Raw genomic sequence first — 55,079 nt, 5'->3', positions numbered from 1 at the left:
GATCGCCGGTGCGGCCAACAGCCGCAGCTATTCGCGCAGAGACTCCTACTGCGCGCAGCGTTTTCGCTCCTACAATCCCCGCACTGGGACCTACACCGCTTACGATGGGCGTCAGGTCGCATGCCCATGAGTTGATGCGTCGGCCCTCTTGGCCTGACGTTTCTCCGCCCCCGGCGCGCGCCCCGCGCCGGGGGTTTTCTTTTGGCCGGAACGCTTCCGTCCGGCGGGCGTTTTCCTCGTGAACGAACAACGAACGGAAACGCCCATGACGCACGACTCGTCCGCCAGCACGCCCCAGAGCCGCACCGACCAGCGCCGCGCCGCCGACCCGGACGCCCCGGGGCCTCAGGCCCACGAGATCGAGGCCAATCCGAAGACCGCGCCGGACCCCGCAAGCAACGCCGAGAAGGACCCGAGCGACTGGGTCTCCGGCGACGAACCGATGACGGGCGCGCAGGCGTCCTATCTCAAGACGCTGTCGGAGGAAGCGGGAACCGAGGCCTACCGCTCCGATCTCACCAAGGCCGAGGCCTCGCTGCTGATCGACGAGCTGAAGGACGCCCGGCAGAACAAGCGCTGACGCGCCGCTCAATACACGCGGCCGCCGGGCGGAACGGCGCGCTCCGGCGTCAGCAGGATCACCTCGCCTTCGGCGTCCGGCGCGCCGAGGGTGAGAACCTCGGACAGGAACTTGCCGATCTGGCGCGGCGGAAAGTTCACCACCGCAAGCACGTGGCGGCCCACGAGTTCGTCGGCCGCGTAGCGCTTCGTGATCTGCGCGGAGGAGCGCTTCACCCCGATCTCCGGCCCGAAGTCGATCCTGAGCTTGTAGGCGGGCTTGCGCGCCTCCGGGAACGGCGCCGCCTCCACCACCACCCCCACGCGGATGTCGAGCTTCTCGAAGTCCGCGATCGTGGCGAGCGACGGAAGCGCTTCGGCGTCGGCCTCGGCGGTCATGCGGCGCTCGCGGCGTCGTCGGGCGCGGCTTCCGCATCCCGCGTCCGGCGCGAACGGCGGCCGCCCAGCGCCCGGTCGACCACGGCCCGGAACGGCGCCGTCAGCCGGAAGGCGTCGTCGGCGCGGCGCGCCCAGCGCTCGGCCTTGCGCAGCTCCTCGTCCAGCGCCTTCATGGTGCGGGCGAGGCTGTCGTCCTCGTCGTCCAGGAAAGCGTCGAACACCCGCGCGTTGACCAGCACCAGCGCCTGGGCGCGGGCGGTCCCGAGCGGACCGGACTCCTGCACCCCGGCCGCCGCCAGCATCCACTGCATGGACGAGACCGCGACCTGATTCATGGCCGCGGCGCCGAGCGGATCGACGCTCAGGCCGCGCCGCACGGCGCGCAGCGCCGGGCGATAGGGCGCGAGCGCCTCGAACCGGCGCATCAGCACGTCGAACAGGCGCTCCCGCGCCGGCTCGTCCGCCATGTCCCGGCTGTCGTGGGCCAGCACCTCCAGGTCGATCCGCCGCACGAAGCCGGCGAGAATCGCGCCCTTGGACGGGAAGGCGGCGCGCAGCTCCGCCAGCGACACGCCGGCCCGCCCCGCGATCTCGAACAGGCCGATCTCGCCCCAGGCCTTACCGGCCAGCAGGTCCATGAGCGCCGTTTCGATCGCCTGTTTCGGGTCGGCCTTCGCGGCGGCTGGCTCGGCCGGCGCAGGGGCCGGCGCGTTGGGATCGGGCTGCGCGGCGGAGGACGGACGGCGGGCCATGGCGTGTCTCCCTCGGGATGTGGCGCGCCGCGTTCCGGCGCTTCGATGCTTAAACTGGCGGCCGAAGCCGACCGTTCCAAGGCGCCCGCGCCGTCAGAGCCCCAGAACGCGGCCCGCAACCGCGTCGAGCCGGGCCAGCAGCGCCGGATCGCGATGCTCCGGCGCGGTGACGAGGGCGAACTCCAGCGCCCGATCCGAGCCCACCGGACAGGCCTCGTGCTCCTCGGGGAAATCGGCGGCGAGCCGGGCGATCAGCCGGGCGGCCTTGTCCCCGTTCTCGCGCATCACGCTAAGGATGTCGGCCACGTCCACCCCGGCCTCGTGCGGCCGCCAGGCGTCGTAATCCGTGACCATGCCGACGGTGGCGTAGGCGATCTCCGCCTCGCGGGCGAGCTTGGCCTCGGGCATGTTGGTCATGCCGACGATGGCGGCGCCCATGGCCTTGTAGGCGACCGATTCGGCGCGGGTGGAGAACTGCGGCCCCTCCATGCAGACGTAGGCCCCGCCGACCACATGGGGCACGTCCTCCGCCGCCGCCGCGCGGGCGACCCGCGCCACCAGATTGGGCGCGACGGGATCGGAGAAGGCCACATGCGCCACGCAGCCCGCGCCGAAGAAGCTGGAGGCGCGGCGGAAGGTGCGGTCGATGAACTGGTCCGCAAGCACGAAGGTCCCCGGCGGCAGGTCCTCGCGGTAAGAGCCGCAGGCCGAGAGCGACACCAGATCGGTGACGCCCGCGCGCTTCAGCGCGTCGATGTTGGCGCGGTAGTCGATGTCGGACGGCGACAGCCGGTGCCCGGCGCCGTGGCGGGGCAGGAACACGATGGTCGTCGCCCCGATGCGCCCGCGCCGGAGCGGCGCGGAGGGTTCGCCCCAGGGGCTCCGGACCTCGAGGGTCTCCACCTCCGCCAGACCCGGCAGATCGTAGATTCCCGAGCCGCCGATCACCCCAAGCACCGCCTTCGCCATCGCCCGTCCCCGTTCACGACGACGGCGGACCACGAGGGGTCCGCCGTTTCCGCGCCGAACTTATCGGCCGGCGCGCGCCGAAGCGAGGGTGCGGATGCGTTCAGGATTTGGGGAAGCCTTCGTCATGCCCGCGAAGACGCGGGCACGACGGCGCTCAGATCGAATATGCAGACTTACCGGACGGGTTCTCAGAGTCCGTTTGAAAATGGCTCAAGCGAGCAATTCAAGCCCACGTCATGCCCGCGCGAAGCGCGGGCATCCACGACTTTGGCGGTGTCAAAAGCTTGAACGTCCAAGTCGTGGATGCCCGAGACTAGCTCGGGCATGACGGAAAACTTGAGTTCTTGTCCGCTCGCTCAGTGGACGGCCGACCACACCCGGCGCTTGGTGAAATAGAGCAGCGCGCCGAAGATCAGCAGGAAGATCAGCACCACCATGCCGGTGCCCTTGCGGGCGGCCATGTGCGGCTCCGCCGCCCACATCATGAAGGCCGCGATGTCCTTGCCGTACTGGTCCACCGTGGCCGGCGTCCCGTCGGTGTACTCCACCTGCCCGTCCTGGATCGGCTGCGCCATGGCGATCCAGTGGCCGGGAAAATAGGTGTTGTAGTGCAGGCCCGGACGCGGCGGCTTCTCGCCGTGCTTCGGTTCCGCGTAGCCGGTCAGCAGGGCGTGGATGTAGTCCGGCCCCTGCTCCTGATACTGGGTCACGATGTCGAACAGGAAGGTGGGGAAGCCGCGCTCGTAGGTGCGCGCCTTGGCCAGCAGCGAGAAGTCCGGCGGGTAGGCGCCGCCGTTGGCCGCGCGGGCCGCATTCTCGTTCGGGAACGGCTTCGGGAAGCGGTCCGACAGCCGGCCCGGCCGCTCGAACATCTCGCCGGCGTCGTTGGGGCCGTCCTGGACCTTGTGGTCCTCGGCGATCGCGCGGGCCTGATCTTCCGTGAAGCCGGGGCCGCCGTATTCGTGGAGGTTGCGGAACGCCACCAGCGACAGCGCATGGCAGCTCGCGCACACTTCGCTGTAGATCTTGAAGCCGCGCTGGAGCTGGCCGGCGTCGTACTTCCCGAACGGGCCGGAGAAGCTCCAGCTCTGCGCCGGCGGCTTCACCGTCTCGCCGGCGGCCTGCGCCGGGGCGGCGGAGAGCCCGGCCAGGCCGAGAGCGGCGGCCGCGGCCAGGGCGCGGCCCGCGCGACCGATCGTCGTGTTCGCCATCGTCATGATCCGGGTCATCCGTTGCGTTCGGGGGCCGCGACAGCGGAGGCCGGCGTGGCGGGCGCGCCGCCCAGCACCGAGTCCGCGATCGAGTTCGGCACCGGTCTGGTCTTCTCGGTCAGCCCCAGCACCGGCAGGATCACCAGGAAGTGGAAGAAGTACCAGAAGGTCGAGAACCGCGAGATGGTGACGTAGGGCTCCACCGCGGGACGCGAGCCGAGCCAGCCCAGAAGCACGGCGTTGGCGGCGAAGATCCAGAAGAAGATCTGGAACATCGGCCGGTACTTGGCCGAGCGCACCTTGGAGGTGTCGAGCCAGGGCAGGATGAACAGCACCGCGATGGCGCCGAACATCATCAGCACGCCGCCGAGCTTGGACGGGATGGCGCGCAGGATCGCGTAGAACGGCAGGAAGTACCATTCGGGCACGATGTGCGCCGGCGTCACCAGCGGGTTGGCCTCAATGTAGTTGTCCGCGTGGCCGAGATAATTCGGCGTGTAGAACACGAACCACGAGAAGAAGGCGATGAAGCACACCAGCGCGAAGGCGTCCTTCAGCGTGGCGTAGGGCGTGAAGGGCACGGTCTCCTTGCGGAAGTCCTTCACCTCGACGCCGGTCGGGTTGTTCTGGCCCACATGGTGCAGCGCCCAGATGTGCAGGCCGACGATGCCCGCGATCATGAACGGCAGCAGGTAATGCAGCGCGAAGAAGCGGTTCAGCGTCGGGTTGTCCACCGAGAAGCCGCCCCACAGCCAGGTGACGATGGCCGTGCCCACCCCCGGCAGCGCCGAGAACAGGTTGGTGATGACGGTGGCGCCCCAGAAGGACATCTGGCCCCAGGGCAGCACGTAGCCCATGAAGGCGGTCGCCATCATCAGCAGGAAGATCAGCACGCCGAGGATCCACAGCACCTCGCGGGGCGCCTTGTAGGAGCCGTAATAGAGGCCGCGGAAGATGTGGATGTAGACGGCGATGAAGAACATGGACGCGCCGTTGGCGTGCAGATAGCGCAGCAGCCAACCGTAGTTGACGTCGCGCATGATCTTCTCGACCGAGAGGAACGCCTTGGTGGTCTCCGGCGTGTAGTGCATCGCGAGCACCACGCCGGTGAGGATCTGGGCCACCAGCATGAAGGTGAGGATGCCGCCGAAGGTCCAGAAGTAGTTCAGGTTGCGCGGCACCGGATAGGCGACCGCGCTCGAATGGATCAGCCCGACGATCGGCAGCCGATCCTCGAACCACTTGGCCACGCCCTTCGGCTGGTAGGTGGAATGTCCCTGCATCGTGATGCTCGCTTTTGGAACTCCGCCAGCCGCAAGGGGCCGGCGGCCGCCGCTCAGCCGATCGTGAGCTTGGTGTCGCCTTCGAAGGCGAAGGGAGGAACCGGCAGATTCTCCGGCGCGGGTCCCTTTCGGATGCGTCCGGCGGTGTCGTAGTGCGAGCCGTGGCAGGGGCAGAGCCAGCCGCCGAATTCGCCCTGCTGGCTGGTGGGCACGCAGCCGAGATGGGTGCAGACGCCCACCACCACCAGCCAGTTCTCCTTGCCCTTGGCGGCGCGGTTGACGTCGGTCGCGGGCGCGTCGGGTTCGATGTTCTCGTTGCGGGCGAGCGGGTCCGGCAGCTGGCCGATCTCGACGGCCTTGGCCTCCTCCACCTGCTTCGCGGTGCGGTTCCACACGAACACCGGCTTGCCGCGCCACCTCACGGTGACGACCTGGCCTTCGGCGATCTGGCTGACGTCCACCTCGCTGGTGGCGAGCGCGAGCGCGGAGGCGTCCGGGTTCATCTGGGCGATGAACGGCCACGCCAGGAAGCCTGCGCCCACGGCGGCGGCGGCGCCGGTCGCCAGGTAGAGGAAGTCCCGACGAGTCGGTTCTGTGGCGTCGTGAATCGCGGACACCGGGCGTTCTCCTCACTCCAAAACCAACGGGTTCAAGGCGTCGAGGCCCGTCCCGCGGTCGGCCGTTCTGAATTTGAACAGCTCTGATCTTGAAGGGTTATCTCGCACTAAGGTCGCAGGCTGTCCAGAGAGTCGCAGGGGACGGGACAGGTTGTCGCAGCCTGTGGGCGATAAGTCGCATCTGCAGCATGAAGCGTTTGCGTCCGCACAGGTTTTTGCTGCGCCGCAGAGCGACCTGAAACAGCGCCGGCCGCATTTGCGCCGCGATCACGATTTCGGCGCCACGCAACCGCCGCAGAGGCCTCAGGCGGAGGTGGCCGGACGCGTCGCCCCTTCCCAAGCGGCGGCGCAGGCGCGTACACAGCCTGTCGCCACGGACTGTCTGGAGACCGGCGCCATGCTCCCCGCCCCGCACGAGCTCGAAGCCCGCAAGACCCGCGTCCGCGCCTGGTTCGAAGCCTTGCGCGACCGCATCCATGCGAGCTTCGAGGCGCTGGAGGACGAGGCGCCGGGCGACGGCCCGGCCGGCCGGTTCGAGCGCACGCCGTGGTCGCGCACGGACCACAGCGGGGCCGACGGCGGCGGCGGCGTCATGGGGCTGATGAAGGGCCGGCTGTTCGAGAAGGTGGGCGTCCACGTCTCCACCGTCCACGGCGAGTTCGCCCCCGAGTTCCGCAAGGAGATCCCCGGCGCGGCCGAGGCGCCCGGCTTCTGGGCCTCGGGGATTTCGCTGATCGCGCATCCGGTGAACCCCAACGTGCCCACGGTGCACATGAACACCCGCTTCGTGGCGACGAGCCGGGCGTGGTTCGGCGGCGGCGCGGACCTGACGCCGGTGCTCGACCGGCGGCGGACCCAGGACGACCCGGACGCGGTCGCCTTCCACGCCGCCATGGCGCGGGCCTGCGAGGGCCATGCGCCGGCGGACTACCCGAAGTTCAAGGCGTGGTGCGATGAGTACTTCTTCCTGAAGCACCGCAACGAGCCGCGTGGAATCGGCGGCATCTTCTACGACTGGGTCAACACCGGCGACTTCGAGGCCGACTTCGCCTTCACCCGCTCGGTGGGCGAGCGCTTCGCCGAGGTCTATCCGGAGATCGCGCGCGCCAACATGGCCAAGGACTGGACCGAGGCCGACCGCGCCGAGCAGCTCGTGCGCCGCGGCCGCTACGTGGAGTTCAACCTGCTGCACGACCGGGGCACGATCTTCGGCCTGAAGACCGGCGGCAACGTGGCCTCGATCCTGTCGTCCCTGCCGCCGGTGGCCGCCTGGCCGTAAGCGCCGGTTCTCAGGCGGTCAGCCCGCGGCGCCTTCCCGGATCGGCGGCTGGAAGCTCAGGCCCATGTCCCAGGGGAAGTAGATCCAGGTGTCCTGGCTGACTTCGGTGACGAAGGTGTCCACCAGCGGGCGGCCCTTGGGCTTGGCGTAGACGGCGGCGAAATGGGCTTTGGGCAGCAGGCCGCGCACCACGCGGGCGGTGGAGCCCGTGTCCACCAGATCGTCGATGATCAGGACGCCCGCGCCCTCCCCGCCCCGCACGTTCGCCACCCGGTCGCAGACGCCCTTGAGCACCGCGAGCTCCCCCTGGCTCTTGTAGTCGTGGTAGCTCGCCACGCAGATGGTCTCGATCAGGCGGATATCGAGCTCGCGCGCCACGATCGCCGCCGGAACCAGCCCGCCGCGGGTGACGCAGACGATGGCGTCGAAGCCGCCCGAGGCGCGGGCCTCGCCGGCGAGCCGCCAGGCGAGCGCCCGGGCGTCGCGGTGGAACTGCTCCCAGTAGACGGGAAACGCCTTCTCGGCGCGGACGTCGGACATCTCGAAATCTCCCGAAGGGTCAGCGCAGCGCGGCCAGCATGGCGCGCACGTCGGCGGCCGCCGCGGCGAGCGCGTCCGCGTCGCGGGAGCGCACCACCACGTTGGTGTTGAAGCCCTCGGCGTCCATGTAGGGGTAGCTGCCGATGGCGACGCCCGGATGCGCCTTCTGCACGGCGGCGAGCGGCGTGGCGATGTCGCCCTCCTTGGCGTCGGCGCGGATGGTCTCGCTCCGGATCGGCGCGCCGTGGGCCAGCAGCGGCGTGATCTCGTCCAGCATCGCCGCCATGATCGACGGCACGCCCGCCATGACGAACACGTTCTCCAGCCGGAAGCCGGGGGCCTTGGAGACCGGGTTGGCGATCAGGTCGGCGCCGAAGGGGATGCGCGCCATGCGCAGCCGGCCTTCGTTCAGGTCCGCGGGGTCGGCGAAGCGCTCGCGCAGCATGGCGACCGCGCGCGGATCGTGGTCGATGCCGACGCCGAAGGCCTTCGCGACCGAATCGGCGGTGATGTCGTCGTGGGTCGGGCCGATACCGCCGGTGGTGAGGACGTAAGCGTAGCGGGCGCGCAGCGCGTTCAGCGCCTCGACGATGGCGGCCTCGTCGTCGGCGACCACGCGCACCTCCTTCAGGTCCACGCCGATCTCGGTGAGCCGTGCGGCGATGTGGCCGCTGTTGGTGTCGCGGGTGCGGCCGGACAGAACCTCGTCGCCGATGACGAGCACGGCGGCGGTGGCGGGCGTAGCGGTCATGGGGCGTCTCGCGCAGGGTCGGCTTCGGGTGTAGAGGAGCGCGCGCCGCGCCACAACACGGCCCGCCGTCCCCCGTCCCGAACCTTCGCCCCCCGCATGCTGTTTCCCTCGCCCCTCGTCCCCGGCCGGCTCGTCCGCCGCTACAAGCGCTTCCTCGCCGACGTGGTTCTCGACGACGGCCGCGAGGTGACGGCCCATGTGGCGAATTCGGGCGCCATGCTCGGCCTGTCCACGCCCGGCCTCAGGGTGTGGCTCAGGCCGAAGACCGGGGGGACGCTGGCCTGGTCCTGGGCGGTGGTGGAGGTGGAGATCGCGGGCCGCGGGGAGCTTGTCGGCGTCGACACCGCGGTTCCCAACGCGCTCGGACTGGAGGCGGTCTCGGCCGGCGTCATCCCCGCCTTCGCGGGCTACGGCCGCGTGCGCCGCGAGGTGCGCTACGGCGTCAACAGCCGCATCGACCTGCTGCTGGAGGCCCCGGACCGGCCGCCGGCCTATGTGGAGATCAAGAACGTCCACATGTGGCGGCGGGACCGGCGGGCGGAGTTCCCGGACGCGCGCACCGCGCGGGGCGCGAAGCATCTGGCGGAGCTGTCCGCCATGGCGGCCGCGGGCGCCCGCGCGGCCATGCTGTTCATCGTGCAGGGGCCGGGCGACGACTTCGTCCTCGCCCGCGACATCGACCCCGCCTATGGCGCCGCCTTCGACGCCGCGCGCGCGGCCGGCGTGGAGGCGCACTGCTGGACCAGCGTGGTGACGCTGGAGGGCGTCACGCTCGACCGGGAGATCCCGATCGTCGGGTGACGGCGATCAGCCCGCCAGCGCCGCCAGGATGCGGACCCAGGAGCGGGTTCCGCGCCGGAAGCTGTCGAGATCGTACTTCTCGTTCGGCGAATGGATGCGGTCGTCGTCCAGCGCGAAGCCGATCAGCAGCGTGTCGAGCCCGAGCAGGCGCTTGAAGTCCCCGACCACCGGGATGGAGCCGCCGGAGCCGATGGTCACCGCCTCCACGCCCCACTCGTCGGCGAGCGCGGTCCGCGCCTTGGCGAGCGCCGGGCTGTCGAAGGGCAGCTGGATGGCGCGGGAGCCCTTGTGGCCCTCGAACGCGATCTCGCAATCGGCCGGCAGCCGGGAGCGGGCGTAGGCCCGGAACGCCTGCTTCACCTTGGCCGGATCCTGATCGCCCACGAGGCGGAACGAGATCTTGGCGTGGGCCTCGGCCGGGATTACCGTCTTGGCGCCCGCGCCGGTGTAGCCGCCCCACAGGCCGTTCACGTCGCAGGTGGGCCGGGACTGGATCTGCTCGATGATCATGCGGTCGCGCTCGCCGGCGGGCTCGGACAGGCCGATCGGCTTGAGGAAGGCGTCGGCGTCGAGTCCGAGCGCGCGCCACTGCTCGCGCACGTCGTCGGGCGTCTCGATCACGCCGTCGTAGAAGCCCGGCAGCGTCACCCGGCCATCGGCGTCGTGCAGGCCGGCGACGATGTCCGCCGCCACATGCAGCGGATTGCGGGCCGCGCCGCCGTAGAGGCCGGAATGCAGGTCCCGGTCGGCGGCGCGCACCGTGATCTCCTCATAGACGAGGCCACGCAGCGAGGAGGTGATGGCGGGCCGCCCCGCCGCCCACATGGCGGTGTCGCAGACCAGCGCCACATCGGCGCCAAGCTCGCTTTTCGCCTCCTCCAGGAAGGCCGGCAGGTTGATGGAGCCGCACTCCTCCTCGCCCTCCAGCAGCACGGTGACGCCCACCGGCAGGTCGCCGGAGGCGGCGATCCAGGCGCGGCAGGCTTCCACGAAGGTAATGACCTGGCCCTTGTCGTCGCTCGCCCCGCGCGCGACCACCGCCTGGCGGCCGTCCTTCAGCGTGGCGAGCCGGGGCTCGAACGGCGGCGTCTCCCACTTGTCGAGCGGGTCCACCGGCTGCACGTCGTAATGGCCGTAGAACAGCACATGCGGCGCGCCGGGCTTCGGCCGGGTGGCGAGCACCACCGGGTGGCCCGGCGTCTCGCGCAGGGCGGCGGAAAAGCCCAGCGCCGCCAGATCGCGCTTCAGCCAGTCCGCCGCCTCGCGGCAGCCGGTTTTGTAGGCCGGATCGGTGGAGACCGACGGGATCTTCAGCAGCGCGAACAGGCGTTCGAGGCTTTCGCCCTGGCCCACGTCGGCGGCGGCGAGAGCGCGGTCGAGATCGGACATCGGCAATCCTTCATCCGCCGTGTTCAGGCGAGGTCGGTGCGGGCGAAATCCTCGCCCTTGTAGAGCAGCCGCGCGCCATGCGCCGTGGCGCAGGCGTAGGCGAAGCAGTCGCCCATGTTGAGCTGGGCCGGATGCCCCGCGCCCTTGCCGTAGCGGAGATGGGCGTCGATCGCGAGGCCACCCACATCAGCCGTCACGTCGACCACGTCGATCGCCACCTGTTTCAGCAGCTCCAGCGTCTCCCGGCGGCTCTCCACGACCGTGATGCGCTTGCGCGAGGCGACGGCGAGAGCCGTCTCATACAGCGCAATGGCCGACGTCAATCGCGGCGCGCCGTCCACGAGCCGTGAACTCAGATCGTCGGCCTCGGGCTCCTGCAGAAGAATGGCGGTGAGCGCGGACGCATCGACGAAGACCGCGTCACTCATCGTTCAACGAATCCCAGAACGCCTTGTCGATGACCACGTTCGGATCGTCGGGATGGGCCGCCAGCCGCTCCTGGATCACTCTGATGGCGGCGAGCCGCCGCTCGCGCTCCGCCGCCCGCGACGCCTCGGCGAGCGCCTTCTCGCACGCGTCCCGAATCGTGTCGGTCAGGCTCGTGCCCTTGGCGGCGGCGAGCGCGCGCACCACCCGGTCGGTCTCGGGGTCCCTCACATGAAACGCCATGGCGTCTACACTCCATCCAGCTCCATCTAGATGGCATGCCGCGACCGCCGGTTCAACGTCACCGGCGGAGCAGTCTGCCCAGCACGCCGCGCACCACCGAGCGGCCGATGGAGCTGCCGGCGGAGCCCGCGATCGACTTGCCGATCTGGGCCGCGATGTTGCCCGCGGTCTGGTTGACCACGGTGCGGGTGACGTCGCGGGCGATGGTCTGGGTCGGCGTCAGCGTCTTGCCGCGGCCGGAGCCCGTGCCGAAGATCGTGTCGAAGATGCCGCCGAAGCCGCCGGCGTCCGCCTCGGCCGGCGCCTGCTCCGCCATGGCGGTCTCCTGCGCCTTCTTCTGCAGCAGCTCGTAGGCCGACTCGCGATCCACCGTCTCGTCGTACTTGCCGGCGACGGCGGAGTTGCGGATGCGCTCCTGCCGCTCTTGCGCGGTGAGCGGCCCGATGCGCGCCACCGGCGGGCGGATCAGCGTGCGCTCCACCATGGAGGGCACGCCCTTGCCCTCCAGCATGGAGACCAGCGCCTCGCCGACGCCGAGCTCGGTGATCACCTGCGCGGTCTTGATGTTCGGGTTGGGGCGGAAGGTCTCGGCGGCGGCGCGCACCGCCTTCTGCTCGCGGGGGGTGAAGGCGCGCAGGGCGTGCTGCACCCGGTTGCCGAGCTGGCCCGCCACCTCCTCCGGCACGTCGATCGGGTTCTGCGTCACGAAATAGACGCCGACGCCCTTGGAGCGGATCAGGCGCACCACCTGCTCCACCTTCTCGATCAGCGCCTTGGGCGCCTCGTCGAACAGCAGATGCGCCTCGTCGAAGAAGAACACCAGCTTCGGCCGGTCGAGATCGCCCACCTCGGGCAGCGTCTCGAACAGCTCGGAGAGCAGCCACAGCAGGAAGGTGGCGTAGAGCCTCGGGCTCGCCATCAGCTTGTCGGCGGCGAGGATGTTGATCATGCCCCGCCCGTCGCGGGTGGTGCGCATGATGTCGGAAAGCTCCAGCGCCGGCTCGCCGAAGAACCTGTCGCCGCCCTGGCTCTCCAGCACCAGAAGCTGGCGCTGCACCGCGCCCACGGTGGCCTTGGCCACGTTGCCGTATTTGGTGGTGAGCGTCGCCGCGTTCTCGGCCACGTAGACCAGCAGCGCCTGCAGGTCCTTCAGGTCCAGCAGCAGCAGCCCCTGCTCGTCCGCCACCCGGAACACGATGTTGAGCACGCCCTCCTGGGTCGGGTTCAGGTTCATCAGCCGGGCCAGCAGCAGCGGCCCCATCTCCGACACCGTGGCGCGGATGGGATGGCCCTGCTCGCCGAACAGGTCCCAGAAGATCACCGGGAACTGGTCGTTGACGTAAGGCTGGAGACCCACCTCCTCGGCGCGCTTCAGCAGGAAGTCCTTGGGCTCGCCCTTGGCGGCGACGCCGGAGAGGTCGCCCTTGATGTCGGCGGCGAAGACCGAGACGCCGGCGTCCGAGAAGCCTTCCGCCAGCGCCTGCAGCGTCACGGTCTTGCCGGTGCCGGTGGCGCCGGTGACGAGGCCGTGGCGGTTGCCGAACTTCAGCTCCAGATACTCATGGCCGAGCGGCTTGTGGTCGGCGTCCACGCTGGCGCCCACGAAAATCTTGCCGTCCTGAAGCACGCCGCCGGTCCCGGTCATCGCCAGACACCCTTCAAAAAAACGCCGCTGCGGGAGAATCCGCGCCCGGCCGGCGACCGTGCCACGCCAGGCGTCCCAAAAAAAGACGGGGCACACTCCGCCGGAAGCGAATGCTTTGCGTCAGGCCCGCGCGAGACGCACATGACGACGCGAACGGCAGGGGGGCTCCCGCCAAACACGCCCGAGGCCATTGCGCCACGCCACCGATCGATATAAAGACATGTTTATGTCTTTCACCGACCCTTCTCAGCCGATCGGCTTCGACGACGCCCTCGCCGGCCTGCGCGCCGCGGCGGAGCCGACGCGGCTGCGCGTGCTGGCGTTGCTGGCGGACGGCGAGCTGACGGTGTCCGATCTCACCGACATTCTGGGGCAAAGCCAGCCGCGCATCTCGCGCCATCTCAAGCTGCTGGTGGAGGCCGGGCTGGTGGAGCGCCGGCGCGAGGGGGCCTGGGCGTTTTTCGCCCTGTCCGAGCGGCCGACGCTGCGGGCGGCGCTCACCGCCTCGCTGGCGCGCCTCGACGCCGCCGACCCGGTGCTGGTTCAGGACCGGGAGCGGCTGGCCCACGCCCGCGCCGCCCATCAGGAGGCCGCCGACCGCTACTTCAGCGCGCAGGCCGCCCATTGGGACGGTGTACGCAGCCTGCATGTGGCGGAAAGCGCCGTGGAGCGCGCGCTGCTCGACGCGCTGGGCGACGGCCGCGTGGAGGCGGCGCTCGACATCGGAACCGGCACCGGGCGGATGCTGGAGCTTCTGAGCCCGCTCGCCAATCGGGTGGTGGGCGTCGACTCCAACAGGGACATGCTCGCGGTCGCCCGCGCCAACCTGGCCCGCGCCGGCGTCGCGAACGCGCAGGTGCGGCAGGGCGACGTCTACGCGCTGCCCACGCCCCGGGACAGCTTCGATCTGGTCGTGCTGCATCAGGTGCTGCACTTCCTCGACGACGGCGCGCGCGCCATCCGGGAGGCGGCGCGGGCGCTCAGCCCCGGCGGCCGCCTGCTGGTGGTGGACTTCGCGCCCCACGGCATCGAGGCGCTGCGCGAGGCGCACGCCCATCGCCGCCTCGGCTTCTCGCCCGAGACCATGGCCGCCTGGCTCGCCGCCGCCGGCCTCGACCTGACCGCCCGGCGCGATCTGCCGCCGCCGGACGGCGCGGCCGACAAGCTCACCGTTTCGCTCTGGCTGGCGCGCGATCCCCGCGTCGTCGCCGACGCGCTTCCCTCTCCCTCGACCTTCGAGGTGGCCTGATGCCCAACCAACGTCTCTCCCGCGCCGCCCGCCGGCCGATCCGCGTCTCGTTCGAGTTCTTCCCGCCGAAGACCCCGGAGATGGAGGCCGCGCTGTGGCGCGCGGTGGAGCGGCTCGCCCCGCTCGACCCCACCTTCATGTCCGTGACCTACGGCGCCGGCGGCTCCACCCGCGAGCGCACCCACGCCACCGTAGCCCGCATGGTGCAGGAGACCCACGTGCCGCCGGCGGCGCACCTCACCTGCGTCTCCGCCACCAAGGCGGAGGTGGACGCGGTGGTGGACAGCTATCGCGAGGCGGGCGTGCGCCATATCGTGGCGCTGCGCGGCGATCCGGCCGGCGGCGTCGGCTCGACCTTCGAGCCCCATCCGGGCGGCTACGCCTCCACCGCCGAGCTGGTGGCCGGCATTCGAAGCCGCGCGCCGGAGATCGAGATCTCCGTTTCGGCCTATCCCGAAAAGCACCCCGAGAGCCCCACCGTCGAGGCCGACTTCGACACGCTGAAGGCCAAGGTGGACGCCGGCGCCACCCGCGCCATCACCCAATTCTTCTTCGACAACAACCACTACCTGCGCTACGTGGACCAGGCGCGGGCGCGGGGCATCCACATCCCGATCGTCCCGGGCATCGTGGCGGTGTCGAACTTCCGGCAGACCGCGAGCTTCGCCGCCAAGGCCGGCGCCTCGGTGCCGGACTGGTTCGCCGCCCGCTTCGACGGGCTGGAGAACGATCCCCAGACCCGACAGCTCATCGCCGCCGCGGTCGCCGCCGAGCAGGCGCTCGATCTGGTGGACCATGGGGTGAAGGACTTCCACTTCTACACCATGAACAAGGCCGATCTGGTCTACGCCGTCTGCCACCTGCTGGGCCTGCGGCCGCACGGAACCGCGGCGGGAGCGGTCGCGGCGTGAAGCTCACGCTCGGCGACATCCGTCGGATCCGCGCCGAAATGGACGGACCCATGGACCTGTGGTCGAACGACACCCGTGAAATTATGGCGCAGGCCCACGATATGATCGTGTTCGAAGATCGACTGCTCGACGCGCTCGCGGGACACCCCCCGCCGCGCTCGATCAGGGAGCTTCGGAAGCTTCTCGCCTCGATCGGGAACGAAGGAACGCCGTCATGACCGACACCGAAACCACGATCCGGAAGCTCGCGGCCGAGCGCATCCTCGTGCTGGACGGCGCCATGGGCACCATGATCCAGCAGCGCAAGTTCTCGGAGGCCGACTTCCGCGCGGAGCGCTTCAAGGACTGGGGCCACGACCTCAAGGGCAACAACGACCTGCTGATCCTGACGCAGCCCGACGCCATCCGCGAGATTCACCTCGAGTATTTCCGCGCCGGCGCCGACATCGTCGAGACCAACACCTTCTCCTCCACCACCATCGCCCAGGCCGACTACGGCATGGAGGCGCTGGCCTATGAGCTGAACGTGGAGGGCGCGAAGCTCGCCCGGCAGGCCGCCGACATCGCGGAGAAGGAGGACGGCCGTCCCCGCTTCGTGGCCGGCGCCATCGGCCCCACCAACCGCACCGCCTCGATCTCGCCGGACGTGAACAATCCGGGCTTCCGCGCCGTCACCTTCGACGATCTGGCGGCGGCCTACGGCGAGGCGGCCCGCGGCCTGATCGACGGCGGCGCCGACCTCATCCTGATCGAGACCATCTTCGACACGCTGAACGCCAAAGCTGCGGTGTTCGCGATCGAGGAGCTTTACGCCGAGCTCGGCCGCCGGCTGCCGGTCATGATCTCCGGCACCATCACCGACCTGTCGGGCCGCACGCTCTCCGGCCAGACGCCGACCGCGTTCTGGAACGCGCTCAGCCATGCGCGGCCGATCTCGGTGGGGCTCAACTGCGCGCTGGGCGCGAAGGAGATGCGCGCCCACATCGCGGAGCTGGCGCGGGTGGCGGACACGCTGATCTGCGCCTATCCCAACGCCGGCCTGCCGAACGAGTTCGGCCTCTACGACGAGAGCCCGGAGGCCATGGCCGAACTTGTGGGCGAATTCGCGGACGCGGGCCTCGTCAACATCGTCGGCGGCTGCTGCGGCACCACGCCGGCCCACATCGCCGCCATCGCCCAGGCGGTGAAGGGCAAGGCCCCGCGCAAGATCCCCGACATCGCGCCGAAGATGCGGCTGTCCGGCCTCGAGCCGTTCGAAATGACCGCCGCCTGACGCCTGCCCCTCACGACGGAACGCCCCATGACCTCCGCCGCCTCCCGCTTCGTCAACGTCGGCGAGCGCACCAACGTCACCGGCTCCGCCAAGTTCCGGAAGCTGATCACCAACGGCGACTACGCCGCCGCGCTCGACGTGGCGCGGGAGCAGGTGGAGAACGGCGCCCAGATCCTTGACGTCAACATGGACGAGGGCCTGCTCGACAGCGAGAAGGCCATGACGGAGTTCCTGAACCTCGTCGCCTCGGAGCCGGACATCGCCCGCGTGCCGGTGATGATCGACAGTTCCAAGTGGTCGGTGATCGAGGCCGGCCTGAAATGCGTTCAGGGCAAGCCGATCGTGAACTCCATCTCGCTGAAAGAGGGCGAGGAGGCGTTCCTGCATTACGCCCGCAAGGTGCGCGCCTATGGCGCCGCCGTGGTGGTGATGGCCTTCGACGAGACCGGACAGGCGGACACCTTCGCCCGCAAGACCGAGATCTGCGCCCGGGCCTACAAGATCCTGACCGAGCAGGTGGGCTTCCCGCCCGAGGACATCGTGTTCGACCCGAACGTGTTCGCGGTCGCGACCGGCATCGAGGAGCACGCCAATTACGGCGTGGACTTCATCGAGGCGACGAAGTGGATCCGGGAAAACCTGCCCCACGCCCACATCTCGGGCGGCGTCTCCAACCTCAGCTTCGCCTTCCGCGGCAACGAGCCGGTGCGCGCGGCGATGCATTCGGTGTTCCTGTACCACGCCATCGCCGTCGGCATGGACATGGGCATCGTCAACGCCGGCGCCCTGCCGGTCTATGACGACATCGACCCGGAGCTGCGCGATCTCGCCGAAGACGTGGTGCTGAACCGCCGCTCCGATGCCACCGACCGGCTGCTCGCCGCCGCCGACCGCTTCAAGGGCGGCAAGGCCGAAGCCAGGGTGGTGGACAACAAGTGGCGCGACCAGCCGGTGGAGAAGCGGCTGGAGCACGCGCTGGTCCACGGGGTGACCGAGTTCATCGAGACCGACACCGAGGAGGCCCGCCAGAAGGCCGAGCGTCCGCTGCACGTGATCGAAGGCCCGCTGATGGCGGGCATGAACGTGGTGGGCGACCTGTTCGGCTCCGGCAAGATGTTCCTGCCGCAGGTGGTGAAGTCCGCCCGTGTGATGAAGCAGGCGGTCGCCTATCTGATGCCCTTCATGGAGGAGGAGAAGCGCCTCAACGGCGGCTCCGAGCGCTCCTCCGCCGGCAAGATCCTGATGGCGACGGTGAAGGGCGACGTCCACGACATCGGCAAGAACATCGTCGGCGTCGTGCTCCAGTGCAACAATTACGAGGTGATCGACCTCGGCGTCATGGCGCCGGTGCAGAAGATCATCGCCGCGGCGCGCGAGCACAAGGTGGACGTGATCGGCCTGTCCGGCCTCATCACCCCCTCGCTCGACGAGATGGTGACGGTGGCCTCGGAGCTGGAGCGCGAGGGCTTCGACGTGCCGCTGCTGATCGGCGGCGCCACCACCTCCAAGATCCACACCGCGGTGAAGATCCACCCGGCCTACGAGCGCGGACAGGCGGTCTACGTGCTGGACGCGAGCCGCGCGGTGGGCGTGGTGTCGCAACTGCTGTCGAACGACAACAAGGCGGCCTATGTGGCCGGCATCCAGGCCGACTACGCCCGGCTCGCCGAGCAGCACGCCCGCGCGCAGGAGGACAAGGCCCGCGCGCCGATCGCGAGCGCCCGCGCCAACCGCATGGCGCTCGACCTGTCGAAGGTGCAGCCGAAGCCGTCCTTCCTCGGAACCAAGGTGCTGAAGAGCATCCCGCTCGAAACCCTGATCCCCTACATCGACTGGACGCCGTTCTTCTCCACCTGGGAGCTGCGCGGCCGCTACCCGGACATCCTCACCGACGAGAAGCAGGGCGAGGCCGCCCGCAGCCTTTATGAGGACGCCACCGCCATGCTGCGCCAGATGGCGGAGGAGAAGTGGCTGGAGGCCCGCGCCGTGATCGGCTTCTGGCCGGCCGCCGCCCGCGGCGACGACATCGTGCTGTTCACGGACGACACCCGCACGCAGGAGCTCGCCACGCTGCACACGCTCCGCCAGCAGATGGCGCGGGGCAAGGACCGGCCCAATCTGGCGCTGGCCGACTTCGTGGCGCCGGAAGGTTCGGGCGTTCCCGACTATGTGGGCGGCTTCGCCGTCACCGCCGGCATCGGCGAGGAGGCGGTGGCCCAGCGCTTCGCCCGCGCCAACGACGATTACGGCGGCATCCTCGCCAAGGCTCTGGCCGACCGTCTGGCGGAGGCGGCCGCGGAGTGGATGCACGCCGAGGTGCGCAAGACCCACTGGGGCTACGCGCCCGGCGAGGCGCTCTCGAACGACGATCTGATCGCGGAGAAGTACGACGGCGTCCGCCCCGCGCCCGGCTATCCGGCCCAGCCGGACCACACCGAAAAGGGCGCGCTGTTCGACCTGCTGGACGCGCCCGAGGCCATCGGCCTGACGCTGACCGAGAGCTACGCCATGTGGCCGGGCTCCGCCGTCTCCGGGCTCTACTTCAGCCACCCGGACAGCCGCTATTTCGGCCTCGGCAAGATCGACCGCGACCAGGTGGCCGACTACGCCGCCCGCAAGGGTTACGCGCTCGACGTCATGGAGAAGTGGCTGGCGCCGGTGCTGAACTACGACCCCGTGCGCGCCGCCAAGATCGCGGCGGAGTGAGCGTCCACGCGTAAGGCTCGCGGGCGACGGCTGTCTCGCCGCCTGATGGGGAATGGCCGCAGCGCGCGCCTCGAACTCTCGTCATGCCCGGCATGCGCCGGGCATGACGGTTGCTTGAGTTGTCAAACCGGCTCGTAGAGCCTGTTTGACATTGCCACAGCGCTGAAGCGATCAGACACCTTATAGGATATTATTCCCTGAAATCCGGCCCCGGTCCGGCGCGGTCGGCGCATCGTCTCCCATCCATGGAGGCGTCGGCGGGCCGTCCGCCGGCGCGGAAGGCGGGCGGCGCCTGCGGCGCGGGGGACCGGCTCCCGCGTCCCGGGACTTGTAGTCGGGGCGGGGCGCGCCAATGCGCGCCGAGCGTCACGCCTGCGGCGCTACGACCGCGGAGTGCAAATGGAGCTGTCCCGATCTCGCCTGAACCGCGCGCAGGGACGCCACGGCGTCACCATTGCGCCTATCGCTGACGGCGCCGCGGCGTTCCCGCGCCTCCCTGTCCTGCCCGCATCGCACGGTTTGAACGCTTGCGAAAACCTCTCCCCGCTCTCCCCGCCGCCGTGACCGGCCGCCGGGCGCGACGACCCGCGCCCGGACGCACGAAAAAGGCCCCGCGCGTCGCCGCCGGGGCCTTGCTTCCGATCAGGGCCGGCGCGCTCGGGCGCCGGCCGGAAGGCTGATCACTCGCGGTTGCCGAACAGCGACAGCAGCATGGTGAACAGGTTGATGAAGTTCAGGTACAGCGACAGCGCTCCCATGATGGCCTTGCGGCCCATCACCGAGTGGTCGTCGCCGGCGTAGTACTCTTCCTTCAGGCGCTGGGTGTCGTAGGCGGTGAGGCCCGAAAACACCAGCACGCCGACCACCGACACCACGAACTGGATCATGGACGAGCCGATGAACAGGTTCACGAGGCTCGCGATGACGATGCCGAACAGGCCCATCATCAGGAAGGTGCCCATGCCGCTCAGGCTGCGCTTGGTGGTGTAGCCGTAAAGGCTGAGCGCGCCGAAGGCGGCGGCGGTGATGAAGAACACCCGCGCGATCGAAGCCCCGGTGTAGACGAGGAAGATCGACGACAGCGACAGGCCCATCAGGCCCGCGAAGACGTAGAACGCGATCTGCGCGCCGTTCACGCTCATGGTGTGCAGGCGGGCGGACAGGAAGAACACCATGCCGAGCGGGGCCAGCATGACCACCCACTTCAGCGGGCTCGCGAACAGGAGATGGCCGAACTGGGTCAGCTCACGCTGCCCGCCGACGCCCTGCGTGACCGCGAGCATGAAAGCGCCGATCGCCGCGAAGCCGGTGATGGCGAGGCCGAGCGACATGTAGTTGTAGACGCTCAGCATGTAGGAGCGCAGACCCTGATCGACGACCGCCTGGCTGGCGGCTCCGCCGACGGCCGTGCGGCCCCAAGCGTTGCGTTGGAAGTCGGACATGGGCTTTAGGGTCCTCGAAAGTAGGATCGATGGCGGTGCGACCTCTCGCACGCCTTCGTGGGAAGGATATGGGATGCATGGCGCGGCGCACAAGTTCGGGAGCGGCTCGGGATTCTGACAACTTCGTCAGCGGCGGCGCTTCGGACGGGGCGTGAGCGCGCCGATGCGGAAGCTCGTCGCCGGCCCCAGTCGCGCCACGAGCTTCCGGAGCGCCGGCGGCGCCACCGCCACGCAGCCTGCGGTGGGCGTGAAGCCCGGCCGGGCGGCGTGCAGGAAGATGGCGCTGCCCCGCCCGCGCCGCACGGGACGGTCGTTCCAGCCGAGCTCCACAACCAGGTCGTAGAGCCCGTCCTCCCGCCACAGGATCTCGTGCGAGGCGGCGAACGGCAGCGTCACCGGACGGTTGTAGCGACGGTGGCGGACGTCGTCGCACCACCCGTCGCCCGGTCGCGTCACCCGCACCGGGAGCGGGGTCGGCGGACGCGGGCCGCGATCCGCCCGGCGCCAGACGCGCCGGGCCTTCAACGCGGCGCGGGGCGTGGCGCCGTCGCCCTCGCGCTTGTCGGCGACGATTCCCGCCGGGCCGAGGGCGCAGGGCAGATTGAGGCCGCCGGCGATCACCCGGCCGCGGGCGCGATCGCCCACGAGCGCGCGAACAAGGATGGCGGAGAGCGGCCTTGGCATCGTAACATCCAGATCAGAAACGTGTGATCACACAGACCGCACGCGGCTTTTGGCGGCCGCCCGCCTTGCCGAGCGCGGGGGCCCTGCACTAGTTCACCCCCTGAACGCGATGCGGCGTCCGCAGCCGGAGATGACCCCCAGATGGCCACCAAGCGCAAGATTCTTGTCGTCGACGATGATTCCGACCTTCGGGAGGAGATCGCCGAGCAGCTGAATCTGCACGACGAGTTCGAGGCCGAGACGGCGAGCGTCGCCATGGAGGGCGTGGCCAAGGCCCGCGCCGACCATGTGGACCTCGTGCTGATGGACGTCGGGCTGCCGGACGTGGACGGTCGCGAGGCGGTGAAGATGATGCGCCGGGACGGCTTCCGCGGCCCGGTGATCATGCTCACGGGCCAGGACTCCGACGCCGACCAGATCCTCGGGCTTGAGGCCGGCGCCAACGACTATGTGGCGAAGCCGGTGCGCTTCGCGGTGCTGCTCGCCCGCATCCGCGCCCAGCTCCGCAGCCACGAGGCGAGCGAGGACGCGGTGTTCGCGGTCGGCCCCTACACGTTCAAGCCGGGCGCCAAGATGCTGGTGACCGACAAGAACGCCAAGATCCGCCTGACGGAGAAGGAAACCGCCATCCTGCGCTTCCTCTACCGCGCCGGCTCCTCGGTGGTGGGGCGCGAAACGCTTCTTCAGGAAGTCTGGGGCTACAATTCGGGCGTGACGACTCACACGCTCGAAACGCATGTCTATCGGCTGAGGCAGAAGATCGAGGCCGATCCGTCCAACGCGCGTCTGCTCGTCACGGAGGCCGGAGGCTACAAGCTCGTCCCTTGAGGGGCGGGCGGGACGCGCGGGGAGCGGCTTGGCGCTTGAGGACGACATTCGCACGCTGAGCCGCGCGCCGGTGCTGGACGCGCTTGGCCGCGACGCCCTGCGCCTGATCGCCTTCTCCGCCGACCGCCAGAGCCTCCGCGACGGACAGACGCTGTTCCGCGAGGGCCAGCGCGCCGACGGCGGCTATGTGGTGATGTCGGGCGCGATCGACCTGTTCCGGGGCAAGCCGGGCGACGGCCCGAGCCGCCGCATCGGCCCCGGCGCGCTGATCGGCGAGATGGCGCTGCTGACGGATGTGAAGCGGCCGGCGACGGCGGTGGCGGTGGGCGCCGCCGGCGTGCTGCGCATCGCCCGGCCGCTGTTCCTGCGCCTGTTCGACGAATATCCCGAGCTTGCGGAGACGCTGCGCCAGAGGCTCTCCGAGCGCATGGCGGCCGACATGGCCGACCTGAAGCGCATCGAGGCGGCGCTGCGGCGCTGAGGCGCCTGTCGGAAAACCGCCTCACCCGTCATGCCCGGCGCATGCTGGGCATGACGGGTGGTGCAATGACGTGCGCCTCCGGACGGACGCTGAAGCCTACCCCTCCGCCGGCACCGCCGCCGCGGCGAGGAAGTCGCCCTGGAGATAGGTCGCGCCCCATCCGGTGAGCAGGTCGGCCACCTCGGCGGTCTCCACCTGTTCGGCGACCGTCTCGAAGCCGAGCTCCCGCGACAGCGCCAGCAGCGCCCGCACGAAGGCTCCGCTGTCGGACGGGCCGGCGAGGTCCTTCACGAAGGAGCCGTCGATCTTCACCAGATCGATGGCGAGCTGCTTCAGCGCCTTGAACGAGGTGTGGCCGGTGCCGAAGTCGTCGATCGCCACCTTCACCCCGCGCTCCCGCAGCCCGTCCACGAAGCCGGCGGTGACGGTGAGATCGGCGATGGCGACGGTCTCGGTGATCTCCACCATCAGCCGCTCGGCCAGGTCCGGCCGCAGCGTGAGCCAGGAGGTCAGGGCGTCCATCCACGCCACGTCGCTGGTGGTGGAGGCGGAGATGTTCACCGCCACCCGCGCGGCCGGGTTGGCGGCCAGATGCCGGATCGCGAGGTCGAGCACCCGGTGGTCGAGCGCATGGACGATGCCGACCTCCTCCGCAGCCTGCACCAGCGGCCCGCCGGAGACCACCCGGCCGTCGGCGACGCGCACCCGCACCAGCGCCTCGCTCCAGCAGACCTCGCGGGTGGAGGCGCGCAGCACCGGCTGGAACGCCAGCGTCAGCCGCCGGGCGTTGATGGCCTGCATCAGCTCGTCCGCAAGCCGGACGTTGCTGCGCCGGGCCTCCTCCCGCTCGGGATCCGGCGTGTAGATGTGCGTCGCCGAAACCGCGTTCGCGGCGCGGGACAGCGCGCTGCGGCCGCGGTCCACCAGCTCCTTCACGTCCCGGGCGTGGCGCGGCGCCACCACGCCGCCGACCGCGATGCGCACCGAGACCGGGCCGAATTCGGTCGGCAGCGGCTCCTCGTTCACCGCCGCCACGAAGCGGCGGGCGGCCACCTGCAGGTCCGGCCCGTCGCACTCCTGAAGCACCAGACCAAAGGTGGAGGTGGAGAACCGGCCGAGCGAATCGCCGCCGCGCATGACGCCGCGCAGCCGCCGCGCCACCTCCATCACCGCCCGGTCGCCGAGCGCGAAGCCGTAAGCGTCGTTGATCGCGCCGAGATTGCTGAGCGCCACCAGCGCGAAGGAGGACGGCGTCTGCATCCGCGCCCCCGCCTGCAGCGCCGCTTCGGCGATCTCCAGCAGGCGCGGCCGTGCGATCTGCCCCGTTAGCGGATCGAACCGCGCCGCGAGCGCCAGCTGCTCCGCCCGCTCGTGATGGGCGCCCAGCAGCCGCACCACGCCCGCGACCCGCGCCGGCCGGCCGTCCTCGCCCGCGTACCAGCGGCCGCGGTCCTGCACCCAGAGGCGCCGCGCCCGGCCGCCGCGCCGGATGGCGTACTCCACCTCGAACGGCGCGCCCTCCCCCGCGTCCGGCGCGGAGGCGCCGAACACCGCCGAGCGGCGGGTCGTCAGCGCCTCGGGATCGATCAGCGCGTCGTAGCGGGTGGCGGTGTCGATGGGAAAGCGGCCGTCGAGCCCGAGCAGGTCGGCTGCGTTGTCCGTCCAGACGAGCGCGTCGGACGCCACGTCCCAGACGTAGGCCGCTTCGCCCACCGCGCGGAGGACGTCCAGAACAGGCGGGGCCGCCGGGGCGTCCGGCGCCGTGGAGCTGAGCGGCATGCGGCCAAGGTATCCGTGCTGAGGCCACGCAAACGAATCGCGGCCGCTGGACTTTAACGAATCCGTCCGTACTTTCCTTAAGTGGAAACCCGGACCGGACATATGGTTAAGATTCGGTTGACGTTTCACGCTTCGCGGCGGTGCTGATATGGGACAGGTTTCGATGAGAGGGAGGGCGTGATGTTTCTGATTTCGGGCCCCCGTCCGGCCGACGCCCCCTCCCGCCCACGTCGAGCGGCGGACAGCGCGGCGGCTGAGCCCGCGCGCACCCAGACGCCGCGTACGGAGGCCGCAGCGCCGTCTTCACGCGCAACAGACCCGAAGCCGGACGCTTCCGCCACAGCCGCCGCCCGGACCGGAGCCGCCCCCGCCAGCGACGGCTCCCTGGTGGAGCGGTCGCGTCCCTATGCGCCGCTTGTGGCTCAACTGATCGCCACCGGCCTCGGCCTCGATCAGACGCGCCGTCGCCGCCGCGCATCGCCCACTGAGGCCGCCAAAGCCTACAGGCGCACTCTCAACGCTCCCGGGGCGTCGCTGTTCGCCAAGGCGTGACCGGCGCATTCAAAGAGCCCGGCGCGTGGACATTCCGCGCCCGCGCCGAACGCCGACCGTCGGACGGCCGCGACCTGATCTGAGAGGTTCACACCGTCGCGCTCAAACGGCGTAATGCGCACCGAAGGTTAAAGGCCTACGCCGATGGCGCCGCCCCATTCAGGAGACGCGCAAAAGGGCGCGATACCGCGCCCTTTAAACGCCAGGTCCGCGGACCTTCCTCGTTAGAAGGCGCGAATCCCGCTGACGGTCTCCGATGTCACACGCCGAGACGGCGCCGTCCAGTCCAACTGCGGCCTGCGGCCAGGGCGCGGGCGATGCCGGCTTCGGCTTCGCCGGCGATCTGGTTGGCGCGACCGCGGAGCACCAGCTTGTCGTCACCCGCCATGCGGCCAAGAGCCTGCTGCAGACGGCCCTTGATCTGCTTGGCGACGCCTTCCATCCGATCCTTGTTCACCGCGGCCTCCCGAGCCTGATGCGTTTTGTCGCATTATTGTTTCCAGAACGCTGGATGAAGCCTTGAGGTTGCGCAAGATCACCAAAAGAATCGTGTGCGTGGTCATGACTTTCGACGCGCTCGCCGCGGTGGGGCTTGTCTGTTAGCGTCGCGCCCGCTCTCCCTCCCCCACGACAGCCCGACGAGCCCCGTGACCGCCACGCCGACCTCCCGCGCCACGCCCGATCTCGCCGCCTTCGCCGACCGCATTCGTTCCGGAGACCGCGCTTCGCTCGCCCGCGCCATCACCTTCGCGGAATCCCGCCGCGCCGATCATCAGGCGTTTGCGCGCGCGCTGGTGCAGGAGCTTCTGCCGCACACCGGAAAAGCCATCCGCGTCGGCGTCACCGGGGTTCCGGGCGTCGGCAAATCCACCACCATCGACACGCTGGGCAGCCGGCTGACCGCCGCCGGTCACAAGGTCGCGGTGCTGGCGGTCGACCCGTCCTCCACCCGCACCGGCGGCTCGATCCTGGGCGACAAGACCCGCATGCAGCGGCTCGCCATGGACCGGCGGGCTTATGTGCGGCCCTCGCCTTCCGCCGGCACGCTCGGCGGCGTGGCGGCCAAAACGCGGGAGAGCATGCTGCTGGCGGAGGCGGCCGGGTTTGACGTGATCCTCGTGGAGACGGTTGGCATCGGCCAGTCGGAGACCACCGTCTCGGACATGACGGACGTGTTTCTGGTGCTGATGCTGCCGGGCGCAGGCGACGAGCTTCAGGGCATCAAGAAGGGCGTGCTGGAGATCGCCGACATCATCGCCGTGAACAAGGCGGACGGCGACGGCGCCCCCCGGGCCAAGGCGGCCGCCGCCGAATACGCCGGCGCGCTGCGCATTCTTTCGGGCCAGGGCGGAGCCTGGACGCCGGAGGTGCTCACCGTCTCGGGCCTCGCGGACCAGGGCCTCGATCGGCTGTGGACGCGGGTGGAGGCCTGCCGCGACGCCCGCGCCAAGGCGGGCGAACTGGCCCGCCGGCGCGCGGGCCAGCAGGTGCGCTGGATGTGGACCATGGTGGAGGCCCGTTTCCGGGAGCGCCTCGCCGACGATCCGCGCCTCGCCGAGCGCGTGCCGGCGCTGGAGCGCGACGTGGCCGCCGGCGGGCTGGCGCCGACGGTGGCGGCGGATGAGATCGCGCGCGTTCTCGGGTTCTGAGGCGCAGGTCGCTCCGAACCTTGATCCTTGACCGTAAGAACGATTCCTGTACCGTCCGGTAAAGTTTACCGACCGGTACAGGAGACGACGATGTCCGCACGCCCGCCTTTTCCGCCCTTCACCGCCGAGACCGCCGCACAGAAGGCGCGTCTCGCCGAGGACGCCTGGAACGGACGTGATCCGGCGAAGGTGGCGCTGGCCTACACGCCGGACAGCGTTTGGCGGAACCGGGCCGAGTTCGTGCGCGGGCGGGATGAGATCGTCGCCTTCCTCACCCGCAAATGGGCGCGGGAGCTGGACTATCGGCTGATCAAGGAGGTGTGGGCCTTCACCGACGACCGCATCGCCGCGCGCTTCGCCTATGAGTGGCGCGACGATTCCGGCCAGTGGTTCCGCTCCTATGGCAACGAGAACTGGGAGTTCGACGCCGCCGGCCTGATGCGGCGGCGGCTCGCCTCCATCAACGACCTGCCGATCGCGGAGGCCGACCGCAAATACCACTGGCCGCTGGGGCGCCGGCCGGACGACCATCCGGGCCTGAGCGATCTCGGGCTCTGACGGGCGTGGCGCGCCCTCCGGCCGAAAGGGCGGCGTTGCTGCCCGCCATCGCCGAGGTGTTCCGCGAACACGGCTACGAGGGCGCGAGCCTGTCGCTGATCGGCGCCGCCACCGGGCTCGGCAAGGGCAGCCTCTACCACTTCTTCCCCCGCGGAAAGGAGGAGATGGCCGAGGCCGCTCTGGCGGAGATCGACGGCTGGTTCGAGCGCGAGGTCTACGCGCCGCTCCGGGACGCCGAAGCCCCGGACAAGGCGATCGCCGCCATGTTCGACAGCGTGGACGCCTACTTCCGCACCGGCCGCCGCGCCTGTCTCGTGGGCGTGCTGGCGCTGGGCGACGCCCGCGACCGTTTCGCGGATGCGATCCGCAGCTACTTCGTGCGCTGGGTGGCGGCGCTGGAGGCCGCGCTGGCCCGCGCCGGCCACGCGCCGGACGACGCCCGGGCGCTGGCGGAGGAGACGGTAGCCGGCGTCCAGGGCGCGATCACGCTCGCCCGCGCGCTGGACGATCCGGCCGTGTTCGCCCGCGCCATGGAGACGATGCGGCGGCGCGCCACGCATGGCGAGCATTAAAACTCAGGCGTCGGGAGGGGTTCTCTCCGGCGCTTGAGCCTGATCCGGCCGTTTCTCGGCATGTGCGACGCGCTCCGCCAAGACCGCAGTCGGAGTGCAAGAGTTCACCTGATCAAGGCTGTCGACACCGCACCTGATCTTTGACTGCGCTCTCGACGGCTTGGGCGCCCGGTCAAGCCTCCCTACGATGACCACAGCAGCTTTTCGATCTCTTCAGGCGTCATGTCGTCAACATCGTAAGTGGTCATGCCCGATCGTCCCGCCGGCGAAGCGCCCTCGGATTCATACTTCCACACCAGCATCAGGCCACGCGGCGTCTCAAGAAGACCGAGCGTCTGCTGCTTATCGGTCCGAGCCGAATGGATCTCCTGCATGAGACCATTCAGCTTGTCCGTCAGCTCCCGCAGCTTCGGATCCTGCTTCATCGCATGCGATTCGGAAGACACGAAGTAGTTGATGACTTCTCTGCGCTCCGCGTCAAATTGTGGAGCCGAAGATACGCTCACCCTACAACTGTATCCAGGCTCCGTACAATCAACTGTGAACGTTCCGTTGTAGTCGTCCACAATAATCTTTGCTCTTTTGCGGGTCGTCCCAACCATGCGCATTCCTCCATAAGGGAAAATGAGCGGACGTCTTTGCGGCCATCTTAGATTGGCGGAGTTTCGTGTCGTGATGCTGCTCTGACCGTTCGGCGCTGGCCGGACGTTCGCGTCGTAAACGCGCGCGAAAACGCGGCGCAACACCCACGCCGACACGGTGGACGCACGCGGCAATAGCGTTCGCACCTCAGGCGCCGACCCTGGTCTTTACAGGGCCTCGTCCCACGGAAAACTCGCGGGCGCACGAATGTGACGGACGAAAAACGCGGACGTCAAGAGCAAAGGTCCTTTTTGGTCTTATCCAAAAAAGCCCTTTCGGGCAGGCGCCCTTCATAGTTGTAAATTTCGACATCGGCACTCAGGTGCGAGGCCCGCGCAACCCGCAGCGCTCTTTCTGTCAGGCGCCCCGCTTGCAGAAAATCGGCGACGCAGCGCCCACGCGCGCTCAGGCCGCCCGCCTGCTTCTGGCTGACCCGGCGAAACGCGCGCCACTGCCGCCGGGCGCATGAAGCGCTACGGGCGTTGGCCCGATCAAAGCCGATGCATGCGCGCCGCCGTGGAGACGCCCAGTCGTCACTCACGCCCGAAGCGCAGCGACCCCCTTGGGGCCAAGCGCCGCGAGCGCGCTGGCGGCGATGGCGCGGCCGTCGAGCCCCGCCTCGGAGAGCTGGGTCTCCGGCTTGTCGTGGTCCTGAAAACGGTCCGGCAGGGTGAGCGTGCGCACCTTGAGCCCGCGATCCAGCGCGCCCTCGCCGGCGAGAAGCTGTAGCACCATGGCGCCGAAGCCGCCGGAGGAGCCCTCCTCCACCATCATCAGCACCTCATGCCCGCGGGCGAGCCGCAGGATCAGGTCCCGGTCCAGCGGCTTGGCGAAACGGGCGTCCGCCACGGTGGTCGAGACGCCCCGAAGCGCCAGCTCCTCCGCCGCCTCAAGCGCGGCCGCGAGCCGCGTGCCCAGCGACAGCAGCGCCACCGTGGAGCCCTCGCGCAGCACCCGGCCCCGGCCGAGCGGCAGAACCTGGCCCCGCGCCGGAAGCTCCACGCCCACGCCCTCGCCGCGGGGGTAGCGGAAGGCGATGGGGCCGTCGTCGTAAGCCGCGGCGGTCGCGACCATGTGGACCAGCTCCGCCTCGTCCGCCGGCGCCATGAGCGCCATGTCCGGCAGGCAGCCGAGATAGGCCACGTCATAGGCGCCCGCATGGGTGGCGCCGTCGGCGCCCACGAGGCCGGCCCGGTCGATGGCGAAGCGCACCGGCAGGTTCTGGATCGCGACGTCGTGCACCACCTGGTCGTAGGCACGCTGCAGGAAGGTGGAGTAAAGCGCGCAGAACGGCTTCAGCCCCTCCGCCGCGAGGCCCGCCGCGAAAGTGACGGCGTGCTGTTCGGCGATGCCGACGTCGAAGGTGCGGGCCGGGAACGCCTGTTCGAACAGGTCGAGCCCGGTGCCGCCGGGCATGGCCGCGGTGATGGCGACCACGCGCTCGTCCCGCTTCGCCTCGTCCACCAGAGCCTGCGCGAACACCTTGGTGTAGGTGGGGGCGTTGGCCTTGGGCTTGGTCTGGGCGCCCGACACCACGTCGAAGGCCGAGACGCCGTGATACTTGTCGGCGGAGGCCTCCGCCGGAGCGTAGCCCTTGCCTTTCTGGGTCACCACATGGACCAGGATCGGGCCCTGGTCCGCGTCGCGCACGTTCTTCAGGACGGGCAGCAGGTGCTCCAGATTGTGGCCGTCGATCGGGCCCACATAGTAGAAGCCAAGCTCCTCGAACAGCGTGCCGCCCATGGCGAGGCCGCGGGCGTACTCCTCCGCGCGCGCCGCGCCGCGTTCCACGAAGCGGGGCAGACGCTTGACGAGTCCCCGGCCGATCTCCCGCAGCGACAGGTAGGTGCGGCCGGAGACGAGCCGCGCCAGATAGGCCGACATGGCGCCGGTGGGCGGCGCGATCGACATGTCGTTGTCGTTCAGGATGACCACCAGCCGCGATCCCAAAGCCCCGGCGTTGTTCATGGCCTCATAGGCCATGCCGGCGGACATGGCGCCGTCGCCGATGACGCAGACCACCCGGTTGTCGTCGCCCTTCAGGTCGCGGGCCACCGCCATGCCGAGCCCGGCCGAGATCGAGGTCGAGGAATGGCCGGCGCCGAAGGGGTCGAACGCGCTCTCGGAGCGCTTGGTGAAGCCGGACAGGCCTCCGCCCTTGCGCAGGGTGCGGATGCGGTCGCGCCGCCCGGTCAGGATCTTGTGCGGGTAGACCTGATGGCCGACGTCCCAGATCAGCCGGTCCCGAGGCGTGTCGAACACATGGTGCAGCGCGACCGTCAGCTCCACCACGCCGAGCCCCGCGCCCAGATGGCCGCCCGTCACCGAAACGGCGTCGATCGTCTCGCGCCGCAGTTCGGCGGCGAGCTGGTCGAGCTGGTCCTCGGGGAGACGGCGCAGATCCTCCGGCGTGCGAACGACGTCGAGCAGGGGCGTTGCGGAAGTTTCGGTCACGGCGGGAGAAGCATCCTCGCGGTTAACAGGAGCCGAGCGTTACACCACCGTCGTAACCGGCGCAAACGGCGACCAAAGACGGTCTTGGCCGAAAGCCGCCTTGCGCCGCTTCGGCGCCGCCCCAGTTTTCGAGTGATGAAAAGCTCAAGGCGGCTCGTCCTCCTGCTCGCCGGCGCTTTGGCGTCCGGCTCTTTCGCCGTTCCCCTCACCAGCGTCGCACCGGCTGAAGCGCGCGAGAGCCGGCCGCTGTTCTCGCTGCCGAAGCAGCTTCGCCTGCCCTGGTCGCAGCCGAGCCGGCCGACGCGCAAGGCGCGCCGCGCCTCGCGTTCCGTCCGCAGCGCGCCGCCGCCCCTGCCCCGTCCGGCGCCGAGGCCGGACGAGACGAGGCCGGCGGCGGCGCAGGACGCAGCCTCAGGCGGCGACGCCGCGCCCTCCTCCGGGGCCGATGACGACGCCCGCGCCGCCGAGCGGGCCGCGGGCTTCGCGGCGCTGCGCCCAGCAGCGGAGACGCCGCCTTTGCCGCCGCTGGTCCGCCCTCCCTCCCGCGCCGTGAACACGGCTCCACTGCCGCCGGAGCGCCCCACGGCGGTCGCGGCCCTGCCGCCGCGCGCGCCGCTGACGGAGGCGCCGCCCGCGGACACCCCGCCGGTGGAGGCGCCCGCCCCGTCCGCCCGCGACCGGGATCCGGACTGCGCGGCGCTGGCGGACGCCGCCACCGCGGCGCCGCTGCCGCCGATCCTCGGGCCCGGCGCCTGCGGCGCCGCGCTTCCCGTTTCGTTGTCAGCGGTGAAGCTGCCCGATGGGAGCGAAGTGACGGTGACGCCGGCGGCGACGCTCACCTGCGCCGCGGCCCTCGCCGCGACGCAACTGGTGCGGGACGATCTGGCTCCAGCGGCGAAAAAGGCGGGCGCGCGACTGTCCGGCGTCAGCGTCGCCGCGTCGTATGTCTGCCGCGGCCGCAACAACCGAAAGGGCGCGAAGATGAGCGAGCACGGGCTCGCCAACGCCCTCGACGTCTCAGGATTCAGCTTCACGGACGGCCGCCGCATGGGCGTCTACGACGATGCGCTGCCAAAGGGGTTCGCCGACGCGTTAAAGCCCGCCGTCTGCGCGCGGTTCATGACCGTGCTGGGACAGGGCTCGGACGGCTTTCACGAGGACCACCTGCATCTGGACCTCAGGAAGCGACGCAACCCGAAGTCGAAACTCTGCCAGTGGACGGTGGATTAGCGGGCCGGACGGGCGGCCGCCTGGGCGTCGCCGGCGACGGCATCGGTGCGCAGCGCGTTCAGCGCCACATCCACGAACTCCCGACGCTCGAAGGCGTCCCGGGCCAGATTGGCGAGATGCCGCACCAGCGGCACGCGCTCGCAGGCGAAGCCGTTGTGGGGGCCGAGCGCGCGGTCGGCGCGCTCCACCACCTCGGCGCAGTCCGCCTGGGCTCGCACGTCGATGCGGCGATGCTCGGGCAGGTCGCCGGCGTAGCCGCCATCCCTGAGATAGGTGACGTCCGAAAGGGCGGCGAAAGCCGCGAGAAACAGCGCAGCGACGACCAGAACGAGCCGCATCGTGGTGAACCTGACGGACAGGGGTGAACCTTCCCCCTAACGAAGGAAGCAAGACTATCGTTCCAGTTAACGGAGCCGGCGGCGACATCTTTTTCGCGCCTGCGCGTCATGTCGCAGCCCGGCTTCCGGCGGTCCGGCGGCTGGGCTAGGAGAGTGGAGACAACCCGCCGACGGAGTTTCCCGCGATGGTCACCAATCTCCAGGCCCGCGACGCCGCGACCGTGCTGCACCCCTACTCCAACCTTGCGACGCTGCCGCGACAGGGCTCGCTCATCCTCGAGCGGGGCGAAGGGGTGTTCGTCTACGACGTGGACGGCAAGCCCTATCTCGAAGGCATGGCGGGCCTGTGGTGCAACGCGCTGGGCCACGGTCGCGAGGAGCTGGTGGAGGCCGCCGCCGAACAGATGCGCAAGCTGCCCTTCGCCCATCTCTTCACCGGCAAGAGCCACGACCCGGCGATCGCGCTGGCGGAGAAGCTGAAGGAGCTCTCGCCGATGAAGGCCGCGAAGGTCTTCTTCTGCAACTCGGGCTCCGAGGCCAACGACACCCAGATGAAGCTGGTCTGGTACGTCAACAACGCGCTCGGCCGGCCGCAGAAGAAGAAGATCATATCCCGCATCAAGGCCTATCACGGCGTCACCGTCGCGAGCGCCAGCCTCACCGGCCTGCCCAACAACCACATCGATTTCGACCTGCCGATCCCGGGCGTGCGCCACGCCGGCTGCCCGCACCACTACCGTTTCGCCGAGGCCGGCGAGAGCGAGGAGGCTTTCGCCACCCGGCTCGCCGCCGAGCTCGACGCGCTGATCGAGGCCGAGGGGCCGGAGACGGTGGCCGCCTTCATCGCCGAGCCGGTGATGGGGGCGGGCGGCGTGATCGTGCCGCCGGAGACCTATTACCCCAAGATCCAGGCGGTGCTGGAGAAGCACGACGTGATGCTGATCGCCGACGAGGTGATCTGCGGCTTCGGCCGGCTCGGCGAATGGTTCGGCTCCACCGCGCTCAAGATGAAGCCGGACACGGTCTCCATCGCCAAGCAGCTCTCCTCCGCCTACGCCCCGATCGCCGGCGTCATCATCCCGGACTGGATCGACGAGGCGCTCACCCGCCAGAGCGAGAAGATCGGCGTGTTCGGCCACGGCTTCACCTATTCCGGCCATCCGGTCGCCGCCGCCGTGGCGCTGAAGACGCTGGAGATCTATGAGCGCGAGAACATCCTCGCCCATGTGAACGGGATCATCCCGGGCTTCCAGGCGCGGCTGAAGGCGCTCGGCGACCATCCGCTGGTGGGCGAGGCGCGGGGAACCGGCCTCGTGGGCGCGGTGGAGCTGGTGGCCGACAAGACGACCAAGCGCTCATTCGACGCCAGGCGCGCCATCGCGGCCAAGGCGGTCGGTTTCGCGCAGGACGAAGGCCTGATCGTGCGCGCCATCGGCGACGCGGTGTCGATCTGCCCGCCGCTGGTGATCACGTCGGCCGAGATCGACCTGCTGTTCGACCGCCTGACCGCGGCGCTCGACCGCACCGAAGCCTGGGCCGCGGCCGAGAACGCCCGCGCGGCCTGAGGCCTCAGCCGAGCGTCGCGAGGCCCGGAAAAGTCTCCAGCAGCCAGAACGAGGCGGTGGCGGTGAAGCCGGTGAGGAAGGCGAGGCCGGTCAGCACCAGCAGGCCGCCCGTCACCTTCTCCACCGTGCCGAGATGGGCGCGGAAGCGCTTCAGGAAGGCGATGAACGGCTTCATGGCGAAGGCCGCGATCAGGAACGGCAGGCCGAGCCCCGCGGCGTAGACCGCGAGCAGGCCGGCGCCGCTCGCCACCGTGGTCTCGGAGGCGGCCACGGACAGCACCGCCGCCAGCACCGGGCCGATGCAGGGCGTCCAGCCGAAGGCGAAGGCGAGGCCCATCAGATAGGCGCCCCAGAGCCCCACCGGCTTCTGCACCTCCATGCGGGTGTCGCGCATCAGGAAGCCGATGCGGAACACTCCGAGGAAATGCAGCCCCATCACGATGATGGCGACGCCGGCGACGCTCGCCAGCAGCGGCGCGTTGGCGAGCAGCAGGCGCCCGAGCGCGGATGCGGTGGCGCCCAGCGCCACGAACACGGTGGCGAAGCCCAGCACGAACAGCGCCGCCGCCCCGAGCGTCCGGGCGGAGACCGAGCGCGGCCGCTCGTCGCTGACGAGCTGGTCCAGCGTGGAGCCGGCGAGGAAGCAGAGGTAGGGCGGCACCAGCGGCAGCACGCAGGGGCTCAGGAAACTCAGCGCGCCGGCCGCGAACACGGCCGGAAGGGTCACGTCGGAGATCATGGTCGCATCCGCTCGGGCGCGCGGGGCCGCGCCCGTTCAAGGTCCGGAGCGTCTAGCGCGGGCCGCGCTCCGGCGAAAGTCCGCGCCCGCAAACGTGACGCGCCGGCGCGGGCCTTGCCGCCCCCGAGAGCGGCGCGTTAGAAGACGCCCGACCCAATGACATCTCCGCCGGCCGGTTTCAGGGCCGCGCGTCCCACCTCCGGTTTCCGCGAGCACGAAAACCCCCATGGCCCAGCGCGAATTCATCTACCACATGTCCGGCGTCTCCAAGGCCTTCGGCCCCAAGAAGACGCTCGACAACGTTCACCTGTCCTTCTACCCGGACGCCAAGATCGGCATCCTCGGTCCGAACGGCGCCGGCAAGTCGACCCTGCTGAAGATCATGGCGGGCATCGACAAGGAGTTCACCGGCGAGGCCTGGGCCGCCAAGGGCGCCAAGATCGGCTATCTGGCGCAGGAGCCCCAGCTCGATCCGTCGAAGACCGTCCGCGAGAACGTCATGGAGGGCGTCGCCGCCAAGACGGCGATCCTCGAGCGCTACAACGAGCTCGCCATGAATTACTCGGACGAGACCGCGGACGAGATGACCGAGCTGCAGGACAAGATCGAGGCGCTCGGCCTGTGGGACCTGGACAGCAAGGTGGATCAGGCCATGGAGGCGCTCGGCTGCCCGCCGGACGACTGGAACGTGGAGAAGCTCTCGGGCGGCGAGAAGCGCCGCGTGGCGCTGTGCAAGCTGCTGCTCGAGGAGCCCGACCTGCTGCTGCTGGACGAGCCCACCAACCATCTCGACGCCGAGACGGTGAACTGGCTCGAAAACCACCTGCGGAACTATCCGGGCGCGATCCTGATCATCACCCACGACCGCTACTTCCTGGACAACGTGACCGGCTGGATCCTCGAGATCGACCGCGGTCGCGGCATCCCTTACGAGGGCAACTACTCGTCGTGGATCGTCCAGAAGCAGAAGCGGATGATCCAGGAGAACCGCGTCGAGGAGGCCCTGCAGCGCACGCTGAAGCGCGAGCAGGAGTGGATGGGCAACAGCCCCAAGGCGCGTCAGGCCAAGAACAAGGCCCGCATCCAGCGCTATGACGACCTGGTGGCCAAGGCCTCCGAGGCCGGCCCGACCACGGCGCAGATCGTCATCCCGATCGCCGAGCGCCTCGGCGCCAACGTGGTGGAGTTCGACGGCCTGTCCAAGGGCTTCGGCGACAAGCTGCTGATCGAGGACCTGTCGTTCAAGCTGCCGCCCGGCGGCATCGTCGGCGTCATCGGCCCGAACGGCGCCGGCAAGACCACGCTGTTCCGCATGATCACCGGCCAGGACACGCCCGACAAGGGCGAGATCAAGGTCGGCGACACCGTGCATCTCGGCTATGTGGACCAGTCCCGCGACGCGCTCGATCCCAACAAGAACGTCTGGGAGGAGATCTCCGGCGGCACCGACGTGATCCATCTCGGCAAGCGCGAGGTGAACTCCCGCGCCTATGTCTCCGCCTTCAACTTCAAGGGCGCGGCCCAGCAGAAGAAGGTGGGCGACCTGTCGGGCGGCGAGCGCAACCGCGTGCATCTCGCCAAGATGCTGAAGTCCGGCGCCAACGTCCTGCTGCTCGACGAGCCCACCAACGACCTCGACATGGAGACGCTGCGCGCGCTCGAGGAGGCGCTGGAGGAGTACGCCGGCTGCGCGGTCATCATCAGCCATGACCGCATGTTCCTGGACCGCATCGCCACCCACATGCTGGCCTTCGAGGGCGACAGCCACGTGGAGTGGTTCGAGGGCAACTTCCAGGACTACGAGGAAGACAAGAAGCGCCGCCTCGGCCCCGACGCGGTGGAGCCCAAGCGCATCAAGTACCGCCAGTTCTCGCGGTGACGGTTCAAACGGCGGCCTCCGGGCCGCCGTTTTCGCATCACGCATGGAGATCGCGATGAGCGCGAACGACTGGTCCGCCGCGCGCTACCTCCGCTTCGAGGACGAGCGCACCCGGCCTGCGGCGGAGCTTCTCGCCCGCGCGCCCCTCGCTTCGGCGCGGCTCGCGGTCGATCTCGGCTGCGGCCCCGGCAACTCCACCGAGCTGCTGGCGCGCCGGTTCCCCGACGCCGCGATCGTCGGTCTCGACTCCTCGCCCGACATGCTGGCCGCGGCCCGCGCGCGCCTGCCCGCCGCCCGCTTCGTGGAGGGCGACATCGCCGCCTGGGCGGCGGATGCGGGCGAGAGGCCGGACGTGATCTTCGCCAACGCCGCCCTGCAATGGCTGCCGGACCACGAGACGCTGGTTCCGCGCCTGCTAAGCCGGCTCGCGCCCGGCGGCGTTCTCGCCGTGCAGATGCCGGACAACCTGCAGGAGCCGTCGCACGCGGCCATGCGCGAGATCGCGCTCGACCCGCGCTGGCGCGACCGGCTCGCCGCCGCCGCGGGGTCGCGCACGCCGATCCTCGCCATGGAGCGCTATTACGATCTGCTGGCGGCCTCCGGCGCTTCCGCAGACGTCTGGCGCACCACCTTCGCCCATCCGCTGGACGACGTGGAAGCGATCGTCGACTGGCTGCGCGCGACCGGCTTGCGGCCGTTCCTCGCGCCTCTGGACGGCCCGGAGCGCGTCGCCTTCGAGGCGGCTTACGCGCAGCGGCTGGCCTCGTTCTACGCCCCGCGCGTCGATGGCAAGGTTCTGCTGCGCTTTCCGCGCCTTTTCATGGTGGCCAAAGCCCGTTGATATGGCGATAACTCCGCTGTGCCAGTGTGAAACAGGTTCGGTTCGGCGGAGATTGGGACCCCATGCTTGGTTTCGTGGCGCGGCTCGGCGCCGTGACCCTGATCGCGATCGGCATGTCGCTCGCTTTGACCTTCGGTCTCGCCGCTTTCTTTGGCTTCACGCCGGACGCCAACACCGTCATCATCGCCGCAGCCTGCCCCTTCGTCATCTCGCTCACGCTTGGGGCCTACCTGCAGCGCCAGTCCGACCGGCTGAGGCTGCTGAACGACGATCTTCGCAAGGCCCACGCCCGGCTCAGCTATCTGGCGCGCCATGACGGGCTGACGGGCGTGCTGAACCATGCGGGCTTCTACGACGCGATCGAAAGCGTCCGCCGGCGGGGCGGCGCCCTGCTGCTGGTGGATGCGGATCATTTCAAGACCGTCAACGACGAGCACGGACACGACGCCGGGGACCGCGCGCTGCAGGCGCTGGCGCAGGCCATGACCGCCGCGGCCGGTCCGGGCGCTTTGCTCGGCCGCGTGGGCGGCGAGGAGTTCGCGATCTATCTGCCTGCGAACGGCGCTGCGGAGGCCGCCGTCATCGCCGAGCGGGTTCGGCTCGCGGTGGCCGCGACCGTGGTCGAGCTTCCCGCCGGCGCGGCGACGACGCTCACGGTCAGCGTCGGCGGCGCCACGGATGATCCGGCGCACCCCTTCGCCGAGACGTTCCGCGACGCCGACGCCTGCCTCTATGAGGCCAAGCGCGCCGGCCGCAACCGGTCCATACTGCCTGTCGCCGCCTGACGAGGCCCGGCCGCGCAAGGGACGCCCGCCATGACCACCGACCTGCTCGACGACATCGTCGTTCATCCCGCCCGCCGGCTGTCGGCGCAGCTTGCGGCCGCGCTGGCGGTGGCGGATACGGACAGCTTCGAGACCGAGCCGGTCGAGAGCCTCGACCTGACGCTCGAAGGCGTGCCGGGCGACCTTCATGCGGGCTTCACCCGCGCCGCCGGCTCCCGTGAGCCTTGGCATCCGCGCGGCGTGGAGATGCGCTCCGGGCGCCAGCTTTCGATCGTATCGGAGGAGGAGCTGGCGGAGGTCGCGGCCCGGCTCGGGCTGGCCCGGATCGAGGCCGGCTGGATCGGCGCCAACCTGCTGCTGACGGGGGTGGCGCGCCTGTCCTATCTGCCGGCGGGAACGCGGCTGTTCTTCGCGAGCGGCGCCGCCATCGTGGTGGAGGAGCCGAACGCGCCCTGCCGCGACGCCGGCCGCGCCATCGCCGGCCACACCGGACGGCCGGGAGACGAGCTGTCGTTCCCGAAGGCTGCCCGGCGCTTGCGCGGGGTGGTGGCGAGCGTGGAGCGCGCCGGCCGAATCGTCAGCGGCGAGCCCGTGACGATCCGCGTGCCGGAACAGTGGATTTACTGACTTCCGCGGCCGAACCGCCTTTCAGTTCCGGCGCGCTTGTGTTCGCGCCGGGCGGATGGTCAACATGCGCGCCGTTCGAAACCACCCTCAGAGGCGAAGATCATGGACGAACTCGTGGCGCGGCTGTCTTCCGCCGCCGGAATCGACGCCGCCAAGGCGACGGCGGCGGTGAAGGCGATTCTTGTGTTCCTCGACCGCGAGGCTCCGGCCGACGCCGTGGGCGAACTGGTGAACGCCCTACCGGGGGCCGACGCGGCGCTGGCCGAGGCCAAGGCTCAGCAGGACGGCGAGGCCGGATTCGGCGGATTCGGCGCCATGGCGGCCTATCATGCGCTGACCGCCGTCGGCCTGTCCGGCTCCGAGGTGCAGGTGGTGACCAAGGAGCTTCTGGCCCACGCCCGCGAGCTGGTGGGCGAGGAGACGGTCGGCCGCATCGTCGGTTCGATTCCCGGCCTCGAAGCTTTCATCTGAGCCAATGACCGTTTCCGCCCCCTTCGCCGCCGCGCGTCTCTACGACCGCGTTGGCGGCCCGCGCGTGATGGGCATCCTGAACGTCACCCCGGACTCGTTCTCCGACGGCGGCCGCTTCGACGCGGTCGAGAACGCGGTGGCGCAGGCGCGTCACATGGCGGCGGAGGGCGCGGACATCATCGACGTGGGCGGCGAATCGACCCGCCCCGGCTTTCAGGCGGTGGATGCGGACGAAGAAATCGCCCGCGTCGTTCCCGCCATAAGGGCGCTGAAAGAGGCGGGCGTCACGACGCCCATCTCCATCGACACCATGAAGGCGAAGGTCGCCGCCGCGGCGCTCGAGGCCGGCGCGGAGATCGTGAACGACGTCTGGGGCCTGCAGTTCGACCCGGACATGGCCCGCGTCGCCGCCGAGCGCGGCGCCCCGGTGGTGGTGATGCACCACCGCACCGAAGTGGACCCCGCGCTCGACATCGTCGAGGACATGAAGCGCTTCCTCGGCCGTTCCGTGGAGCTGGCGCTGAAAGCCGGCGTGCCGGAGCGCGCCATCGCGCTCGATCCGGGCGTCGGCTTCGGCAAGACGGTGGCGCAGAACCTGATCGCGGTGCGCGAGGTGGGCCAGCTCGCCGCCATGGGCTTCGCGGTGCTGCTGGGCACGTCGCGCAAGTCGCTGATCGGCCACATCATCGAGCGCGCGCCGGCTGAGCGGGTCCACGGCACGGTCGCGACCTCCGTCATCGGCTGGACCAACGGCGCCACGCTGTTCCGCGTCCATGACGTGCGCGAGAACCGGGACGCGCTGTTGGTGACGCAGGCCGTGCTGGACGCCTGAACGGCGGGCCGCATGGCGGCCCGCCGGGCCGATCTCAGGCCTGGTGGGGCGGCTGGAACATGAAGCCGCGGCCGCGCACGGTGACGATCAAGCGGGCGCCGTCGGCGATGGCCTCGCCGAGCTTGTGGCGCAGATAGCCGATGTAGACGTCGACCACGTTGAGCGAGGCGCCGCCATGGCCGGCCCAGAGGGCCGCGAAAATGTCGGAACGCGCCAGCGGTTCGCCGGCGTGGCGCATCAGCAGCGCGAGCAGATCCACCTCGCGCTCGGTCAGGCGGGCGAAGCCCTCCGCCGTCTCCACGATGCGGGTTTCGAGATCGAGATCGAGCGGTCCCACCACCAGATGGCGCTGGTCGGCGCCGTCGTTCTCGCGCCGCATGGCCTGCACCTTCACCCGGGCCAGCAGCTCCTCGAAATCGAACGGCTTCACCAGATAGTCGTCGGCGCCGGCCATCAGGCCCTCGGTGCGCTCGGCGACGCTGGATCGCGCCGACAGCATGATGATCGGCGCGCTCTGGCCGGCGGCGCGCAGCGCCTTGCACACCTCGATGCCGGATCGCCCCGGCAGCATCACATCCAGAATGATGGCGCAGAACGGCTTGCCGGACGCCGCCACGAGCGCGGAGTCGCCGTCGCCCACCAGCTCCACGTCGTAGCTTTCCGCGGAGAAGCCCCGCCGCAGGACGGAGCCGATGTCGGCGTCGTCTTCCACGATGAGGATGGTCATGCTCGAACTCCCGATCATTCTCTCAGGCCGCCAGATTGAGGGCGGGAAGCGTGATGGTCACCGTCGTGCCGGAGGTCTCGCCCGGCGCGGCGGTGCGGCTCTCGATGGCGATCGCGCCGCCATGGCGCTCCACCACCCAGCGGGCCAGCGCGAGGCCGATGCCGAATCCGGAGCCTTCCCGCTCCGCGGCCGCGCCCCCGCGATAGAACCGCTCGAACACATGGGGAAGGTCGCTTTCGGCGATTCCCTCCCCGTCATCGGAAATCCTAAGGGTGACGAGGCCCTGGGCTTCCGCCGCCTTCAACCGCACCGCGCCCCCATACGACGAATGGCGCAGAGCATTGGCGACGAGGCCCTCGATCACCTGCCGCAGCCAGTCGGCGTCGGCCTCCACATACACCTCTCCCGCGCCGGGCTCGACCGCGAGCGCGACGCCGCGCTGCCGGGCCGCCGGCTCCACCGCCTCGCGGACGTCGGCCAGCAGCTCCGTCACCAGCACGGGCTCCAGCTCAAGCTCAAGCTGTCCGCTTTCTGAACGGGCGACGCGCAGCAGGTCCTCAACGCGGCGGTGCAGCCGCCGGGCGCGGGAGCGGATGGTGACGAGCGCGGCCGTCAGATCCTCCGCGCCGCTCTTGGCGCGCAAAGTCACGTCCGCCTCGCCCAGAATCACGGTGAGGGGCGTGCGCAGCTCGTGGCTGACGTCGGTGAAGAAGCGTCGCCGAGCCCGGTCGATGCCGGACAGGCGCGCGTTGGCGGCGCGCAGCTCGGCGGTGCGCTCGTCCACCATCTCCTGCAGCCGGGCCTGATCCGCCATCAGCTTCGCCTCCCGCCGGGCGAGCTGGGACGCCATGCGGTTGAACCGCATCATGGCGAGGCTCAGTTCGTCATGCCCCTGGACGGGCAGCCGGGTGTCGGTGCGGCCGCGGGCGATCTCCCGCGCCGCGCGCGCCACCTGCGAGATGCGGGAGACCAGAGGCCAGGCGAGCGTGCGGTACAGCACGAAGGCGGCCACCAGCGACAGCGCCACCGCGCCGATCGCGCCGGGCGCCAGCCGCGCGCGCAGCTGCGCCATGGCCTCCTGCGCCTCGCCCGCCGTCGCCCGCTCCTCCTCGATCGCGGCGCTGAGCGCCGGACCGAATCCCGCGGCGAAGGTGTCCATGGCGGCGCGCAGCCGCTCCACGTTGCCGGCCTGTCCCTCGCGGGCCTCGCGAATCGATTCGAGCGCCTGCCGGTCGAGAAACTCGAACCGGGCGCGCATCTGCGCCAGAACGCGGCTGCGGGCGGAGATCAGCGCCGCCTTCTCGTCGTCGCCGCTGCGGGCGACCGCCCGGGCGATCTCCTCGTCGAGGCGGACGAAGGTCTCCTGCACCCGCTTGCGCGGCAGCGACAGGCGGTCCGGCTGGCCCTTGGCCTCGGTCGTCTGCATGGCGATCAGCGCGTAGTCGCCGACCCGGCCGGACGCCGCGGACAGAAGCTCCAGCCGGCGCTGGGCCGAGGCCAGCTCCTCCACGTAGTCGTCGGCGATGGCGAAGGTCCAGGCGACGGCGAGGCCCGCGGCGGCGATGGCGAGCACCGCCGTCGCGAGCAGGAGCGCCATGCGCACCCGGAGCGAACGCAGTGCGGCCGGCCCCGAGACGCGCGAGGCCCTGCGGCCCGCGCGCCCTCCCCGGCGCGCATCCCGCACGCCGGTTCGGCCTTCCACGCTCACGTCCGCCGGCGCGCTCACCTCGCCGATCCAAGCGCCTTCCGCGCGTCCTGGATCGCGTCGAGGCACTCGTCATATTCGGCCTCGCCCTTCTCGCGCTCCGCCACGCGCAGCGCGGTCTTGAGCTTGGCGGCCACGTCGGCCGGCGGGCTCTTGGCCTGCTCCGCCCGGATCATGGCGATGCCCTCGTCGCATTTCGCGGCGTCGTCCGAGGGCGCCGCGGCGGCGCCCGCCGCCCAGAGCCCGGCGACCAGCGCGCCGCAGGCCAGCTTCACGATCGTCATGCGCTTCATCCTCCGTCGGCGGCCGCGTCTTCCGCGCGCGCTCGCCGTTCCTTCACGACTTAACCTTGAAGGTCCCCGACATGCCCTTCTCTTCGAGACCGTCGATCCACCATTTGAAATTGCCGGGGCGGATGACGACGAACTCGATGCGGATCGCGCCCTCGTCGTCCCATTCCAGATGATGGGGCGCGCCGGGACCATGAATCTCGAGATGGTTGATCACGATCTGGTTGATCCAGATGTGGCGGAACAGCTCCGGCGAGAAGAACTTGTATTCCTTGCCGCCGTTGGAGACGATGTCGAGCTGGTAGGATTTTCCGGCCTCCAGCTCGTAGTCCTTCTGGCTGACCGCATAGTCGTCGCCGTTCTTGTCGCCCAGAACGAGGTCCGGCAAAGTGGCGCGGTTCTTGGCGAGATCCGTCGCGCCCGCGGACGCCGCGGCGAGCGCGAGGCCCGCCGAGGCGAGGAACGCCAGTCTCTTGAGCATGGTTTTCTCCACATACGACGTCCGTGGACCGGACGCTTCCGGTTTGCGGCCGAAATCCGCCAAGACGGTTCCGGCTCTTGATGTTGTGCGAAGCCGGCGCGCGGCCGCGGACGCCCGCGGCGACGTCCGCCATGCATCCGACGGACGAAGAAGGCCGGTCTCAAGGCCGACGCCGCAGCCAGGAGAGTCGCGGCGAACGACTTGGCTGACCGGCAGGCAGGCACGACGAAACCCGCGCTCGACTTGCCGCGCCAGATTAAAGACGCGGCCAAGTGGCGTCCATGCCTTAAAATATTATTCTTTTCTTATATTGCTGTGGTGAGATTGTTCCCGGCGGGATTTGTCACGCAAGGGGACACATCGGCTCGCGCCCATCATTCCGCCGCAATGGTTTAATGGCGCCCTGAGATGGGGTCCGACGCCGGAGCGGAGGGTATGATCCGACCCTCTGCGGCATTTCGAGCCAAGCGGAAGAACCGCTTGCCCGTTTGAGGGACCCTGACTAGGGTGCGCCCCGCATGTCCTTGCATGTCGCTATCCGGCCAACCGGTTCGGCCCCCAACCGAACGCAGATGCAACGATAGCCTGGGGCATCGGTCGGCGGTCGCTTCGTCTCAGGAGCGGCCCCGGCGACACCATGGATTTAACCTGGGAGGATGCTTATGGCGAAGATCACCAAGACGCTGATCGGCGAGTCGCTGGTCGGCGACGGCAACGAAGTCGCTCACATCGACCTCATCATCGGCCCGCGTGGCTCGACCGCTGAGTCCGCTTTCGTGAACGCGCTCACCAACAACAAGGACGGCTTCACCTCGCTGCTCGCGGTCGTGACCCCGAACCTGCTGGCGAAGCCGAACACGATCCTGTTCAACAAGGTCACCATCAAGGACGCCCGTCAGGCCGTCCAGATGTTTGGCCCGGCCCAGTACGGCGTCGCCAAGGCGGTCGTGGACTCGGTCGCCGAAGGCGTGATCCCCGAGGACGAAGCCGACGACCTGTTCATCTCGGTCGGCGTGTTCATCCACTGGGAAGCGGCCGACGACGCCAAGATCCAGCAGTACAACTACGAAGCGACCAAGGAAGCCCTCAAGCGCGCCGTCACCGGCGAGCCGAAGGCCAAGGATGTCGTGGCCCAGGCCTCGACCGCGAAGCACCCCTTCGCCGCGAACTAGAGCGGAAACCACCCTGGACAGAACCCGCCTGCTGCTAAGCCGCAAGGCCTGCTCCAGCGGTTGGTCGCTCTGTTGACTGGTAAGTAATGGCAGACGGCGACGGCTCGAAGCGCAAGCTTCGGGCCGTTTCCTTTTGTCCGCCGCCCCTCCCCGCCGCGCTTACGGCGCGACGGAGGCCCCGGCCCGCTTCTTCTCCGCCAGCAGGCCGAGATAGACCTGCGCCAGCGTGGCGCCGGCGAGCGCGGTGACGCCCGCATGGTCGTAGGGCGGCGACACCTCGACGATGTCGAAGCCCTTCAGGTCGAGCGCGCCGAGCCGGCGCAGGCAGGAGATCGCGAAGGCGCTGGACACGCCGCCGCAGACCGGCGTGCCGGTGCCGGGCGCGTAGGCCGGGTCGAGACAGTCGATGTCGAACGAGACATAGACCGGCGCCTCCTCCACATGGCCAAGAATGCGGCTCGCCGTGGCGAGAGCGCCCAGCTCCTGCGCCGCCAGCCCGTCGAGAATCGAAATGCCGTAATCCTGCGGCGCGTGGGTGCGGATGCCGATCTGAATCGAGCGCTCGGGCAGGATCAGCCCGTCGCGCACCGCGCGGGTGATCATGGTGCCGTGATCGATGCGGCGACCGTCGTCGTCCCAGGTGTCCTGGTGGGCGTCGAACTGCACCAGCGCCACGGGGCGCCCGAGGCGGGCCACCAGCGCCTTCAGCACCGGATAGGTCAGGTAGTGGTCGCCGCCGAGCGTCACGAGATGCGCGCCCGCAGCGTAGCGCGCGGCCGCCTGACGCTCGATCGCGGCCGGCATCTCCTCCACCCGGCCGTAGTCGAGCGCGCAGTCGCCGGTGTCGACCACAGCGAGGTCCTCGAAGATGTCGAAGCCGAACGGATAGGCCGGATCGCCCACGTTGATGGTGGAGGCCTCCCGGATGGCGCGGGGGCCGAAGCGCGCGCCCGGCCGGTTGGAGACCGAGGTGTCGAGCGGCACGCCCCACACGGCTGCGTCCGCCCCCTCCGCGGAGCGGGCGTAGGGCCGCCGGAGGAACGAGACGGCGCCGGCGTAGTTGGCCTCGATCGATTCGCCGTAGCGGCGGGTGGAATCGAGCGCATCGTCGACGGGACGCGGGCGGAGCGGATCGGACGGCATGGCGGCTCTGTCGGCTGGGAGAGGGAGGCGGCTCGCGCCAGCCTAGCACCCGCCGTGGCGGGCGGAAGCCACCCCCACGCAGGGACAAAGCGACCGGCTTCGCCTGGAACGTAAAAAAGCCTCTTGGCAGAATCGTTCGACGCCTGTTATACGCGCGGCCTCCGGGGCGGAAACGCCCACGGTCCTCGGTAGCTCAGCGGTAGAGCCCTCGACTGTTAATCGAGTTGTCGCAGGTTCGAATCCTGCCCGGGGAGCCAATTCGGCTCGAAGCCGCCACCGCAATCCGCGTCGCGGCTTCGCCTCACGTCTCCCCTCAGACGCCTCGCCAAGGCTCTGAAGGGAGACGGAGCCGCCCTGCTTTCTCTCCCAAACGATGTCCGGCGTCCCGCTCCCCAGAGCGCGCGATCGCGTCCGATGACGTCAGACCTTGCGGCCGGACGTCACCGGCGCGGCCGCCTCAGCAGCGGCCGTAGACGTCGTTCATCTCCTTGCCCGGATGACGCTTCGAGAACTCCTTCAGCAGGGTCTTGAACGCGAGGCGGCATTCCATGCCGGCCATGGGATCGGCCGAGCGGATGACCGAAAGCGAGCTCAGGCACAGCTTCTCCTTGAGGTCGTCCTCCGACAGCGCCGCCGGGTCGAGCTTGTCGGCGCCGACGACCACCGACTTGCAGACGGACACGCTGCGATGCCCGACCTCCTCCGCCATCACGGCGTGGGGCGCGGCCGGCAGGAGCAGACCCAACGTGACGATCATGCGCTTCAGCATTCGGCGTTCCTCGGCGGTTTTTTTAAGGGGAGCGCTCTCGAACGCGCGCTCCGGCGCACGGAGCAGTGAGCCAAGATCGCGGCTCCGTCCATAGCCCGCATGTCCCTCCGGTCCGCGATCCGCGGCGTGGGCCACTCATCCGGCCCGGCCGGTTTTCCCCAGCTCGTGCGGCGGCCCCCCCTCGGCGCCGAGGCCCGCCGCGCCATCTCATGACGCTCGCGCCGCGTCCGCCGGAGATCCCCGCCCCCATGCCGTCGTCGACTGAAGCCCCCGTTCTCGTCTGGTTCCGGGAGGATCTCCGGCTCGGCGACCATCCGGCGCTCGCGGCCGCGCTGGAGACCGGCCGGCCGGTGACGGCGCTCTACCTGTACGACGACGCAAGCCCAAGCCTTCGTCCTCTGGGCGGGGCGTCGCAATGGTGGCTGTCGCGTTCCCTGAAGGCGCTGGCGCAGGACTGCGCGGCGCTCGGCCTGCCCTTCACGGTGCGCAAGGGCGCCGCCGCGACCGAGATCCCGAAGGCCGTAAAAGAGGCTGGCGCGGCGCAGACGCTGTGGAGCCGCCGCTACGGGGCGGCGGAGGCGAAGATCGACGGCGAGGTTCAGGCCCGGCTCGAACGCGCCGGCGTGGAGGTTTCGACCTTCAACGGCCGCCTGCTTTACGAGCCGTGGGAGGTGACGTCCAAGGCCGGAACGCCGCTGAAGCTGTTCTCGCCGTTCTGGCGCGCCTGTCAGGCCAAAGGCGACCCGGCGCCGCCGCTTCCGAGGCCGACCAAGCGGGACGTCACGGCAGGTCCAGCGCTCGACGGCCTGGCGGTCGAGGATCTGGCGCTGGAGCCAACGACGCCCGACTGGGCCGGCGGCCTGCGCGCGAACTGGACGCCCGGCGAGGCCGGCGCCCGCGAAGCCGTTGGCGCTTTTCTCGACGACGGCCTGCGCGGCTACGCCAAGAACCGCGACCGGCCGGACCTGCCCGCCACCTCGCGGATGTCGCCGCATCTGCGCTTCGGCGAGGTCAGCCCGCGCCAGCTCTGGCACGCGGTGGAGGCGGCGAAGGCGGAAGGCGCGGCGAACGGAACGGATGTGGAGAAGTTCCGCGCCGAACTCGGCTGGCGGGAGTTCTCATACCATCTGCTGCACCAGCATCCGGAGCTTGCGACCCGCAACGTGCAGCCGCGCTTCGACGCCTTCCCATGGTCGAAGCCCGATCCGGCCCAGATGCGCGCCTGGCGGCGGGGCCTGACCGGCTATCCGATCGTGGACGCCGGCATGCGCCAGCTCTGGACCACCGGCTGGATGCACAACCGGGTGCGGATGATCTGCGCCTCGTTCCTGATCAAGGATCTGCTGGTGGACTGGCGCGAGGGCGAGGCGTGGTTCTGGGACACGCTGGTGGACGCCGACCCCGCCAACAACGCCGCGAGCTGGCAGTGGGTGGCGGGCTGCGGCGCGGACGCGGCACCTTATTTCCGCGTGTTCAACCCGATTCTTCAGGGCGAAAAGTTCGATCCCGAAGGCGCTTACGTGAAGGCCTTCGTGCCGGAGCTGAAGGACGTTCCCACACGTTACGTCCACAAGCCGTGGGAGGCGACCGAGATCGAGCTGCGGGCCGCGGGCGTGACGCTGGGCGAAGATTACCCGCGCACGATCGTTGATCACGGCAAGGCGCGGGACCGGGCGCTCGCCGCCTTCGGCCGGCTGCCGCCGAAAGACGGCTGACCCCTTGGCCCGCTGCGCCGCAATTTTGACGTGGGAGGGCGCGAAGGGAGCGCGCGCGGCCGCCGTGTAAGCGCCGACGAACGACCGCGCCTGTCTCCGGAACGCGACTGTCACGCGGTCGTCTCTGTGGCAGAACGGACGGCGTGAAGCGTCCCAAACGAGACCGGCATTTGCGACACCCTTGCGTTTTTCCGAAACTCGGCGTGGCGCTTGTGGGCGCGCTGGCTCTGGCGGGCTGCGCGGGCGACTGGCGGCGCCCGGCGCTGGGCATCGACGCGCCCGCCGGCTGGAAGGACGGCGGCCCCACCAAAGCGGTCTGGCCCGCGCCGGACTGGTGGCGGGGCTTCGGCTCATCCGAGCTGACGACGCTCATCGTCGCGGCGGAACGGGAAAACCAGGACATCGGCGCCGCCAAGGCGCGGATCGAGCAGGCGGACGCGCAGGTGCGCGTGAACGGCGCGGCGCTCATTCCGCTGATCACCGGCTCGGGCGACACCCAGCTGCAGCGTTCGGCGGGAAGCACCCGGGTCGTCGGCGGCTTCCAGACCGCGCTCGCCGCGAGCTATGAGCTCGACTTCTGGGGCAAGAACCGGGCGACGCTCAATTCGGCGCGGGCCTCCGCGGTCTCCGCCCGCTTCGCGGAGGAGGTGGTGGCGCTCGGCGTCGTCACCAGCGTCGCCAACACCTATTTCGCCCTGCTCGCCTCCCAGGAGCAGCTCGCCATCGCCCGCGGCAACGTGGCGAGCGCCCAGAAGGTGCTCGACGCCATTCAGGCGCGGCTCGACGTGGGCACCGCCAACGCGCTCGACCGCGCCCAGCAGCGCAGCGTGCTGGACCAGCAGAAGGCGACGATCCCGCAGATCGAGCAGGAGATCCGCACCAACGAGACCGCGCTCGCGCTGCTGCTGGGCCGGCCTCCGGTGCGGCTCGACGTGAAGGGCGGCCGGCTCGCGAACCTGCGCACCCCGAAGGTGGCGCCCGGCGTGCCCGCCGAGGTGCTGACGCGGCGTCCGGACGTGCGCCAGGCCGAGGCCGATCTCGCCGCCGCCGACTACGACGTCACCGCCGCCCGCGCCGCCTTTTTCCCGACCATCGACCTCACGGCTCAGGGCGGCTTCGAGAACGTGGCGCTGCGCACGCTGTTCGGCTCCCAGTCCGGCTTCTATTCGCTCGGGGCGGGGCTGAGCCAGCCGCTGCTGAACACCGCCCTTCCCGGCCAGCTCGACCTCACGAAGGGGCAGCACCGCGAGGCGCTGATGACCTACCGCAGGGCCGCCGTGCAGTCTTTCGTCGATGTGGAGAACGCGCTGGTCGCGATGCGCAAGACCGCCGAGCAGGAGCGGCTGCAGGGCGCCGCCGTGCGCAGCGCCCGCGAGGCCTACGACATCGCACAGGCGCAGCTGCGCGAAGGCGCGGTCGACGTCACCACCGTGCTCGCGACCCAGCAGACGCTGTTCAGCGCGCAGGACAATCTGGTCAACGTGCGCCTCGCCCGCTTCCAGGCCGCGGTCTCCCTGTTCGAGGCGCTGGGCGGCGGCTGGGCCGCATCGGGGCGCCCGGCAGGCGGCGACAGGCTCGTGCTTGCGCCCGCCGCGACTCCGGCCGACGGGGCTGCGCGATGAAACGCCTCCTGCTTCTCATCCTCGCCGCGGCGCTCGGCGTCGCGGTTTACGTCTACTGGCCGACGCTGACCGGCTGGCTCGGCGGCGACGGCGAGCAGCGGCGGGAGGTGCGCGGCGGCGGCCGGCGCGGCGGCTTCGGCGACCAGCCCATCCCGGTGATCGCAGAGGCGGCGAAACGGCAGGACGTGCCGGTGACGCTCGACGGCGTGGGGTCGTTCCAGTCGCCCAACGCCGCGCTCGTGCGGGCCCAGGTCGAGGGCGTGCTGCTGGAGGTGACCTACCGCGAGGGGCAGGACGTGAAGGCCGGCGACGTGCTGGCCCGCATCGACCCCGCCACCTATCAGGCCCAGTACGACCAGGCCGTGGCCCAGACGGCGCAGGTGGACGCCCAGCTCGCCAACGCCCGGCGCGACTACGACCGCTACGCCCGCCTCGCCAAGAACGACTACGGCTCGCAACAGCAGGCGGAGACCGCCAAGGCGCAGGTGGCCCAGTTCGAGGCGCAGCTGCGCTACCAGCAGGCGCTCGTGGCGCAATCCAAGACCACGCTCGACCGCACGGTGGTGCGGGCGCCGATCTCCGGCCGCGCCGGCGTGCGCCTCGTGGACCCCGGCAACTACGTCTCCGCCGGCGACGCCACCGGCATCGTCTCCATCGCCCAGCTTCAGCCGATCTCGGCCACCTTCACCCTGCCGCAGCAGAACATCGCCGCGGTGACGCAGGCGCTGACGCGCGGCGGCGCGCCCGCCGTCGCCCTCGCCCCCGACGGCGCCACCGCGCTGGACGAGGGCGCGCTGGAGGTGATCGACAACCAGGTCGACCAGACCACCGGCACGGTGAAGCTGAAGGCGACCTTCCCCAACGCGGCGCTGACGCTGTGGCCGGGCCAGTTCACCACCGTGCGGCTGACCGTCGACACGCTGAAGGACGCCGTCACCGTGCCCGGCCCCGCCGTGCAGCAGGGGCCGGACGGGCCGTTCGTGTTCGTGATCGACAAGGACCGCACGGCGCGCCAGCGCCCGGTGGAGGTGGCGCGCCAGACCGCCGCGCTCGCGGTGATCGCAAAGGGCGTCGAGGCCGACGATCAGGTGGTCGTCACCGGCTTCACCCGGCTGCGGGACGGCTCGAAGGTGGCGGTCGGCGCGGCGGGCGCCCGCGGCGAGGACCGGGACGCCGCGGAGACGCCCTGATGAGCGTCTCCGCGCCCTTCATCGCCCGGCCGGTCGCGACCACCCTGCTCGCCATCGCCGTGCTGCTGGCGGGCCTGCTCGGCTATTCGCGCCTGCCGGTGTCGTCGCTGCCGCAGGTGGACTTCCCCACCATCCAGGTCTCGACCCGCCTGCCGGGCGCCAATCCCCAGACCATGTCGTCGCTGGTGACGGCGCCGCTGGAGCGCCAGCTCGGGCAGATCCCGTCGCTGGAGGCCATGACCTCCACCAGCTCCTTCGGCCGCAGCCAGATCACGCTCAGGTTCGATCTGGACCGGGACATCGACGGCGCGGCGCAGGACGTGCAGGCCGCGATCAACGCCGCCAACTCCACGCTGCCCCGCAACCTGCCCTATCCGCCGGTGTTCTCGAAGGTGAACCCGGCCAACACGCCGGTGCTCTCCCTCGCGCTCACCTCCGAGACGCTGCCCATGCGGGAGGTGTCGGACCTCGCCGACACGCTGGTGGCCCAGAGGCTGGCGGAGGTGGCGGGCGTGGGCCGGGTCGCCATCGGCGGCGGCGTGAAGCCCGCGATCCGCATCCAGGCCGACATCGCCCGCCTCGCCTCCTACGGCCTCACGCTGGAGACGCTGCGCTCCGCCGTCACCGGCGCCAACACCTCCGGTCCCAAGGGCTCCGTCAACGGCCCGGCGCAGGCCTTCACCATCTCCGCCAACGACCAGATCGAGCATGTGGAGGTCTATCGCGACCTGATCGTCGCCATGCGCGAGGGCTCGCCGGTGCGGCTGCGGGACGTGGCGGAGGTGACGGACGGGCTCGAGGACAACAACGTGGCGGCGAGCTTCAACGGCCGCCCCGCCATCGTGGTCGAGGTGCTGCGCCAGCCGGGCGCCAACACCGTGGAGACGGTGGAATCCCTGCGCCGGGCGCTGCCCGCGCTCCAGCGCGCCATGCCGGCCGGCGTGGACCTGCATGTGGTCGACGACCGCACCGACACCATCCGCGCCTCGATCCACGAGGTGGAGATCACGCTGGCGCTGTCCGTCGGGCTGATCGTGCTGGTGGTGCTGCTGTTCCTGCGCACGCTGCGCGCCACGCTGATCGCGGGCGTCGCGCTGCCGCTGTCGCTGATCGCGAGCTTCGCGGTGATGTGGGCCATGGGCTTCTCGCTCGACAACCTGTCGCTGATGGCGCTGGTGGTGGGCGCGGGCTTCGTGGTCGACGACGCCATCGTCATGATCGAGAACGTGGCCCGCCACATCGAGGAGGGCGCCTCGCCGCTGAAGGCCGCGTATGACGGCGCGCGGGAGATCGGCTTCACCATCGTCTCGCTCACCGCCTCGCTGGTGGCGGTGTTCATCCCGCTGCTGTTCATGGGCGGGCTGATCGGCCGCCTGTTCCGGGAGTTCGCGGCCACGCTCGCCATCGCGGTGGTGGTGTCGATGGTGATCTCGCTCACGCTCACCCCGATGATGTGCGCCAAACTCCTGAAAGCGCCGCGGGCGGACGCGAAGCCCTCGCCGCTCGCCCGCGCCGCGGAGCGCGCCACCGACGGTCTGGTGGACGGCTACCGCCGCAGCCTGCTCGCCGTGCTGCGCCACAAGGGCCTGACGCTCGCCCTGACGCTCGCGACCCTGATCGCCACCGGCTGGCTCTACGTGATCGCGCCCAAGGGCTTCATGCCCGAGCAGGACGTGGGCCTCGTCACCGCGACGGTGGAGGCGGCGCAGGACGTTTCTTTCGAGGAGCTGAAGCGGCTCGACGCGCAGGTGACCGCCGCCGTTCAGGAGGACGCGGACGTGCGGTCCGTCGTCTCGGTGCTCGGCGTCGGCGAGCAGACGCCGACCCCCAACGCCGGCCGGCTGTCGATCGTGCTCAAGCCCCATGACCAGCGCGCCGCGGACGCGAACGCCGTCATCGCGCGGCTGCAACAGGCGGTCGCGCCCATCCCCGGCGTCTCGGTGGCGTTCCAGGCCGCGCAGGAGCTGCAGATCAGCGCCCGCGCCTCCCGCGGCCGCTACCAGTACACGCTCACCGACTCCAACGCCGTGGAGCTGGCGCGGTCGGCCAGCCGGCTCGTGGAGAGGCTGCAGGCCTCCCCCGTGCTGGGCAACGTGGGCTCCGACGCAAGGCCCGGCGGGCTGCAGGCCCGCGTCGCCATCGACCGGCTGGAGGCGGGACGGCTCGGCGTGACCGCGCAGGCGGTGGCGGACGCGCTGAACGACGCCTTCGGCCAGCGGCAGATCTCCACCATCTACGGCCAGTCCAACCAGTACCGCGTCATTCTGGAGGCCGCCCCGTCCCAGCAGAAGGACCCGGCGGCGATCGGGAAGCTCTACGTCACGTCGAGCGAGGGCGTCGCCGTGCCGCTGGCGGCGGTGGCGCGGGTGACGCTGGAGCCCGCCGATCTGGTGGTCTCGAACCAGGAGCAGTTTCCGGCGGTCACCCTGTCCTTCGATCTCGCGGAGGACGCCTCGCTCAGCGACGCGGTGGCGGCGATCGCGGAAGCCGAGGCGGAGCTCGCCCTGCCCTCCTCCATCGTCGGCGCCTTCTCGGGCGACGCGGCGGAGTTCGCCCAGTCGCTCGCCGGCCAGCCCTGGCTGGTGCTGGCGGCGGTGATCGCGATCTACATCGTGCTGGGCGTGCTCTACGAGAGCTTCATCCATCCGCTGACCATCCTCTCCACCCTGCCCTCCGCCGGCGTCGGCGCGCTGATCGCGCTGGAGCTGTTCGGGCTGGAGCTGTCGATCGTGGCGCTGATCGGCGTCATCCTGCTGATGGGCATCGTGAAGAAGAACGCCATCATGATGATCGACTTCGCGCTGGACGCGGAGCGCACGCGCGGGCTGTCGCCGGAGGCCTCCATCGTCGAAGCGGCCGCGCTGCGCTTCCGGCCGATCATGATGACGACCCTCGCCGCCCTGCTCGGCGCCCTGCCGCTGGCGCTCGCCACCGGCCCCGGCGCGGAGCTGCGCGTGCCGCTCGGCGTCACCATCATCGGCGGCCTGCTGCTGAGCCAGCTGCTCACGCTCTACACCACGCCGGTGGTCTATCTGGCCATGGAGCGGCTTCGGCTGATGGCCACGGGCGCGCGCGCCCGGCCGGCCCCGGAGCCCGCGGAGTGAGCGCGCGGACGCCGGACGGCGCGACGACGTCGTTCTCGTCTCCCTTCATCCTGCGGCCGGTGGGGACCACGCTGCTGGCGGTCGCGCTGCTGCTGGTGGGCTTCGCGGCCTATCTGCGCCTGCCGGTGGCGAGCCTGCCGAACGTGGAGTTCCCGGTCATCTTCGTCAGCGCCAGCCGGCCCGGCGCGGACCCCGCCTCCATGGCGGCGACGGTCGCGGCGCCGCTGGAACGGTCGCTCGGCGCGATCGCGGGCGTGACCGAGCTGACCTCGGTGTCGTCGCTCGGCTCCACCCGGATCGCGGTGCAGTTCGACCTCGACCGCAACATCGACGACGCCGCCCGCGACGTGCAGGCGGCGCTGAACGCGGCGGCCGCCGACCTGCCCTCGGACGTGCCGAACCTGCCCACCTTCCGCAAGATCAACCCCTCCGCCGCGCCGGTGATGTCGCTGGCGCTGACGTCCGACACGCTGCCCGCGACCCGCATCTACGACGCGGCGGACAGCGTGCTGGTGCAGCGCCTCTCTCAGGTGGCGGGGGTCGGCGAGGTCAACGTGGCGGGAGCGGAGCAGCCGGCGGTGCGGGTGCGGCTCGACCCGGCCCGCCTCGCCGCCATGGGCCTGTCGCTGGACGGGGTGCGCGCCGCCATCTCCGACGCCAACGTGCTGCAGCCGGTGGGCGCGCTGGAGGGCGACCGCCGCTCGGTCGCCATCGCCTTCAACGGCGAGCTCGGCGGCGATCCGGCGGCCTATCGCGACATCGTGCTGCGCGCCCAGAACGGCGCGACCGTCCGGCTCGGCGACGTGGCCGAGATCGCGGAAGGCGCCCGCAACTCGCTCTCCGCCGCATGGTTCAACGGCAAGCCCGCCGTGCTGGTGAACGTCACCAAACAGCCGGACGCCAACGTCATCAAGACGGTGGACGGCGTGAAGGCCGTGCTGCCCGACCTGTCGCGCTGGATGCCCGCGGGCGTGGACGTGACCGTGCTGTCCGACCGCACCGCCACCATCCGCGCCAGCGTCGCCGACATGCAGCTCACGCTGCTGCTGTCGATCGCGCTGGTGATGCTGGTGGTGTTCGTGTTCCTGAAGCGCCCCGCCGCCACCTTCGCCGCCGGCGTCACGGTGCCGCTGGCGCTGGCGGGCGCCTTCGCCGGCATGTGGACGTTCGGCTTCTCCATCGACAACCTGTCGCTGATGGCGCTGGCGGTG

Annotated in this window: 52 protein-coding genes, 1 tRNA gene and 1 pseudogene (2 of these 54 running past the window's edge); 28 read left to right on the top strand and 26 right to left on the bottom strand. The window is 70.2% G+C overall.

From position 1 onward, the window contains the following. Nucleotides 1-130 carry the end of a BA14K family protein gene (locus PKE85_RS02105; protein ID WP_271203138.1) on the top strand. Its footprint begins 365 nt before the window's first position, so the window shows 130 of its 495 coding nt (coding positions 366-495); its start codon lies off the left edge, out of view; it ends in the stop codon at nt 128-130. Nucleotides 131-265: 135 nt separating this feature from the next. Beyond that, on the top strand, nt 266-580 hold the full coding sequence (locus PKE85_RS02100; RefSeq protein ID WP_428981302.1) for a DUF3072 domain-containing protein: 315 nt from the start codon (nt 266-268) through the stop codon (nt 578-580). An 8-nt stretch (nt 581-588) separates the two neighbouring features. Here PKE85_RS02100 and PKE85_RS02095 read toward each other — a convergent pair whose 3' ends face one another. The 6 genes from PKE85_RS02095 to petA form a co-directional block, all read right to left on the bottom strand. After that, nucleotides 589-957 carry a tRNA-binding protein gene (locus PKE85_RS02095; protein ID WP_271203137.1) on the bottom strand — a complete coding sequence of 123 codons (369 nt, stop codon included), beginning with the start codon at nt 955-957 and terminating at the stop codon, nt 589-591. Next, complete coding sequence (locus tag PKE85_RS02090; RefSeq protein WP_271203136.1) at nt 954-1,709, bottom strand: TetR/AcrR family transcriptional regulator; 756 nt, start codon at nt 1,707-1,709, stop codon at nt 954-956. Before PKE85_RS02090 ends, PKE85_RS02095 begins: the two co-directional genes overlap by 4 nt. Before the next feature lie 93 nt (nt 1,710-1,802). Next, nucleotides 1,803-2,678, bottom strand: coding sequence for an S-methyl-5'-thioadenosine phosphorylase (locus tag PKE85_RS02085; RefSeq protein ID WP_271203135.1), 876 nt, complete (start codon nt 2,676-2,678; stop codon nt 1,803-1,805). Between the two features lie 356 nt (nt 2,679-3,034). Next, nucleotides 3,035-3,889 carry a cytochrome c1 gene (locus PKE85_RS02080; protein ID WP_271203134.1) on the bottom strand — a complete coding sequence of 285 codons (855 nt, stop codon included), beginning with the start codon at nt 3,887-3,889 and terminating at the stop codon, nt 3,035-3,037. A gap of 14 nt (nt 3,890-3,903) precedes the next feature. Beyond that, complete coding sequence (locus PKE85_RS02075; protein WP_271203133.1) at nt 3,904-5,172, bottom strand: cytochrome b; 1,269 nt, start codon at nt 5,170-5,172, stop codon at nt 3,904-3,906. 53 nt (nt 5,173-5,225) lie between these two features. Continuing rightward, nucleotides 5,226-5,789 carry a ubiquinol-cytochrome c reductase iron-sulfur subunit gene (petA, locus tag PKE85_RS02070; RefSeq protein WP_271203132.1) on the bottom strand — a complete coding sequence of 188 codons (564 nt, stop codon included), beginning with the start codon at nt 5,787-5,789 and terminating at the stop codon, nt 5,226-5,228. Nucleotides 5,790-6,186: 397 nt separating this feature from the next. Between petA and hemF the strand changes: the two genes are divergently transcribed. Next, nucleotides 6,187-7,068 (top strand): oxygen-dependent coproporphyrinogen oxidase, encoded by an 882-nt coding sequence (gene hemF, locus PKE85_RS02065; RefSeq protein WP_271203131.1) that lies wholly within the window; start codon nt 6,187-6,189, stop codon nt 7,066-7,068. An 18-nt stretch (nt 7,069-7,086) separates the two neighbouring features. On the opposite strand, the gene gpt is transcribed toward hemF, so the two are convergent. Continuing rightward, nucleotides 7,087-7,608 (bottom strand): xanthine phosphoribosyltransferase, encoded by a 522-nt coding sequence (gpt, locus tag PKE85_RS02060; RefSeq protein WP_271203130.1) that lies wholly within the window; start codon nt 7,606-7,608, stop codon nt 7,087-7,089. 19 nt (nt 7,609-7,627) lie between these two features. After that, nucleotides 7,628-8,359 (bottom strand): competence/damage-inducible protein A, encoded by a 732-nt coding sequence (locus PKE85_RS02055; protein WP_271203129.1) that lies wholly within the window; start codon nt 8,357-8,359, stop codon nt 7,628-7,630. 96 nt (nt 8,360-8,455) lie between these two features. Between PKE85_RS02055 and sfsA the strand changes: the two genes are divergently transcribed. Then, a complete protein-coding gene (gene sfsA / locus PKE85_RS02050; protein WP_271203128.1) occupies nt 8,456-9,160 on the top strand; it encodes a DNA/RNA nuclease SfsA in 705 nt (234 codons plus the stop codon). A gap of 6 nt (nt 9,161-9,166) precedes the next feature. On the opposite strand, the gene PKE85_RS02045 is transcribed toward sfsA, so the two are convergent. The 4 genes from PKE85_RS02045 to PKE85_RS02030 are packed head-to-tail and all read right to left on the bottom strand — an operon-like array spanning nt 9,167 to nt 12,863. Further along, nucleotides 9,167-10,549 (bottom strand): dipeptidase, encoded by a 1,383-nt coding sequence (locus PKE85_RS02045; protein ID WP_271203127.1) that lies wholly within the window; start codon nt 10,547-10,549, stop codon nt 9,167-9,169. A 23-nt stretch (nt 10,550-10,572) separates the two neighbouring features. Then, nucleotides 10,573-10,977: a type II toxin-antitoxin system VapC family toxin gene (locus tag PKE85_RS02040; protein WP_271203126.1), complete on the bottom strand. Its 405-nt coding sequence runs from the start codon at nt 10,975-10,977 to the stop codon at nt 10,573-10,575. Further along, nucleotides 10,970-11,218: a type II toxin-antitoxin system VapB family antitoxin gene (locus PKE85_RS02035; protein ID WP_271203125.1), complete on the bottom strand. Its 249-nt coding sequence runs from the start codon at nt 11,216-11,218 to the stop codon at nt 10,970-10,972. The genes PKE85_RS02040 and PKE85_RS02035 overlap by 8 nt, the downstream gene beginning before the upstream one ends. A 58-nt stretch (nt 11,219-11,276) precedes the next feature. Next, the gene (locus PKE85_RS02030; RefSeq protein WP_271203124.1) at nt 11,277-12,863 is read right to left on the bottom strand and encodes a helicase HerA-like domain-containing protein; all 1,587 of its coding nucleotides are present in this window, start codon (nt 12,861-12,863) and stop codon (nt 11,277-11,279) included. Between the two features lie 226 nt (nt 12,864-13,089). Between PKE85_RS02030 and PKE85_RS02025 the strand changes: the two genes are divergently transcribed. The 4 genes and pseudogenes from PKE85_RS02025 (at nt 13,090) to metH (ending at nt 19,002) form a co-directional block, all read left to right on the top strand. Continuing rightward, nucleotides 13,090-14,112, top strand: a complete 1,023-nt coding sequence (locus tag PKE85_RS02025; protein ID WP_271203123.1) for an ArsR/SmtB family transcription factor — start codon at nt 13,090-13,092, stop codon at nt 14,110-14,112. Beyond that, on the top strand, nt 14,112-15,023 hold the full coding sequence (gene metF / locus PKE85_RS02020; protein WP_271203122.1) for a methylenetetrahydrofolate reductase [NAD(P)H]: 912 nt from the start codon (nt 14,112-14,114) through the stop codon (nt 15,021-15,023). The genes PKE85_RS02025 and metF overlap by 1 nt, the downstream gene beginning before the upstream one ends. Beyond that, on the top strand, nt 15,020-15,241 hold the full coding sequence (locus tag PKE85_RS02015; RefSeq protein WP_271203121.1) for a hypothetical protein: 222 nt from the start codon (nt 15,020-15,022) through the stop codon (nt 15,239-15,241). The genes metF and PKE85_RS02015 overlap by 4 nt, the downstream gene beginning before the upstream one ends. Then, nucleotides 15,238-19,002 (top strand): annotated as a pseudogene (metH, locus tag PKE85_RS02010) (methionine synthase). Before PKE85_RS02015 ends, metH begins: the two are co-directional and overlap by 4 nt. Before the next feature lie 680 nt (nt 19,003-19,682). Here the strand turns inward: metH and PKE85_RS02005 are convergent. Both PKE85_RS02005 and PKE85_RS02000 read right to left on the bottom strand, forming a co-directional pair. Beyond that, on the bottom strand, nt 19,683-20,444 hold the full coding sequence (locus PKE85_RS02005; RefSeq protein WP_271203120.1) for a Bax inhibitor-1/YccA family protein: 762 nt from the start codon (nt 20,442-20,444) through the stop codon (nt 19,683-19,685). Nucleotides 20,445-20,570: 126 nt separating this feature from the next. Continuing rightward, complete coding sequence (locus PKE85_RS02000; RefSeq protein WP_271203119.1) at nt 20,571-21,128, bottom strand: L,D-transpeptidase family protein; 558 nt, start codon at nt 21,126-21,128, stop codon at nt 20,571-20,573. 141 nt (nt 21,129-21,269) lie between these two features. Between PKE85_RS02000 and PKE85_RS01995 the strand changes: the two genes are divergently transcribed. Together PKE85_RS01995 and PKE85_RS01990 are read left to right on the top strand one after the other, a co-directional pair. Further along, on the top strand, nt 21,270-21,956 hold the full coding sequence (locus PKE85_RS01995; RefSeq protein ID WP_271203118.1) for a response regulator transcription factor: 687 nt from the start codon (nt 21,270-21,272) through the stop codon (nt 21,954-21,956). 28 nt (nt 21,957-21,984) lie between these two features. Further along, nucleotides 21,985-22,437: a cyclic nucleotide-binding domain-containing protein gene (locus PKE85_RS01990; RefSeq protein ID WP_271203117.1), complete on the top strand. Its 453-nt coding sequence runs from the start codon at nt 21,985-21,987 to the stop codon at nt 22,435-22,437. A 96-nt stretch (nt 22,438-22,533) separates the two neighbouring features. Here the strand turns inward: PKE85_RS01990 and PKE85_RS01985 are convergent, their stop codons facing one another. Continuing rightward, nucleotides 22,534-24,216 carry a GGDEF and EAL domain-containing protein gene (locus PKE85_RS01985; RefSeq protein ID WP_271203116.1) on the bottom strand — a complete coding sequence of 561 codons (1,683 nt, stop codon included), beginning with the start codon at nt 24,214-24,216 and terminating at the stop codon, nt 22,534-22,536. Between the two features lie 811 nt (nt 24,217-25,027). Continuing rightward, a complete protein-coding gene (locus tag PKE85_RS01980) occupies nt 25,028-25,225 on the bottom strand; it encodes a CsbD family protein (protein WP_271203115.1) in 198 nt (65 codons plus the stop codon). 190 nt (nt 25,226-25,415) lie between these two features. Here PKE85_RS01980 and meaB point away from each other — a divergent pair, with 190 nt between their 5' ends. The 3 genes from meaB (at nt 25,416) to PKE85_RS01965 (ending at nt 27,547) form a co-directional block, all read left to right on the top strand. After that, nucleotides 25,416-26,417, top strand: a complete 1,002-nt coding sequence (meaB, locus tag PKE85_RS01975) for a methylmalonyl Co-A mutase-associated GTPase MeaB (protein ID WP_271203114.1) — start codon at nt 25,416-25,418, stop codon at nt 26,415-26,417. 90 nt (nt 26,418-26,507) lie between these two features. Further along, the gene (locus PKE85_RS01970; protein WP_271203113.1) at nt 26,508-26,975 is read left to right on the top strand and encodes a nuclear transport factor 2 family protein; all 468 of its coding nucleotides are present in this window, start codon (nt 26,508-26,510) and stop codon (nt 26,973-26,975) included. Between the two features lie 5 nt (nt 26,976-26,980). After that, nucleotides 26,981-27,547, top strand: a complete 567-nt coding sequence (locus tag PKE85_RS01965) for a TetR/AcrR family transcriptional regulator (protein WP_271203112.1) — start codon at nt 26,981-26,983, stop codon at nt 27,545-27,547. A gap of 182 nt (nt 27,548-27,729) precedes the next feature. Here the strand turns inward: PKE85_RS01965 and PKE85_RS01960 are convergent, their stop codons facing one another. Both PKE85_RS01960 and dxs read right to left on the bottom strand, forming a co-directional pair. Further along, the gene (locus PKE85_RS01960; RefSeq protein WP_271203111.1) at nt 27,730-28,149 is read right to left on the bottom strand and encodes a hypothetical protein; all 420 of its coding nucleotides are present in this window, start codon (nt 28,147-28,149) and stop codon (nt 27,730-27,732) included. A 577-nt stretch (nt 28,150-28,726) separates the two neighbouring features. Beyond that, nucleotides 28,727-30,643 (bottom strand): 1-deoxy-D-xylulose-5-phosphate synthase, encoded by a 1,917-nt coding sequence (gene dxs / locus PKE85_RS01955; RefSeq protein ID WP_271203110.1) that lies wholly within the window; start codon nt 30,641-30,643, stop codon nt 28,727-28,729. A gap of 135 nt (nt 30,644-30,778) precedes the next feature. On the opposite strand from dxs, the gene PKE85_RS01950 reads away from it, so the two are divergent. Beyond that, nucleotides 30,779-31,873 (top strand): extensin-like domain-containing protein, encoded by a 1,095-nt coding sequence (locus tag PKE85_RS01950; RefSeq protein ID WP_271203109.1) that lies wholly within the window; start codon nt 30,779-30,781, stop codon nt 31,871-31,873. Here PKE85_RS01950 and PKE85_RS01945 read toward each other — a convergent pair. Further along, nucleotides 31,870-32,211 (bottom strand): hypothetical protein, encoded by a 342-nt coding sequence (locus PKE85_RS01945; RefSeq protein ID WP_271203108.1) that lies wholly within the window; start codon nt 32,209-32,211, stop codon nt 31,870-31,872. The genes PKE85_RS01950 and PKE85_RS01945 overlap by 4 nt on opposite strands. Nucleotides 32,212-32,396: 185 nt before the next feature. On the opposite strand from PKE85_RS01945, the gene PKE85_RS01940 reads away from it, so the two are divergent. Then, nucleotides 32,397-33,776, top strand: a complete 1,380-nt coding sequence (locus tag PKE85_RS01940; protein ID WP_271203107.1) for an aminotransferase — start codon at nt 32,397-32,399, stop codon at nt 33,774-33,776. Between the two features lie 4 nt (nt 33,777-33,780). On the opposite strand, the gene PKE85_RS01935 is transcribed toward PKE85_RS01940, so the two are convergent. Next, nucleotides 33,781-34,515, bottom strand: a complete 735-nt coding sequence (locus PKE85_RS01935) for a cytochrome c biogenesis CcdA family protein (protein ID WP_271203106.1) — start codon at nt 34,513-34,515, stop codon at nt 33,781-33,783. Nucleotides 34,516-34,741: 226 nt separating this feature from the next. Here PKE85_RS01935 and ettA point away from each other — a divergent pair, with 226 nt between their 5' ends. The 6 genes from ettA to folP all read left to right on the top strand — a co-directional run bounded on the left by ettA (nt 34,742) and on the right by folP (nt 39,950). Then, nucleotides 34,742-36,394, top strand: a complete 1,653-nt coding sequence (gene ettA, locus PKE85_RS01930; protein WP_271203105.1) for an energy-dependent translational throttle protein EttA — start codon at nt 34,742-34,744, stop codon at nt 36,392-36,394. A gap of 55 nt (nt 36,395-36,449) precedes the next feature. Then, nucleotides 36,450-37,235 carry a trans-aconitate 2-methyltransferase gene (tam, locus tag PKE85_RS01925; RefSeq protein ID WP_271203104.1) on the top strand — a complete coding sequence of 262 codons (786 nt, stop codon included), beginning with the start codon at nt 36,450-36,452 and terminating at the stop codon, nt 37,233-37,235. A 62-nt stretch (nt 37,236-37,297) separates the two neighbouring features. Beyond that, a complete protein-coding gene (locus tag PKE85_RS01920) occupies nt 37,298-38,020 on the top strand; it encodes a GGDEF domain-containing protein (RefSeq protein ID WP_271203103.1) in 723 nt (240 codons plus the stop codon). 30 nt (nt 38,021-38,050) lie between these two features. Continuing rightward, nucleotides 38,051-38,647 (top strand): MOSC domain-containing protein, encoded by a 597-nt coding sequence (locus PKE85_RS01915; protein WP_271203102.1) that lies wholly within the window; start codon nt 38,051-38,053, stop codon nt 38,645-38,647. Nucleotides 38,648-38,749: 102 nt separating this feature from the next. Continuing rightward, nucleotides 38,750-39,118 carry a hypothetical protein gene (locus PKE85_RS01910; RefSeq protein ID WP_271203101.1) on the top strand — a complete coding sequence of 123 codons (369 nt, stop codon included), beginning with the start codon at nt 38,750-38,752 and terminating at the stop codon, nt 39,116-39,118. A gap of 4 nt (nt 39,119-39,122) precedes the next feature. Continuing rightward, a complete protein-coding gene (gene folP, locus PKE85_RS01905; protein ID WP_271203100.1) occupies nt 39,123-39,950 on the top strand; it encodes a dihydropteroate synthase in 828 nt (275 codons plus the stop codon). A gap of 34 nt (nt 39,951-39,984) precedes the next feature. On the opposite strand, the gene PKE85_RS01900 is transcribed toward folP, so the two are convergent. The 4 genes from PKE85_RS01900 to PKE85_RS01885 all read right to left on the bottom strand — a co-directional run bounded on the left by PKE85_RS01900 (nt 39,985) and on the right by PKE85_RS01885 (nt 43,153). Further along, on the bottom strand, nt 39,985-40,677 hold the full coding sequence (locus PKE85_RS01900) for a response regulator transcription factor (RefSeq protein ID WP_271203099.1): 693 nt from the start codon (nt 40,675-40,677) through the stop codon (nt 39,985-39,987). Between the two features lie 22 nt (nt 40,678-40,699). Continuing rightward, the gene (locus PKE85_RS01895) at nt 40,700-42,274 is read right to left on the bottom strand and encodes a sensor histidine kinase (protein WP_271203098.1); all 1,575 of its coding nucleotides are present in this window, start codon (nt 42,272-42,274) and stop codon (nt 40,700-40,702) included. Between the two features lie 125 nt (nt 42,275-42,399). Continuing rightward, nucleotides 42,400-42,666, bottom strand: a complete 267-nt coding sequence (locus PKE85_RS01890; protein ID WP_271203097.1) for a histidine kinase — start codon at nt 42,664-42,666, stop codon at nt 42,400-42,402. Nucleotides 42,667-42,718: 52 nt separating this feature from the next. Continuing rightward, the gene (locus PKE85_RS01885; protein WP_271203096.1) at nt 42,719-43,153 is read right to left on the bottom strand and encodes a cupredoxin domain-containing protein; all 435 of its coding nucleotides are present in this window, start codon (nt 43,151-43,153) and stop codon (nt 42,719-42,721) included. A 662-nt stretch (nt 43,154-43,815) separates the two neighbouring features. On the opposite strand from PKE85_RS01885, the gene fae reads away from it, so the two are divergent. Next, entirely contained in the window at nt 43,816-44,325 is a 510-nt protein-coding gene (gene fae / locus PKE85_RS01880) for a formaldehyde-activating enzyme (RefSeq protein ID WP_271203095.1), read from the top strand. A gap of 159 nt (nt 44,326-44,484) precedes the next feature. Here fae and speB read toward each other — a convergent pair whose 3' ends face one another. Then, on the bottom strand, nt 44,485-45,468 hold the full coding sequence (speB, locus tag PKE85_RS01875; RefSeq protein WP_271203094.1) for an agmatinase: 984 nt from the start codon (nt 45,466-45,468) through the stop codon (nt 44,485-44,487). Between the two features lie 182 nt (nt 45,469-45,650). On the opposite strand from speB, the gene PKE85_RS01870 reads away from it, so the two are divergent. Continuing rightward, nucleotides 45,651-45,725, top strand: a tRNA-Asn gene (locus PKE85_RS01870). A gap of 200 nt (nt 45,726-45,925) precedes the next feature. Here the strand turns inward: PKE85_RS01870 and PKE85_RS01865 are convergent. Then, nucleotides 45,926-46,237, bottom strand: a complete 312-nt coding sequence (locus PKE85_RS01865) for a hypothetical protein (protein WP_271203093.1) — start codon at nt 46,235-46,237, stop codon at nt 45,926-45,928. 248 nt (nt 46,238-46,485) lie between these two features. Here PKE85_RS01865 and PKE85_RS01860 point away from each other — a divergent pair, with 248 nt between their 5' ends. The 5 genes from PKE85_RS01860 to PKE85_RS01840 form a co-directional block, all read left to right on the top strand. After that, nucleotides 46,486-47,952 (top strand): cryptochrome/photolyase family protein, encoded by a 1,467-nt coding sequence (locus tag PKE85_RS01860; RefSeq protein ID WP_271203092.1) that lies wholly within the window; start codon nt 46,486-46,488, stop codon nt 47,950-47,952. A gap of 203 nt (nt 47,953-48,155) precedes the next feature. Next, on the top strand, nt 48,156-49,574 hold the full coding sequence (locus PKE85_RS01855) for an efflux transporter outer membrane subunit (RefSeq protein ID WP_271203091.1): 1,419 nt from the start codon (nt 48,156-48,158) through the stop codon (nt 49,572-49,574). Beyond that, nucleotides 49,571-50,764 (top strand): efflux RND transporter periplasmic adaptor subunit, encoded by a 1,194-nt coding sequence (locus tag PKE85_RS01850; protein ID WP_271203090.1) that lies wholly within the window; start codon nt 49,571-49,573, stop codon nt 50,762-50,764. The genes PKE85_RS01855 and PKE85_RS01850 overlap by 4 nt, the downstream gene beginning before the upstream one ends. Further along, a complete protein-coding gene (locus PKE85_RS01845) occupies nt 50,764-53,868 on the top strand; it encodes an efflux RND transporter permease subunit (protein ID WP_271203089.1) in 3,105 nt (1,034 codons plus the stop codon). Before PKE85_RS01850 ends, PKE85_RS01845 begins: the two co-directional genes overlap by 1 nt. Continuing rightward, on the top strand, nt 53,865-55,079 hold the start of the coding sequence (locus PKE85_RS01840; protein ID WP_271203088.1) for an efflux RND transporter permease subunit. 1,884 nt of this gene lie beyond the right edge of the window; only the first 1,215 of its 3,099 coding nucleotides appear in the window; the start codon lies at nt 53,865-53,867; the stop codon falls past the right edge of the window. The genes PKE85_RS01845 and PKE85_RS01840 overlap by 4 nt, the downstream gene beginning before the upstream one ends.

The organism is Methylopila jiangsuensis (genome assembly GCF_027922305.1).
GTDB classification, from domain to species: domain Bacteria; phylum Pseudomonadota; class Alphaproteobacteria; order Rhizobiales; family Methylopilaceae; genus Methylopila; species Methylopila jiangsuensis.
This window is presented reverse-complemented; position numbering and strand designations above follow the sequence as displayed.

Bases quoted from the DNA above. Each gene is read 5' to 3' on its own strand.
- PKE85_RS01915 (WP_271203102.1), top strand. From the start codon at position 38,051: ATGACCACCGACCTGCTCGACGACATCGTCGTTCATCCCGCCCGCCGG.
- PKE85_RS01940 (WP_271203107.1), top strand. From the start codon at position 32,397: ATGGTCACCAATCTCCAGGCCCGCGACGCCGCGACCGTGCTGCACCCC.
- PKE85_RS01895 (WP_271203098.1), bottom strand. From the start codon at position 42,274: ATGGCGCTCCTGCTCGCGACGGCGGTGCTCGCCATCGCCGCCGCGGGC.
- PKE85_RS01900 (WP_271203099.1), bottom strand. From the start codon at position 40,677: ATGACCATCCTCATCGTGGAAGACGACGCCGACATCGGCTCCGTCCTG.
- PKE85_RS01890 (WP_271203097.1), bottom strand. From the start codon at position 42,666: ATGACGATCGTGAAGCTGGCCTGCGGCGCGCTGGTCGCCGGGCTCTGG.
- PKE85_RS01850 (WP_271203090.1), top strand. From the start codon at position 49,571: ATGAAACGCCTCCTGCTTCTCATCCTCGCCGCGGCGCTCGGCGTCGCG.
- PKE85_RS02090 (WP_271203136.1), bottom strand. From the start codon at position 1,709: ATGGCCCGCCGTCCGTCCTCCGCCGCGCAGCCCGATCCCAACGCGCCG.
- PKE85_RS02100 (WP_428981302.1), top strand. From the start codon at position 266: ATGACGCACGACTCGTCCGCCAGCACGCCCCAGAGCCGCACCGACCAG.
- PKE85_RS01865 (WP_271203093.1), bottom strand. From the start codon at position 46,237: ATGCTGAAGCGCATGATCGTCACGTTGGGTCTGCTCCTGCCGGCCGCG.
- PKE85_RS01910 (WP_271203101.1), top strand. From the start codon at position 38,750: ATGGACGAACTCGTGGCGCGGCTGTCTTCCGCCGCCGGAATCGACGCC.
- metF (WP_271203122.1), top strand. From the start codon at position 14,112: ATGCCCAACCAACGTCTCTCCCGCGCCGCCCGCCGGCCGATCCGCGTC.
- PKE85_RS01935 (WP_271203106.1), bottom strand. From the start codon at position 34,515: ATGATCTCCGACGTGACCCTTCCGGCCGTGTTCGCGGCCGGCGCGCTG.
- PKE85_RS02085 (WP_271203135.1), bottom strand. From the start codon at position 2,678: ATGGCGAAGGCGGTGCTTGGGGTGATCGGCGGCTCGGGAATCTACGAT.
- PKE85_RS02095 (WP_271203137.1), bottom strand. From the start codon at position 957: ATGACCGCCGAGGCCGACGCCGAAGCGCTTCCGTCGCTCGCCACGATC.
- fae (WP_271203095.1), top strand. From the start codon at position 43,816: ATGGCGAAGATCACCAAGACGCTGATCGGCGAGTCGCTGGTCGGCGAC.
- PKE85_RS02040 (WP_271203126.1), bottom strand. From the start codon at position 10,977: ATGAGTGACGCGGTCTTCGTCGATGCGTCCGCGCTCACCGCCATTCTT.
- PKE85_RS01885 (WP_271203096.1), bottom strand. From the start codon at position 43,153: ATGCTCAAGAGACTGGCGTTCCTCGCCTCGGCGGGCCTCGCGCTCGCC.
- speB (WP_271203094.1), bottom strand. From the start codon at position 45,468: ATGCCGTCCGATCCGCTCCGCCCGCGTCCCGTCGACGATGCGCTCGAT.
- PKE85_RS01845 (WP_271203089.1), top strand. From the start codon at position 50,764: ATGAGCGTCTCCGCGCCCTTCATCGCCCGGCCGGTCGCGACCACCCTG.
- PKE85_RS02000 (WP_271203119.1), bottom strand. From the start codon at position 21,128: ATGCCAAGGCCGCTCTCCGCCATCCTTGTTCGCGCGCTCGTGGGCGAT.
- PKE85_RS02005 (WP_271203120.1), bottom strand. From the start codon at position 20,444: ATGTCCGACTTCCAACGCAACGCTTGGGGCCGCACGGCCGTCGGCGGA.
- PKE85_RS01920 (WP_271203103.1), top strand. From the start codon at position 37,298: ATGCTTGGTTTCGTGGCGCGGCTCGGCGCCGTGACCCTGATCGCGATC.
- PKE85_RS01950 (WP_271203109.1), top strand. From the start codon at position 30,779: ATGAAAAGCTCAAGGCGGCTCGTCCTCCTGCTCGCCGGCGCTTTGGCG.
- sfsA (WP_271203128.1), top strand. From the start codon at position 8,456: ATGCTGTTTCCCTCGCCCCTCGTCCCCGGCCGGCTCGTCCGCCGCTAC.
- PKE85_RS01945 (WP_271203108.1), bottom strand. From the start codon at position 32,211: ATGCGGCTCGTTCTGGTCGTCGCTGCGCTGTTTCTCGCGGCTTTCGCC.
- PKE85_RS02080 (WP_271203134.1), bottom strand. From the start codon at position 3,889: ATGGCGAACACGACGATCGGTCGCGCGGGCCGCGCCCTGGCCGCGGCC.
- PKE85_RS02045 (WP_271203127.1), bottom strand. From the start codon at position 10,549: ATGTCCGATCTCGACCGCGCTCTCGCCGCCGCCGACGTGGGCCAGGGC.
- PKE85_RS02035 (WP_271203125.1), bottom strand. From the start codon at position 11,218: ATGGCGTTTCATGTGAGGGACCCCGAGACCGACCGGGTGGTGCGCGCG.
- folP (WP_271203100.1), top strand. From the start codon at position 39,123: ATGACCGTTTCCGCCCCCTTCGCCGCCGCGCGTCTCTACGACCGCGTT.
- PKE85_RS01995 (WP_271203118.1), top strand. From the start codon at position 21,270: ATGGCCACCAAGCGCAAGATTCTTGTCGTCGACGATGATTCCGACCTT.
- gpt (WP_271203130.1), bottom strand. From the start codon at position 7,608: ATGTCCGACGTCCGCGCCGAGAAGGCGTTTCCCGTCTACTGGGAGCAG.
- PKE85_RS02055 (WP_271203129.1), bottom strand. From the start codon at position 8,359: ATGACCGCTACGCCCGCCACCGCCGCCGTGCTCGTCATCGGCGACGAG.
- tam (WP_271203104.1), top strand. From the start codon at position 36,450: ATGAGCGCGAACGACTGGTCCGCCGCGCGCTACCTCCGCTTCGAGGAC.
- PKE85_RS01970 (WP_271203113.1), top strand. From the start codon at position 26,508: ATGTCCGCACGCCCGCCTTTTCCGCCCTTCACCGCCGAGACCGCCGCA.
- PKE85_RS01960 (WP_271203111.1), bottom strand. From the start codon at position 28,149: ATGGTTGGGACGACCCGCAAAAGAGCAAAGATTATTGTGGACGACTAC.
- ettA (WP_271203105.1), top strand. From the start codon at position 34,742: ATGGCCCAGCGCGAATTCATCTACCACATGTCCGGCGTCTCCAAGGCC.
- PKE85_RS01860 (WP_271203092.1), top strand. From the start codon at position 46,486: ATGCCGTCGTCGACTGAAGCCCCCGTTCTCGTCTGGTTCCGGGAGGAT.
- PKE85_RS02075 (WP_271203133.1), bottom strand. From the start codon at position 5,172: ATGCAGGGACATTCCACCTACCAGCCGAAGGGCGTGGCCAAGTGGTTC.
- PKE85_RS02025 (WP_271203123.1), top strand. From the start codon at position 13,090: ATGTCTTTCACCGACCCTTCTCAGCCGATCGGCTTCGACGACGCCCTC.
- PKE85_RS01985 (WP_271203116.1), bottom strand. From the start codon at position 24,216: ATGCCGCTCAGCTCCACGGCGCCGGACGCCCCGGCGGCCCCGCCTGTT.
- PKE85_RS02030 (WP_271203124.1), bottom strand. From the start codon at position 12,863: ATGACCGGGACCGGCGGCGTGCTTCAGGACGGCAAGATTTTCGTGGGC.
- hemF (WP_271203131.1), top strand. From the start codon at position 6,187: ATGCTCCCCGCCCCGCACGAGCTCGAAGCCCGCAAGACCCGCGTCCGC.